At 64.7% G+C, this 57,671-nt stretch carries 52 protein-coding genes (1 of these 52 running past the window's edge); 19 read left to right on the top strand and 33 right to left on the bottom strand.

Going from position 1 to position 57,671, the window contains the following annotated elements:
* The 12 genes from IT430_09130 to IT430_09075 form a co-directional block, all read left to right on the top strand.
* Nucleotides 1-747, top strand: partial view of a hypothetical protein gene (locus tag IT430_09130; protein MCC6908089.1) — the end only. 1,683 nt of this gene lie to the left of the window's left edge; 747 of the gene's 2,430 nt are visible here — the last part of the coding sequence; the start codon falls outside the window, past its left edge; its stop codon occupies nt 745-747.
* A gap of 253 nt (nt 748-1,000) precedes the next feature.
* Complete coding sequence (locus IT430_09125) at nt 1,001-1,186, top strand: hypothetical protein (protein ID MCC6908088.1); 186 nt, start codon at nt 1,001-1,003, stop codon at nt 1,184-1,186.
* Nucleotides 1,187-1,548: 362 nt separating this feature from the next.
* Nucleotides 1,549-1,905, top strand: coding sequence for a YegP family protein (locus IT430_09120; GenBank protein MCC6908087.1), 357 nt, complete (start codon nt 1,549-1,551; stop codon nt 1,903-1,905).
* 170 nt (nt 1,906-2,075) lie between these two features.
* On the top strand, nt 2,076-2,423 hold the full coding sequence (locus IT430_09115; GenBank protein ID MCC6908086.1) for a DUF1508 domain-containing protein: 348 nt from the start codon (nt 2,076-2,078) through the stop codon (nt 2,421-2,423).
* A gap of 473 nt (nt 2,424-2,896) precedes the next feature.
* Nucleotides 2,897-3,592, top strand: coding sequence for a hypothetical protein (locus IT430_09110; GenBank protein ID MCC6908085.1), 696 nt, complete (start codon nt 2,897-2,899; stop codon nt 3,590-3,592).
* 195 nt (nt 3,593-3,787) lie between these two features.
* Nucleotides 3,788-4,945, top strand: coding sequence for a GNAT family N-acetyltransferase (locus tag IT430_09105; GenBank protein ID MCC6908084.1), 1,158 nt, complete (start codon nt 3,788-3,790; stop codon nt 4,943-4,945).
* A 12-nt stretch (nt 4,946-4,957) separates the two neighbouring features.
* Nucleotides 4,958-5,458 (top strand): hypothetical protein, encoded by a 501-nt coding sequence (locus IT430_09100; protein ID MCC6908083.1) that lies wholly within the window; start codon nt 4,958-4,960, stop codon nt 5,456-5,458.
* Between the two features lie 9 nt (nt 5,459-5,467).
* The gene (locus IT430_09095) at nt 5,468-5,959 is read left to right on the top strand and encodes a hypothetical protein (GenBank protein ID MCC6908082.1); all 492 of its coding nucleotides are present in this window, start codon (nt 5,468-5,470) and stop codon (nt 5,957-5,959) included.
* A complete protein-coding gene (locus IT430_09090) occupies nt 5,959-6,429 on the top strand; it encodes a hypothetical protein (GenBank protein ID MCC6908081.1) in 471 nt (156 codons plus the stop codon). Before IT430_09095 ends, IT430_09090 begins: the two co-directional genes overlap by 1 nt.
* Nucleotides 6,430-6,516: 87 nt before the next feature.
* A complete protein-coding gene (locus IT430_09085) occupies nt 6,517-6,987 on the top strand; it encodes a hypothetical protein (protein ID MCC6908080.1) in 471 nt (156 codons plus the stop codon).
* Between the two features lie 223 nt (nt 6,988-7,210).
* Complete coding sequence (locus tag IT430_09080; protein ID MCC6908079.1) at nt 7,211-7,567, top strand: DUF1508 domain-containing protein; 357 nt, start codon at nt 7,211-7,213, stop codon at nt 7,565-7,567.
* Between the two features lie 304 nt (nt 7,568-7,871).
* On the top strand, nt 7,872-8,510 hold the full coding sequence (locus IT430_09075; GenBank protein ID MCC6908078.1) for a group 1 truncated hemoglobin: 639 nt from the start codon (nt 7,872-7,874) through the stop codon (nt 8,508-8,510).
* A 270-nt stretch (nt 8,511-8,780) separates the two neighbouring features.
* On the opposite strand, the gene IT430_09070 is transcribed toward IT430_09075, so the two are convergent.
* The gene (locus IT430_09070; GenBank protein ID MCC6908077.1) at nt 8,781-9,755 is read right to left on the bottom strand and encodes a hypothetical protein; all 975 of its coding nucleotides are present in this window, start codon (nt 9,753-9,755) and stop codon (nt 8,781-8,783) included.
* A 428-nt stretch (nt 9,756-10,183) separates the two neighbouring features.
* On the opposite strand from IT430_09070, the gene IT430_09065 reads away from it, so the two are divergent.
* The 7 genes from IT430_09065 (at nt 10,184) to IT430_09035 (ending at nt 14,729) form a co-directional block, all read left to right on the top strand.
* Nucleotides 10,184-10,612 carry a hypothetical protein gene (locus IT430_09065; GenBank protein MCC6908076.1) on the top strand — a complete coding sequence of 143 codons (429 nt, stop codon included), beginning with the start codon at nt 10,184-10,186 and terminating at the stop codon, nt 10,610-10,612.
* A gap of 277 nt (nt 10,613-10,889) precedes the next feature.
* Nucleotides 10,890-11,213 carry a hypothetical protein gene (locus tag IT430_09060; protein ID MCC6908075.1) on the top strand — a complete coding sequence of 108 codons (324 nt, stop codon included), beginning with the start codon at nt 10,890-10,892 and terminating at the stop codon, nt 11,211-11,213.
* 49 nt (nt 11,214-11,262) lie between these two features.
* Entirely contained in the window at nt 11,263-11,400 is a 138-nt protein-coding gene (locus tag IT430_09055; protein ID MCC6908074.1) for a hypothetical protein, read from the top strand.
* A 51-nt stretch (nt 11,401-11,451) separates the two neighbouring features.
* Complete coding sequence (locus IT430_09050) at nt 11,452-12,141, top strand: O-methyltransferase (GenBank protein ID MCC6908073.1); 690 nt, start codon at nt 11,452-11,454, stop codon at nt 12,139-12,141.
* 176 nt (nt 12,142-12,317) lie between these two features.
* A complete protein-coding gene (locus tag IT430_09045; protein MCC6908072.1) occupies nt 12,318-13,181 on the top strand; it encodes an SRPBCC domain-containing protein in 864 nt (287 codons plus the stop codon).
* Nucleotides 13,171-13,584, top strand: coding sequence for a nuclear transport factor 2 family protein (locus tag IT430_09040; GenBank protein ID MCC6908071.1), 414 nt, complete (start codon nt 13,171-13,173; stop codon nt 13,582-13,584). Before IT430_09045 ends, IT430_09040 begins: the two co-directional genes overlap by 11 nt.
* A 44-nt stretch (nt 13,585-13,628) precedes the next feature.
* Nucleotides 13,629-14,729, top strand: a complete 1,101-nt coding sequence (locus IT430_09035) for a zinc-binding dehydrogenase (protein MCC6908070.1) — start codon at nt 13,629-13,631, stop codon at nt 14,727-14,729.
* Between the two features lie 226 nt (nt 14,730-14,955).
* On the opposite strand, the gene IT430_09030 is transcribed toward IT430_09035, so the two are convergent.
* From IT430_09030 to IT430_08875, 32 genes are all read right to left on the bottom strand, one after another.
* Entirely contained in the window at nt 14,956-15,321 is a 366-nt protein-coding gene (locus IT430_09030) for a hypothetical protein (protein ID MCC6908069.1), read from the bottom strand.
* Nucleotides 15,322-15,788: 467 nt separating this feature from the next.
* Nucleotides 15,789-16,595 carry a hypothetical protein gene (locus tag IT430_09025; protein ID MCC6908068.1) on the bottom strand — a complete coding sequence of 269 codons (807 nt, stop codon included), beginning with the start codon at nt 16,593-16,595 and terminating at the stop codon, nt 15,789-15,791.
* Nucleotides 16,596-16,739: 144 nt separating this feature from the next.
* Nucleotides 16,740-18,548, bottom strand: coding sequence for a PQQ-binding-like beta-propeller repeat protein (locus IT430_09020; protein MCC6908067.1), 1,809 nt, complete (start codon nt 18,546-18,548; stop codon nt 16,740-16,742).
* A gap of 27 nt (nt 18,549-18,575) precedes the next feature.
* A complete protein-coding gene (locus tag IT430_09015; GenBank protein MCC6908066.1) occupies nt 18,576-19,883 on the bottom strand; it encodes a PQQ-binding-like beta-propeller repeat protein in 1,308 nt (435 codons plus the stop codon).
* 591 nt (nt 19,884-20,474) lie between these two features.
* A complete protein-coding gene (locus tag IT430_09010) occupies nt 20,475-20,876 on the bottom strand; it encodes a hypothetical protein (protein ID MCC6908065.1) in 402 nt (133 codons plus the stop codon).
* Nucleotides 20,877-20,947: 71 nt separating this feature from the next.
* Nucleotides 20,948-24,283 (bottom strand): FtsX-like permease family protein, encoded by a 3,336-nt coding sequence (locus IT430_09005; GenBank protein MCC6908064.1) that lies wholly within the window; start codon nt 24,281-24,283, stop codon nt 20,948-20,950.
* Nucleotides 24,280-24,993: an ABC transporter ATP-binding protein gene (locus IT430_09000; GenBank protein ID MCC6908063.1), complete on the bottom strand. Its 714-nt coding sequence runs from the start codon at nt 24,991-24,993 to the stop codon at nt 24,280-24,282. Before IT430_09000 ends, IT430_09005 begins: the two co-directional genes overlap by 4 nt.
* A gap of 56 nt (nt 24,994-25,049) precedes the next feature.
* Nucleotides 25,050-26,342: a tryptophan 7-halogenase gene (locus IT430_08995; GenBank protein ID MCC6908062.1), complete on the bottom strand. Its 1,293-nt coding sequence runs from the start codon at nt 26,340-26,342 to the stop codon at nt 25,050-25,052.
* Nucleotides 26,339-26,908 carry a hypothetical protein gene (locus IT430_08990; protein ID MCC6908061.1) on the bottom strand — a complete coding sequence of 190 codons (570 nt, stop codon included), beginning with the start codon at nt 26,906-26,908 and terminating at the stop codon, nt 26,339-26,341. The genes IT430_08995 and IT430_08990 overlap by 4 nt, the downstream gene beginning before the upstream one ends.
* Before the next feature lie 123 nt (nt 26,909-27,031).
* Nucleotides 27,032-28,333 (bottom strand): AMP-binding protein, encoded by a 1,302-nt coding sequence (locus IT430_08985; protein ID MCC6908060.1) that lies wholly within the window; start codon nt 28,331-28,333, stop codon nt 27,032-27,034.
* A 9-nt stretch (nt 28,334-28,342) separates the two neighbouring features.
* Nucleotides 28,343-28,894 carry a hypothetical protein gene (locus tag IT430_08980; protein MCC6908059.1) on the bottom strand — a complete coding sequence of 184 codons (552 nt, stop codon included), beginning with the start codon at nt 28,892-28,894 and terminating at the stop codon, nt 28,343-28,345.
* Between the two features lie 2 nt (nt 28,895-28,896).
* Nucleotides 28,897-29,367, bottom strand: coding sequence for a hypothetical protein (locus IT430_08975; protein MCC6908058.1), 471 nt, complete (start codon nt 29,365-29,367; stop codon nt 28,897-28,899).
* A gap of 13 nt (nt 29,368-29,380) precedes the next feature.
* Nucleotides 29,381-30,709, bottom strand: coding sequence for a glycosyltransferase family 4 protein (locus tag IT430_08970; protein ID MCC6908057.1), 1,329 nt, complete (start codon nt 30,707-30,709; stop codon nt 29,381-29,383).
* 14 nt (nt 30,710-30,723) lie between these two features.
* Nucleotides 30,724-32,067, bottom strand: coding sequence for a coproporphyrinogen III oxidase family protein (locus IT430_08965; GenBank protein ID MCC6908056.1), 1,344 nt, complete (start codon nt 32,065-32,067; stop codon nt 30,724-30,726).
* A gap of 9 nt (nt 32,068-32,076) precedes the next feature.
* The gene (locus IT430_08960; GenBank protein ID MCC6908055.1) at nt 32,077-33,240 is read right to left on the bottom strand and encodes a PQQ-binding-like beta-propeller repeat protein; all 1,164 of its coding nucleotides are present in this window, start codon (nt 33,238-33,240) and stop codon (nt 32,077-32,079) included.
* Between the two features lie 63 nt (nt 33,241-33,303).
* A complete protein-coding gene (locus IT430_08955) occupies nt 33,304-34,455 on the bottom strand; it encodes an iron-containing alcohol dehydrogenase (GenBank protein MCC6908054.1) in 1,152 nt (383 codons plus the stop codon).
* 120 nt (nt 34,456-34,575) lie between these two features.
* A complete protein-coding gene (locus IT430_08950) occupies nt 34,576-36,000 on the bottom strand; it encodes an aldehyde dehydrogenase (protein ID MCC6908053.1) in 1,425 nt (474 codons plus the stop codon).
* Nucleotides 35,997-37,076: a hypothetical protein gene (locus IT430_08945; GenBank protein MCC6908052.1), complete on the bottom strand. Its 1,080-nt coding sequence runs from the start codon at nt 37,074-37,076 to the stop codon at nt 35,997-35,999. The genes IT430_08950 and IT430_08945 overlap by 4 nt, the downstream gene beginning before the upstream one ends.
* Nucleotides 37,073-38,695, bottom strand: a complete 1,623-nt coding sequence (locus IT430_08940) for a sodium:solute symporter family protein (protein ID MCC6908051.1) — start codon at nt 38,693-38,695, stop codon at nt 37,073-37,075. Before IT430_08940 ends, IT430_08945 begins: the two co-directional genes overlap by 4 nt.
* Nucleotides 38,696-38,703: 8 nt before the next feature.
* The gene (locus tag IT430_08935) at nt 38,704-38,976 is read right to left on the bottom strand and encodes a DUF3311 domain-containing protein (protein ID MCC6908050.1); all 273 of its coding nucleotides are present in this window, start codon (nt 38,974-38,976) and stop codon (nt 38,704-38,706) included.
* Nucleotides 38,973-40,547: a PQQ-binding-like beta-propeller repeat protein gene (locus IT430_08930; protein MCC6908049.1), complete on the bottom strand. Its 1,575-nt coding sequence runs from the start codon at nt 40,545-40,547 to the stop codon at nt 38,973-38,975. Before IT430_08930 ends, IT430_08935 begins: the two co-directional genes overlap by 4 nt.
* A gap of 16 nt (nt 40,548-40,563) precedes the next feature.
* Nucleotides 40,564-42,828 carry a PQQ-binding-like beta-propeller repeat protein gene (locus tag IT430_08925; protein MCC6908048.1) on the bottom strand — a complete coding sequence of 755 codons (2,265 nt, stop codon included), beginning with the start codon at nt 42,826-42,828 and terminating at the stop codon, nt 40,564-40,566.
* Nucleotides 42,829-42,875: 47 nt separating this feature from the next.
* Nucleotides 42,876-45,092 (bottom strand): TonB-dependent receptor, encoded by a 2,217-nt coding sequence (locus IT430_08920; protein MCC6908047.1) that lies wholly within the window; start codon nt 45,090-45,092, stop codon nt 42,876-42,878.
* A 93-nt stretch (nt 45,093-45,185) separates the two neighbouring features.
* Entirely contained in the window at nt 45,186-46,415 is a 1,230-nt protein-coding gene (locus IT430_08915; GenBank protein MCC6908046.1) for a PQQ-like beta-propeller repeat protein, read from the bottom strand.
* A 37-nt stretch (nt 46,416-46,452) separates the two neighbouring features.
* On the bottom strand, nt 46,453-47,655 hold the full coding sequence (locus IT430_08910) for a PQQ-like beta-propeller repeat protein (GenBank protein MCC6908045.1): 1,203 nt from the start codon (nt 47,653-47,655) through the stop codon (nt 46,453-46,455).
* 96 nt (nt 47,656-47,751) lie between these two features.
* The gene (locus IT430_08905; GenBank protein ID MCC6908044.1) at nt 47,752-49,026 is read right to left on the bottom strand and encodes a PQQ-like beta-propeller repeat protein; all 1,275 of its coding nucleotides are present in this window, start codon (nt 49,024-49,026) and stop codon (nt 47,752-47,754) included.
* Between the two features lie 9 nt (nt 49,027-49,035).
* Complete coding sequence (locus IT430_08900) at nt 49,036-49,884, bottom strand: energy transducer TonB (GenBank protein MCC6908043.1); 849 nt, start codon at nt 49,882-49,884, stop codon at nt 49,036-49,038.
* A complete protein-coding gene (locus IT430_08895; protein MCC6908042.1) occupies nt 49,881-50,255 on the bottom strand; it encodes a biopolymer transporter ExbD in 375 nt (124 codons plus the stop codon). The genes IT430_08900 and IT430_08895 overlap by 4 nt, the downstream gene beginning before the upstream one ends.
* Nucleotides 50,256-50,283: 28 nt before the next feature.
* A complete protein-coding gene (locus IT430_08890) occupies nt 50,284-50,901 on the bottom strand; it encodes a MotA/TolQ/ExbB proton channel family protein (GenBank protein ID MCC6908041.1) in 618 nt (205 codons plus the stop codon).
* A gap of 103 nt (nt 50,902-51,004) precedes the next feature.
* Nucleotides 51,005-52,297 (bottom strand): hypothetical protein, encoded by a 1,293-nt coding sequence (locus tag IT430_08885; GenBank protein MCC6908040.1) that lies wholly within the window; start codon nt 52,295-52,297, stop codon nt 51,005-51,007.
* A gap of 35 nt (nt 52,298-52,332) precedes the next feature.
* A complete protein-coding gene (locus IT430_08880; protein ID MCC6908039.1) occupies nt 52,333-56,160 on the bottom strand; it encodes a DPP IV N-terminal domain-containing protein in 3,828 nt (1,275 codons plus the stop codon).
* A gap of 64 nt (nt 56,161-56,224) precedes the next feature.
* Nucleotides 56,225-57,031: a queuosine precursor transporter gene (locus IT430_08875; protein ID MCC6908038.1), complete on the bottom strand. Its 807-nt coding sequence runs from the start codon at nt 57,029-57,031 to the stop codon at nt 56,225-56,227.
* Between the last annotated feature and the right edge of the window lie 640 nt (nt 57,032-57,671).

Raw genomic sequence — 57,671 nt, 5'->3', positions numbered from 1 at the left:
TTCACCGGAATCGCGAACGGCAACAACCGTGTCCTCATTCAATACGTTCGGCAGATGTTGATTAGTGGCAATCTGAACACCCAGAAAATACTTGAGCTGTGGCGATCTGGTGGTTACACGCTGAGGGAGCACGAGGTTGCGCGTGCAATCATCTTTGGCGATGCAATCCACTACGACCCCAATGACTGCAAATTTCTTAATCTGTTCGACATTGAGACATCGGATCCGCGAGAGCACTTTCTGCTTTTAGTCATATTGGAATTCATGAATCGGCACTACGAGGGTACTCAGCGGCACGGGTATTGCACGATAGAGGAGATCGTTGGCCATGCCTGTGGCTCCGGGTATTCGGCCGAGAGCGTCTTTGCGGGACTTCGGCAGTTGTTCGAGAGGGAGTATTGCGAGGGCGTCCGATTCGAGTCAAATTGGGAGGCAGTTGGCGACCGACTGAGGCTAAGAGACCGTGGAAGGTATCATATCACGAGTCTTGTGAAGTCATTTGTGTATCTAGATGCCGTTGTTGTGGACACGCCCATTCTCGACATGGACGTGCGTCGGCGCATTCGCGACGTCGACACAATTAGCGAACGACTGGAGCGGGCTGCCGTCTTTCTGCGTTACCTGGATGAGTCGGCGAAGGCAGTGGGAACGTCCGATTTCATGCGTGTTTGGCCGGAAATACACTCCGCTATTGCCAATGACATTGAGGACATCCGTCCACGGCTTCAGAGCACCGTTGTGTCCTAGCGTTAGCAAGTAGCTCAGGTGCAGCCTGACAGCCGGCCGTGTGCCGGAGCGGGACCGGGCGAGGGAACTCGCGGGGCCGGTGTCTCTGCGGGCGCGCCACCGCCCGCCGGGCGTCGCGGGTCGGGCGGGGGGGGCGACTGGAAAGTTCATTTGCGGCCGGGAGCGGGCGGCAGAGCCACCCGTAGAATGCTCGGACCTGCCGGCACGAGCGAATCTCAACACGCGCCCGCAATCACTCTGAGCGGAGATCCACATGGACAGGGACGAGATGTTCGAAGCGGCCCAACGGGTACTTCTCCACTTCGCGGACAACAAAACCCCTGAATGGAAACGCATCCGCAAAGAAATTCAATGGACCATCTTCTGGCCGTTGGCGAAAGCGGTCTTTCTGTTCTGGGTGGCATGCGTGGCGATCGTGATGATGGCCGGTAGCAGGTAGGTCAGGCGACCTGACAGTTGGGCTTATGTTGGAGCGGGATCGGGCGGGGGGCTCGCGAGGCCAATGTCTCTGCGGGTGCGCCACCGCCCGCCGGGCGTCGCGGTCCGGGCGGGGGGGGTGGCGTCATGGCAGGTGCTTGCTGACAGCCAGAATGATCTGGCCGCCGACGGCGCGGCGGCTACAGGAAAACCGCCCTGATCCGGAGGTGGGGAAGGCCGGGGATGGGGGCGCTTTCCGCTTTGCTCCGCTGGACTTTCCCCCGCATCACCACTTTCGGCAAAGCCGCCCCACGAGTCATTTCACCCAAGTGCCGTTATCCAACGAATAGCCGTATGCCCCGGAGCGGCACTACAATCGTCCGAATGTCCGAAAGGAGGTGCAGCATCGCAGCTCTCTACCACCTCGACAAGTCCACCAGAGCCCCCCTGTTCGAATTCACGCTCTGCGGGCCGGACGGCCAGACCCTCCTGTTCAGCGCGACGTACTTCGCCAAAGAGCTAGCCTTGTCGGCCATCGAGGATTGCATGACCAGTTCATCCTTCGACGATCGCTACCAGCGCCTCTTCACCACCAGCGGCCCGTTCTCCTTTCATCTGCTCAACCTGGCCCGTCAGGTCATCGCCCGGAGCAACGACTACGCTTCCATCGAGGACCGCGAAGCCGCCATCGCCGCCTGCAAACGCAGCGGCCCGACCGCCGCACTGCAGGACAACACATAGAGTCACCCTGGCGCTCGCACCGCCGGACGTCCAGGACCCGCGCGGCCGCGTGGTTCTCGGTTGCACTGTGTTGGAGCGGGGCCGTAGCCGCGTGGACTGGAGCGCTGACTGGCCGCCATATGATTCTCGTTCGAAAGGTCTTCCACCCGTGTGAAGAAGGAGCGCCGGCCTTGGCTGTGTTCCGTGTACGCCGATCGAGCGATGAGCAGTTCTACTTCGTTGCCTTGGCCCGCAGCGGGCGGCCCCTCATCCAGAGCGGGTCGTACCCTACGCGCCAAGCGGCTGAACAGGCGGTGGACACTTGCCGGGCCGCATCAGCCGATGAGGCGCACTACCAGAGGCACCAGTCCAGCCGCAACAAGCACTACTTCGACATCACCGACCGCTCAAACGCCTACCTGGCCACGAGCGCCGTGTTCGACACGGCCCATCGGCGCGATGACATCATTGAGTACTGCCTCAAGCGCCTGCCCACGGCCAAGCTGACGGATGAGGAAGTTCCAGCGGCGACAGACTGACCGCCGCGCACGACGCCGCGGCGAAGCAGGCGACTGCCCGTGCCGGGGCGCTCTCCACGTCATTCACTCACCCGCCGCGATCCTTGGGAGCACTCCGCGAGACTGATTCGCCCGGCGTGAGTCTCGGGCGCACGCCGGGAGCGCGATTCGCCCTCCCCGGGCCTCATTCGCACGCCGCATCTCTCGGGCGCACTCCGCGATCCATATTCGTACGCCGCAAGTCTGATTCGCACTCCGCGAGTCTAATTCTGCGAATTAGACTCTTATTCGCACAACGGCGCGGCCGCCGGGCACTTTTTGCCCTTTTTTGCCAGAATTTCGCGCATCGGGCTGGATGGCCTCAAATCATGCGCCGAAACAGGCCCCTGACAACCAGTTCACACGGGAGTGGGAGAGCACACGCGGAAGCGGCGCGCGATGGTCGTGCGCAGCCATGCGTTATCACTTCGGCGCAAGCCGGAAAGGAGTGTTCTATGCCTGTTCCCACTTTTCCGCCACGGAAGGACGCGGACCTCGTTACGTGGTCCACGAACTTCGACACGCTCATCACGTCGTCGGCGGCGACGTACGGCCTGGACGCCGCGCAGGCGGCGGGCTACAACGTGCTGCACAATGCGTTCGTGTCGGCGTACAACATCGCCGCGAACCCGAACACGAATTCCAAGGCGAATGTGAACGCGAAGAACGTCGCCAAGGAAAGCCTGCTCAACGACCCCAACGGCGCGTGGGAACTCGTGGACATCGTCCAGGCGTTCCCCGGCACGACCGACACCATGCGCGGCCAACTGGGCATTCGCATTCCGGCTGACCCCACGCCGGTCGGCGCGCCGACGACGGCGCCCGATCTGTCGATCATTTCGACGTTCGGCAAGACGATCAAAGTGCGGCTGCGCGACCAGTTGAATCCCGATTCGCGCGGCAAGCCGCCGGGCGTGCAGGGCGCGACCATCGTCTACCACGTCGGCGACACCGTGCCTTCCGACCCGGCTGAGTGGTCGTTCTCGATGAACGTCTCCAAGACGGTGTTCGATGTGGAACTGCCTGCATCGATCCCGGCGGCGAGCAAGGTGTGGCTGACCGCCTTCTGGTTCAACGCCCGCAAGGAGTCGGGCCCCGCGTGCCAGCCGGTGAGCACGAACATCGCCGGCGGCCTGGCGCAGGCGGCGTGAGAATTTCACCAGGGAGACACGGAGGGCACGGAGAGATTCTGTGTCCTCTGTGTTTCCCGGTGGTGCCATTGGATTTGGAAGAGCGTTTTACCACAGAGACACGGAGGCACAGAGAAGGGCAGTGGGATTTGTTTTGTTCGATGCTTGCGTCTCTCTGTGTTCTCTGTGACTCTGTGGTGAGATTGGATTTCGATCATGACCAACACGGCGATTCAACGACATACGACCAGCGCGATCGCGATTCCCGACCCCCGTCAGGCGATTTCGATTCGCACCGCGGTCGAAACGGACCTGGCGTTTATCGATGCGCTCCAGAGAGAGCACAGCAGAGCAGTCGGCTGGTTCCCGCGACAGCAGTTGGAGGGGAATATACGCAAGGGGCAGGTGTTGATTGCGGAGGCCGCTGACGGGGTGACGGGGTGTCGGGGTGAGGGGGTGACAGAGTTGCAGCGCGAGTCCGAGGCATCACCCGGTCACCCACTCACCCATTCACCCACTCAGGCGCAGCCGCTGGCCTACTGCATCTCCGCTGACCGGTACTTCAAGCGCGATGACTGCGGGATTATTTATCAACTCAACGTCGCGCCCGGCCATCAGCGCGGCCTGATCGGGGCGAGCCTCATCAAGGCTGTTTTCGATCGCGCGCCGTACGGCTGCAAACTGTTCTGCTGCTGGTGTGCGCAGGACCTGGAGGCGAATTGCTTCTGGGAGAGTCTCGGGTTTGTGCCGCTGGCGTTTCGGACGGGCGCGCGGCGGGGCGGGGCGAAGAAGGACCCTCGCATCCATATCTTCTGGCAGAGGCGGATTCGTGAAGGTGATGCCGAGACGCCGTACTGGTATCCGAGCGAGACGACGGGCGGCGCGGTGCGGGAGAATCGCATTGCGCTGCCGATCCCGCCGGGGACTCATTGGAGCGATGCCAAGCCTGCGGTGCTGCCGGGCGTGGAGGAGATGATCAATGCGCTGCCGAGCGGGGAGGTTGAGAAGCGCACGCGGCAGCGCGGCGGTGTGAAGAGCAAGCCGGCTGCGAAGCCTCGCGCGGTGTCGCGCGGCGGTCTGTGGTTCGCACCCGTGCTCAGCGCTGAGGAAATCAAGGCAAAGAAGGATGCGGAGGCCGCCCAGAGCAAGGCCCGCAAGGCGGAGCAGGCGCGCACGCGGCGGCGCAACGACCCGAAACTGGTGGCTGCGGCGCGGGAGCTGCGGGATCGGTATATTGAGCAGATCAATGAGGGACGGCTGCTGCCGCCTGGGGCGTGCGGGAAGTATGAGGTGAGCCGGGCGCTGGAGGGAGCGCCGAGCGCGCTGAAGGGGGAGCGTGTGGTGGGGCACCGAAGGTTGCTGGATGCGGCGTGATATGATCGCCTGATGCGCAAGCGGCTGCGGAGCACGATCAAATGGGGCGGGGCGGTGCTGACCGTGCTGCTGCTTGTGGTGTGGGTGGGGAGTGCGTGGTGGCAAGCCGGCGTTCGCAGTCACGGGTTTTACTTAGAGGTTTATGGTGGAGGCTTATCAATCGGAGTAGACCGCTGGAGGGACGACGAGTTCGAGTTCTGGCTCAAGGATCACACGTTCGACGTATGGTGGTGGTTCGATGTGACCGTGCGACCGGACCCGTTCGCCGAAGTCATCGGCTACATCCCAATCTGGTTCTTGTTGCTCGCGACGGGGTTGGCTTCCGGCTGGCTTTGGCACCGCGACCGCCGTCGCGCCCTGTGCCTGTGCATCAAGTGCGGCTACGACCTGCGCGGCAACGCGAGCGGCGTGTGTCCTGAATGCGGTACGCCCCCGCCCCGGCCCTCCCCCGCCCTTCGACTTGGCTCAGGACAAGCAGAGCCGGAGGAGGGAGTTGAGAGTGCGACGACGTAGGATCACCTGATGCGACGAAGGTTGCGAAGCACGTGCAAGTGGGGCGGGACGGTGCTGACCGTGCTGCTGCTTGTGGTGTGGGTGGGGAGTGTGTGGTGGGAATGCTCGCTCGGGATGCGAAAGACGGGTGGAATCACCGCGAACGGCGGCATGGTCTCGATCTGGTATATCGAGACCCCGGATCACCCTCGCATTGAGTTTACATGCACGTTCGAACGTCATTTGGGACCGATGCAGTGGTGGTTCGATAGCCATCGGTTTACCACAGGCGCCGTGACAGTCGGATGGTTTGCCATCCCGACCTGGGTCATTGTGTTGCCTTTCGGAGTGCCGGCTCTTTGGCTGTGGTATCACGATCGCCGCCACGCTCCCGGCCTGTGCGTCAAATGCGGCTACGACCTGCGCGGCACGGCGCATGCCGTCTGCCCGGAATGCGGCGCGCAGTGCGAGCGCATTGATCGGAGACCAGCGGAGCAGGTAAGCGGAGGATCGCCGAACTGATGCGATGCAGACTGCGAAGCACGATCAAGTGGAGCGGAACGGTCCTGACCGTGCTGCTGCTGGTCGTGTGGGTGGGGAGTGCGTGGTGGTATGCTATCTTCTATCTAGGGCCGACGCTGGGCTTGGGAGTGCACGCGGGCCGAGTCCTCGTCGTTTGGGAAGAGCCCTGGTCAATCATCCCCGTGAGCAGCGAATGGGAGCTTGGACGACACTCGTCCCCGTTGTCGTTCTCATGGTGGTTCTATGTTGAGCGAGGACCGTGGGCCGCCGGGACGTACGCCAAGGTCTATATCCCGCTCTGGGCGTTGGTCGTCCTCTTCGCAGCGCCCACCCTCCGGCTCTGGTGGCGCGATCGACGCAAGCCGCCCGGCCTGTGCGTCAAATGCGGCTACGACCTGCGTGGTGCGGATCACGCAGTCTGCCCCGAGTGCGGCGCTGCTGCGCCGAGAGTGTTGAAAGCAGAGAGTTGAGCAGGAGAGCATCAAAGCGCCCCCACCCCGGCCCTCCCCCGCAGAGCCGGAGGAGGGAGGCGGCGCGCGGCGTGGTATGATGAGTTGATGCGCAAGCGGCTGCGGAGCACGATCAAGTGGAGCGGAACGGTGCTGACCGTGCTGCTGCTGGTCGTGTGGGTGGGGAGTGCGTGGTGGGCTTGCACGCTGTTTCTGCCGACTTCGCTTTTGGCGAGTGTGATGAGTGGGCAGATCTATGTCGAATGGCGTGAACCCGTTTCAGTTCACTGGTCCCAAGTTCAGTGGGTGGGGCCGTATCGAGCTTCGACCCAGTTCGCCTGGTGGTTCGCCAGGCAAACATTTTCTACCCCTGGCGGATCAATCACTACATCGACTTCGGTTCCGCTCTGGAGTCTTGTGTGTCTTTCGGCGCTCCCAACCACCTGGATTTGGTACCGCGACCGTCGTCGCGCGCCGGGCCTGTGCGCCAAGTGCGGCTATGACCTGCGCGGGGCGGATCACGCAGTCTGCCCCGAGTGCGGCGCGGCTGCGCCGAAAGCGTTGAAAGCAGAGAGTTGAGCAGGTGAGAGCAGGTCGGTGGAGCCGGTTTCGCTCGCGGCGCTTTGCGGGGCCACTTGCGCGGGTTGGGCCGATTCGCATACGGGCGGGGCGGATTGCTTCATATCGCCGATCCGGGCCGGATTCCGATTGACATCCGCCCTTGTTACGGTAGATTCTCTTTCGGAACGTCAGGTGGCGCCGAACCGTTCGCGATGGGCAGAACGGGTATCGGAGGTTGCGATTGCACGAATACCATTTGTACAGGACCGAGGGCGGTTCGTTTTTCTTTACGCTGCGCGCGCCCGATGGCCATGTGCTGCTGCAGAGCGGACCATACGAAACGCATTCGGGCGCGGAGGATGGCATTCTCGACTGCCGCGCCGCTTCGCGCTACGACGAGCGGTACCGTCGCGATGACAAGCCGCGGCGGGCCTGCCGCTTTCGCCTGCTGTGCCTGAACGGCCCGGGCGAGGTGGGCACGAGCCCGCCATTCAAGACCAACACGCGGCGGGACCTGGGCATCATTGACTGCAAGGCGTACGGCCCGACCGCCGGCGTCGTGGATGACACCACCGCCGCGCTCGCCACGAAGGCGTGACCAGAAGCCGGGCCCGCCGAGAGGTCAGCGAGTCGATCAGGTGGAACTGACGGTTGGCCGTGCGCTGGCGCGGCGGGGCGGCGCTTCACCCGTGGCTGCATTCTCTGACCCCGCCGGGGTGGAGGCTGCTCAGATCGCCCATCGGCTGCGCGCACGCGCCGAAGTGTCAGGTTGCGCCTGACTTACCTGACTCGTTGTGCGTCAAACCCCGTGCCCCCGCCATTCGACTTCGCTTAGGGCCTGAGGGCAGGCTCGCTCGTCGGTCCGGCGATCTGGAGAGGCGGCAGGCGAGTTTGGCACTTGGTTGCCGCCTCGTCAGGGCGGTTTGCTCAGAAGACGATCCGGCCGGCTCCACTACCATCGGCCGCGCCCATCATCGTGGTGGGCGGATTACAAGCACCTGGAAAAGGGAAGAGAGATCATCATGAGAACACGACTTGGAATCACAGCAGCACTCGCGATCGCAGTCAGTCTAACGGCCGTTCTCGTCGCAGGCACCGGGCAGGCCCAGCCGAAAGTCGAAGAGAGTCTGTATGAACGGCTCGGCGGCGTTTACGCGATCGCCGCAGTCATTGACCACTTCAGCGATGCGGTGGTAGAGAACCCGATCGTTGGAAAGAACTCGAAGAACCCAGCCCTTCGGGAGTGGCACACGAAGAACCTGGAGCGATTGCCGGGCCTTAAGTTCATGCGAACGTTGTGGGTCTGCCAGGTTACAGGCGGGCCGTTTACGTTCTCCGCGACACAGCCGGGAAAGACTGACCTGGGTCTGGAAGAGGCGCATCGTGATCTGAAAATCTCGCCCGAGGAGTTTGATGAGGTGGCCGCTGAACTGGGGCGCAGCCTCGACTTCGCCAAGGTGCCTGCGCGCGAGAAGGGAGAAGTCCTCGCGGCCTTCGCTGCGCACAAGAACGAAGTGACCGCAGGCTACAAGTCGAAGTAAATCGCTCCGCCGGGGCCTTTCGAGCGACACTGGCAACGACTGGCCTGAAGTCGTTGCCGGAGTCGAGCGTAATCGTCATCCCGCCGGAGTGGAAGTCTGTTCATAATGGTCCGTCGGCTGCGCGCACGCGCCGAATTGTCAGGTTTGCACCTGACCTACGCCTGCATTTGGGCGTGGAGACGTCAAAAAGAACGCAGCCTCACCTCTTTCGAGGTGAGGCTGCGCAGATTGGATCACGCCGGTCGCTTCAGAGCGACGCGGGATGATGCATTACGGAACCTGGACGACGTTGCTGGTCTCGCAGGGGCTGCCGACGACGACCATCTGGACGTATCGTCCGCACGCGCCGGTGCCGACGTTGCTGCTGACCTGTCCGGCGCCGCTGCCGGTGCCGCCCTGGTAGTTAACCTGCAGGCCGCTGCTGCTCAGGCCGAGGGTGGTTCCCGCGCAGGGGCCGCCGGGGACGACGTACGAGCCGGTGCTGGACGCCGAAGCGATGGCCATGGGCTGGTTCGGGGTGGCGTTGGACCACGCGACGGTGACGCGGCCGGGGCAATCGCCGCTGACGCTGATTCGCGGGCCTGCGCCGCCCTCTTCGCCGGTGACGCGCCAGGCGCCGGCGTTGAGCGTGCCGCGGAACTCCCAGTTGGTGCACTTCCAGGTGGCGTTGGGGCGCTCGTTGCCGGGCAGCGTACTCTGGCGCAGCACTCCCCATGAGTTGCTCGCGCCGCCGCTGGCGACGATGGAGAGCCAGTAGCTCGCGCCGTTGTCGAGGGAGATGCCGGTGGCATCGCACTCGAGCAGGGGCGTGGGACCAGCCTGGTTCTGCGGAATCCCGGTGAAGTCCCACGTTCCCAGCGCGGTGCCGGGCTCGCTGCCGCCGGCGTCATCGGCGTGCAGGCGCACCTGATATTGATTCACGCCCGTCACGTGCGTGGCGGAGACGAGAACCTGGCACAGGGCGTAGTCGCCTGCTGAGGTGAACTTGTGGGCGGGGCCCCAGCAGCCGATCTGCGGCCAGTCCGAGATCGTCCAGCCCGTGCCGTAGTTAGGCGGGAAGCTGTCGGTGAACGTCTCGTAGACAACCGGGCAGCCCTGTGGGTAGACCGTCTGATCGACGCTGCCGGCGACGCCTGGAGTCAGGGTGCGGCCGTCGCTGGTGGGGACGGGGTCATTGGCCAGCGCTGCGCCTCCGGCGAGCAGCGTTACGCCTGCGGCCAGAACCAACATTTCCTTCGCTCTCATGTCTCTTCTCCTTCTGCCATTGTCGTGGCAAAGACCATTGTCGCGCTGCGAGCGCAGCGCTTCAGCGGGCGCCGACGCGAACGCGTGGCGGCAAAGCCCGCTCAACGGCGCCCATGATACCAGATCTGAAGGCGAATTCGGGAGCAGGATCAGCCGTTTTGGTGAAAAATCGCAATATCTACGCAGACTGGAGCGGCATCTGAGGCCGGGCGCGGTGGCGAAATGGCTAGGCGGCGGGGGCAGACGGGGTTTGGGGTTCTGAGCCGGTCAGGCCTGCCCCCCGGTTCCGGCGGCACGAGGCGAGTTTTCCACAATTCTCCAAATGGTAATTTGGCGGCTGCGAGCCAGTCATTGTGGATGTACAATGCAGTCAATTCCTCACGGTGGCATAGGGGATCGCCGGCGTCCAGCCGGCGAGGCTGCAGACGATGGCACAATACGTCATTACCTGCTCGCAGGGCGGAGTGTACCGGTTCCTGTTTTTCGACGGCGCCGGGGATCTGCTGCTGCTCGGCGAGCCGTGCGAGGCGCTGGAGGATGCGCAGCACTGCGTCGCCCTGTGCCGGGCCAATGCGCAGATCTCCTGCCAGTACGGGCGGGAGAGCAGCTCGCCATGGTGCTGGTACTTCACGCTGAGCAGCCGGACGCGCGGCGTGCTGGCGACGAGCAGCGCCTACGCGGTGGAGGCGGATCGCGATGAGGCGATGCTGCGCTGCCGGCAACTGGCCCCGACGGCGCCCGCGCTGGCTCGCATGCTGGTGGCCGCTGCTGAGGCGCCTGTCAGCGGCGTGAAGAGCCGGCCGCGGCTGGTCGCATCGCCCCAGCCGGCGGCCCTGGCCTTGAGCCCACGGCTATAAAAAAACCCTTCATGAGCACGATGAGCATTTTGCCGATGCTGCGCCTTTTACGGGCCGCCAATGATGCTCATGCGCGGAGGAGAGAGAGACGCGCCAAACGCGGGGAGTCACTTCCTCGCACCGCCACACGGCTTCGACCTGCACCCTCTGGTCGAAGCCGGTGTCGTTTTAAGGGGACCCCCGGGCAGAATGGAAGTGCGGCATTGAGTGATTTGCCTATCGCCTTTAGCTTCTAATGTCGGTATGACTTGGCAATCCGTGGTGGAGGTTGCCTGCGATGGCTCAGATCGAAATCCACGACATCAGCCGGGCTGGCGCCAGCGCGATCGCGCTCGAAGTGTACAGTGTCGGCGAACTGCGAATCCTGCTGCGCAAGCGAGGCTGGACGAATGTGCAACTTGTGCGGCACCATGCGGGCACTCACATCCACAGGGAGTGCAGTGTGGATGATCTGACGGAAGATGATTTCGAATGGCTCGCCGCAGCCGAGCCCGGCGATTACCGCTGGATCGATTGCGCCGACCCACCGGGTGAACGGTGGTCCCCCAGCGAGCGGCCGATGCAGAATTCGATCGGGCGCCAAGCTTCCAGGCGCCGCTAGCGCCACGCCGACGCGACCGCGAGAGGGCGTGAATGGTCGGTGGCGTTTCATGCTCAAGCAGCACAGTATCAGTGACCTGGACCAGCGCCGCTCGACGAGTCTTGAAGATCTCAGCGAAGACGATCTCGATTGGTTGAGCGCGGCTACGCCAGGCGCGAACCGAGATGTGGCGCTGCGCGTGCTCTGAAGCGGCCCGACCGGCGCCCGCTGCGAGGGGGGCTCGTGCGTACCATGCCGCATGAGCCAGCAGATGTGGGATGCGGTCGATGCATACGTGGTCGAGCACCTCGTGCGGCGCGATGCGGCTCTGGAGGCGGCGCTGGAGGCGAGCCGCAAGGCCGGCCTGCCTGAGATCCAGGTCTCGCCGTGCTTCGGCAAGGCGCTGCACCTCATGGCGCGCGCGATGGGCGCCAGCCGCATTCTCGAGATCGGTACGCTGGGCGGCTACAGCACGATCTGGCTCGGGCGAGCCCTGCGCCGCGGCGGGCGGCTGATTACGCTCGAAGCCGAGCCGCGCCACGCCGAAGTCGCCCAGGCCAACGTCGAGCGCGCGGGGCTGGGGCGGTGCGTCGAAATCCGCGTGGGCAAGGCGATGGATACCCTGCCGGCGCTCGCGGCCGAGAAGGTCGGCGCGTTCGACTTCTTCTTCATCGACGCCGACAAGGAGCAGATCACCGAGTATTACGAGTGGGCGGTGCGCCTGGGCCGCCCGGGCAGCATGATCATCGTCGATAACGTGGTGCGCGAAGGCGCGGTGCTCGACGGCGAGAGCCGGGACACGGCGGTGCGCGGCGTGCGGCGCTTCATCGAACACGTCTCGCGCGACCGGCGCGTCAGCGCCACGGTGATGCAGATGGTCGGGTGCAAGAAATACGACGGCTTTGCGATGGCGGTTATCGCGGACGAGACGGCCGCGGCGCCGGCCTGAGTCGCGGCGGCGCACGTGAAAGGAGGCGATGGTGAGGCTCATCGAGTGGTGGGGCGGGCAGAGCGCGTGGCTGCGCTACGGGGTGGCGCTGGTGCTGCTGCTCTTCGCGGGGCCGTCGGATTCGGAGAAGAAGGGGTATCACTTCTGACGTGGCGCGGCGCGGACCGGAGTGCACCATGATCTGGCGCATCGGCGGGTTTCCTGAACTGGCGCAGCTGGATGCGGCCGAGCGGCGGGCGGTGCTGGCGCGGCTGCGCTGGTGGGTCTACCCGTTCATTGTCATTCGCGCAATTGTCGTGGGCGCTCTCGTTGGCGGGCTGCTGCTTGGCGCGACGGGCTGGATGTTTGACTATCGCGGCGGGTGGTTCGTGGCTGTGGCGTATCCAGCGCTGGGCGCGGGCGTTGCCGTGGCGATGTACCTGCACCAGCTTGGCGTGATCCGCGACGACCTGCGCAAGGAACTGCGGGCCTCGGCACTCAAGGGGCATCGCACGGTCTGCCTCGCGTGCGGCTACGACCTGCGCGGCAGCAACGCGACGCGCTGCCCGGAGTGCGGCGCAGCGCTCATCATGGCGACGAAGCGCCCGAGTGCTGAGCGTGGCCCGGCGGCGGCCGCGATTCATCACGATTTTCCGATCAGCGCGCCCGCGAAAGATGTGTTTGAAGCGATCTCCACGCCGGGCGGCCTCGATGCGTGGTGGACGCGGCGCTGCGCCGGCGAGGTGCGCGAGGGAAGTGAGTACGTGCTCGATTTCGGCCCGGGCTACGTGTGGCGGGCAATTGTTTCGGCGTGCGAGGTCGGGCGCATGTTCGAACTGAGCATGGTGCACGCGGATGATGACTGGATCGGCTCGCGCGTGTGCTTCGAGTTGTCGCCGATCGAGGGCGGGACGCAGGTGCGCTTCAGCCACACCGGCTGGCCGGAGTTGAATGACCACTTTCGCACGTCGTCGTTCTGCTGGGCGATGTACCTGCGCCTGATGAAGCGCTACGTTGAGCAAGGCGAGATCGTGCCGTATGAGAGGCGCCTTGATGCGTGATCCACAGACATCATCGGACAACGTTCGGGTGATCGAGGAGCTGTACCGCGCGTTTCGCGAGAAGGACTACGACTCTTTCCTGCAGATCTGCCATCCCGATCTCGAATGGATTCAGAACGTCGGCTTTCCGCGCGGCTCGACAAAGCGCGGCGCTCAGGCCGTGGTCGACAGCGTCTTCAAGACTTTCAACAACGACTGGGAGGCGTGGAAGTTCGAGATCGAGCAGTACCTGGACGCCGGCGACACGATCGTCGTCATCGGAACCTACTCGGGAGTCCATCGCGGCACCGGCAAGTCCATGCGCAGCCCGGCGGCGCACGTCTACGATGTGGCCGATGGCAAGGTGACTCGCTTCCGCCAGTTCACGGATACGAAGGTGATCTGGGATGCGATGAAGCCGTGACCGAAGTTCAGGTGTCCGAACGATCCAACGGATGAGTGACTCCCATGCCCAGCGTACTGGCCGCCGTCATGCCCGGCGGCGGCAAGCCGATCGAAATTCGCGAGTTTCCCGAGCCCGCGCTCGAAGCCGACAGCGGAGTGCTCGAGGTGCATCTGAGCGAAGTCTGCGGCACGGATGTGCACCTGCGCGACAGCCGGCTCTCAGGCGTGCCGTATCCGATCATCCCCGGCCACGTCTCGGCCGGCGTGCTGAGCAAAGTGCGCGGCACGCTGCTCGACGACAACGGCCGGCCGCTGCGCGAGGGCGATCGCATCACCTTCCTTGATGTACACGGCACGTGCAACGCCTGCTGGCACTGCCTCGTCGCCAAGGCCTCGACGCGATGTCCGAAGCGCAAGGTGTATGGCATTACGTTCGGCGTGCGCGACGGGCTCACCGGCGGCTGGGCGCAGCAACTCTACCTCAAGCCGGGCACGCGCTGCATTCGTCTCGACGATCTGCCCTACGAAACGTACATGGCCGCGGGCTGCTCGCTGCCGACGGCGCTGCACGCGGTGGATCGCGCTGAGGTTCGCCTCGGCGAGACGGTGCTCGTGCTGGGCAGCGGGCCGGTGGGGCTCTCGGCGGTGGTGTTTGCGCGCATGGCCGGGGCGCTGAGCGTGCTGTGCATCGGCAACCCGGCAGCGCGGTTGGAAGCGGCGCGGCAGGTCGGCGCGAGCGCAACGCTCGACTTTATGGAGTGCGATGAGCCGGCCCGGCATGAGTGGGTGCGCCAGCACACGCAGGGGCGCGGCGCCGATGTGACGATCGAAGCCACCGGCGCGCCGGCCGCGGTCGTGCAGGCGATGCGCTTCACGCGCGATGCCGGGCGCGTCGTGGTGGTCGGCCAGTACACCGATCACGGCGAGGTGCCGTTCAACCCGCATCTTGATCTCAACCGCAAACACCTCGACGTGCGCGGCTGCTGGGGCTCGGACTTTTCGCACTTCTATCGCGGTGTGGAGATTCTCAAGGATCCGCAGCGCGCCCGGCCGTGGGCCGAGATGCGCATGCAGCGCTTCGGACTGAGCCAGGCGAACGAAGCGCTCGCGGCGGTCGAGTCGCGCGCCGTGGTCAAGGCGCTGATTGATCCGCGGCTGGGGTGAACGATTGACACGTGAGCCGCTCCGTCGGAAACCGAGCCCCACGCGTAAGCACGGGTGTTGGACCTGCGGGAGCGCGAAAACCGTTGACGGCGAGGACCGGTGTTTGGCGAAGACCCTCCCTTACGGTCGGGGCTCGGATCTGCGCGCTGCGGCGATTGGAACCGAGGCTTGAACCGCGGCGACGTCAGTTGAACTGCCGGGCCGCGCTCAGAGCAGCGGTCCCGACCTACGCCCGATTTGGCGCTTCGCCGCCGCACTCCGGACACACGCCGCTCACATTGCCGCGCAGGTCGTAGCCGCAGGTGCGGCAGACCAGGTCGTCGCGCTCCGGCATTCGTAACTTCACCGCCCGGTAGAAGCAGTAGACGGTGATGGCCAACGCTCCAAACAGCATGGCGAACACAATACACGCGTCGCTGGCGACGACGCTGAACTCTCCCGTCTTCATGATGGGAATCCACAGAAGAAACAGGAGCATGCCGACGAGGATCAGTCCACCTGTGCCGGCCCGCGCGAATGATTGCGACTTTGCGAGATCCTCGGGGGATGGCTGGTGCGGCGGTCCGGGCTGGTTCTGGGGCTGATCGTTCAACTTGTCACCGTCAACCCTTTCGGAGTAGCGCCGCACTCGGGACACACTTCATGAGCCGCGCCGCGCAGGTCGTAACCGCAGTTGCGGCACCCGGTCGGCGGGCTGCGGCGATCGTGCCACCAGATCCAAATCGTCGGCGTGGCAGCCAGCACGACCAGCGGCCACATCGGCATTAGAACAGTGCTAAACGTAGTGCCGCCCGATGCTACCTTCCGGCCCTCGAACCACCATTGAATTCGAAGGGATGATCGTACAAACACCCAATCACCCGTCATGGAGGTGATTGACCAAGGCTCCCGCCATCCAATACCAATTCGACCGGCGGACATTCCTACGTAACTCGCCGGTGCACGGTCGACGCCGCCCCACCACCACGCACTCCCCACCCACATGACCAACAGCAGCACGGTGAGCAGCGTGCAACTCCACTTGATCGTGCTTCGAAGTCTGCTCCGCATCAGGAAATCCTATGACTTCGCGCGATCCGCGAGTGGCGCTCCGCACTCGGTGCAGACAGGTGAAACACCAACTGGATATCCGCACGCAGGACATCGGTTTCGCTTCAGACGATGAGAATGGCGCACCGATCGGGGGCCGCCGTAGATGAGCCAGAGAAGGAAACCGTAGCACACCGTGTTGAAGGCGAATCCCGTCCAGATCGGATGAAGTGGCAGCCAGCGAAACTGTCCGAGCTCGCCATACGCACCGGCGACACCCAGCGTGGGCATACTGATTGGATAGATCCAGCGGTGCTGCTCCATGAGCGTGATACGCTGATTCTTCTCGTCATAGACATACAGCCCCCCGCGAGGATATCGCACCGCCCCCATCATCGAGAGGCATGGCCAGCCGCGAGCATCCGCAACCGAATGGAAGAAGTACCATTCCTCGCCGGTCCAGGGTCGGCTGCTGTCGGGCCACCGTCTGAATTGAAGCACAGGCTGCGCCCAGTCTGGGAAGATCTCGGCGGGTGAGATGCGGTTCACAAAGGGTGGCCCGGAGAGGCTGTTCAGTTCCTCGATGTAGACCTGCTCAGCACCGGTGCGTTTCAGACGGGCGATGAATACGCAACCATACTGCCTGAACGCTTCAGATTCGCGCGGCTCAGCAATGCCCCAGTAGGTGTCTCTTGAAGTGGATGTTCCAGTCGCACCCGACGGATCCAGGGACAACCAAAGCGCCAGCCCCCACGCGACTGCGATGTTGATGATCGCTCCGAGCAGTAGAAACACACACGTTGGCACCACCAGCCGGCAATTGAACCAGTTGCTCACTCTCACCTGCGATCATATGGCGAAGTGTCCGCCGGACTCTGGATAAGCGCATTGCCCTACGCGTGAGCACGCGTGTTGGAGCTGCAGGAGCGCAAGGGACGTTGACGGTGAGGACCAATGAGCGGCGAAGACCCTCCCTTACGGTCAGGGCTCGGACCGATCAGATTGTGAGCCGTCCTTCGGCAAGCCCACTGCAAACACATGATGCCGGGCGCGGAAGTAGATGATGCCGTCGGAGATGGCCGGCGTGGCCATGCAGGTTTCGCCGAGATCGCTGGTGGCCATCTTCTCCCATTCGCGGCCGGCGCGGACGATCTGCACCGAGCCCTGCTCGCTCGTGTAATAGATCTTGCCATCGCCCGCGACGGCCGAGGCGGTGAAGCCCGAGCGACCGTCGCCGACGCGTTCGCGGTAGATCATCTCGCCGCTCACGCCGTCGAAGCAGGAAACGATGCCGGCGTCGGTGCAGAGGTAGACGAGATCGCCGTAGGCCAGCGGCGTCTGCATGTACGCGCCGCGACGGGCATAGGCCCAGGCCATGTGCTGGTTGGACGTACCGTCGGGCGGCATTTCAAGTGTGCCTGTGGCGGAGGTGCGGATGGCGTAGATCGGGGCCATGCGGCCGTGCGCGTTGGTGATGTAGATGAGATCGTGCGCGACGACGGGTGTGGGCACGGGGATGTCGCCGCCGCCCACGAGCGACCAGAGCTGCTCGCCGGTGTTGATGTCGTAGCCGGCGATAACTTTCCAGCCGTTGCAGATGACCTGCGTGCGATCCTTGCCGACGTGGACGGTGGGCGTGGACCAGGTGGGCACTTCATCGCGCGGCGTGCGCCAGAGTTCATCACCGGTGTTCAGGTCAAGCGCCGCGAGGAAGGACTCGCCCTGCACATCGCACTGCACGAGCACCTTGTTTTCATGGATCACCGGCGAACTGGCAAAGCCCCACTGCGCATCAGGCACCATGTAAAAGCCCGAGTCGAGCGTGCCGAAGTTCTTCGACCACAGCAGTTCGCCCTGCGGGTCGTAGCAGTAGAGCCCTTCGCTGCCGAAGAAGGCGACGATGTGCTTGGCGTCGGCGGCGGGCGTGGAGGCGGCGTGGCTGCCCTTGGGGTGGCGCTTGACGGCGGGCACGCCCTGCCACGCCGTCTTGCTCCAGAGGATCTCGCCGCTGCGCTTCTCGAGGCAGAGAACCTTGAACTCGTACGTCGAATCGTCCTGCACCGGCTGAATGTCGCCATACAAGCCGACGCGAAGCTCATCTTCGCCTTCTTTCACCGCGGTGGTGAGATAGAGGCGATCGCCGACGATGACGGGGCTGGAATGCGCGAGCCCTTCGACTGGCGTCTTCCAGAGGATGTTCTCGCCGGTTTCGACGTTGAACGAACCCGGCAGCGGCTTGCTGTCGTCGTAGCCGCGCGCAAAGGCGCCGCGGAAGGATGGCCAGTCGCCGATGGATTGCTCTTTGGATTCGGGCCGGGTGACTTTGCCGAACATCTGCCCGCCATGATCGCCCGCGCTCCACGTTCCGGCGTATTCGCCGCGGTAGACGAGCACGCGCGCGGTGAACGTGCCCATGCCGGGAATGGCAAAGTCGGTCAGGGTGATAACGGGCGTGTCGCCGGCCCACTTGACGAGCAGCATGAGGGGAACGGTGACGTCTTTCTGCCCGTACTGAATGCGGGCTTCAAAGCTCCACATGTCGCCGTCGATCTTCTTCACTTCGCCCAGGGTGTACTTGTCTTCGCTGAGCGGCTGGTCATCGGCCCGGCCGGTGCGCGTGAAGTAGCCGACGAGTTGGGCGCCGGACATGGATTGTGCAAACTTCGCCTCCAGTTCCGCCTGGCGGTTGTCCGGGGCATCGCCGGCCTCGTCATGCTGGGCCAGCGCTGCCTCGCCCGCCAGCGCGAGAAGAAGCGCGACGCACGAGATCAGGCGCATGAAAGTGAACATGAGTATCTCCATCGTTCGTTCGGTTGTTCAGGGCTGAGTGCGGGGCTCCTCGGCGGGCACGTTGCCGATGCAGTACAGCCGGTCGGCCGTGCGAATGAGCAGTTGGTTGTTGTCGATGACGATGTTCGATCGGCAGGGGTACGAGTCGAGTTCGCTCGTGGCGATGACCTTGTACGCGTCGCCCGCTTCGAGCACGACGCAGAATCCCTCGGCGTCGATGAGGTAGATCTTGTCATCGCCGGCGGTGGCCGAGGCGCGGATGAACGCGTGCGTGTCAAGTTCGCTTTCCCAGAGGCGCTCGCCGGTGGCGGGATTGAGGCAGACCATCTTGCGGCGGCGCTTGCCGTCGCTCACGTAGAGCCGGTCCTTGTAGAGCAGCGGCGTCATGACATCAGGCGTCGGGCGATCAAGCGTCCACACCTCGCTCACTTCGTCGCCCTTGACCTGCAGCGCGTGCAATGCGTTGTTCTGCGGCTCGGTGACGTAGATGAAGCCGTCGCTTCCCACCAGCGTGTTGGTGATGGCGCGGTAGTTGCGCGCCTGTCGCGGGTTGAGCCCGGACCAGCGCCAGAACTCCTTGCCCGTGGCCGGGTCGTGCGAGGTCAGGCAGTCGGCGCCGAGGATGAGAATCTCCTCGCGATCGCCGTTCACAAACGGCACCGGCGAGGTGTAGGCCTGCTCGGATTCGCTGCGCGCGTCGTCTTCGCGGATGTGGCGCCAGATGGTCTCGCCGGTCTTAGGCTCGACGGCGAGGATGTACGACTCGCCGGTGCGAATGACCTGCACGTAGAGCCGGCCGCCCCAGAGCAGCGGGCTCGATGCGTAGCCCCAGTCAATCTTCAACTTGCCGAACTCCGCGGCGAGGTCGCGGGCCCACAATTCATCGCCGTCGAAGTTATATCCCGCGAGCCGGCCGTTGCCGAACATGAAGCACGCGACGCCGAGGCCTGCATCGGCCGCCGGCGAGCACTCGGCGAACATGTTCTCGTAGCCGCGCTGGCGCGACTCGCGGCCGGGGCCGTTGGGTCGCTGCCAGAGCACCTTGCCGCTCTGGCGATCGACGGCGATGGCCAGGAGCATGGAGTCTTCGGCCGAGAACGCCGTGAGGAAGATGCGATCGCCCGCGACGCTGGGCGTGGCGGCGCCTGGCCCGGGCAGCGGCGTCGCCCACACCACGTTTTCCGTGGTGCTCCACGAGGTCGGCAGGTTGGCGGCGTCTGCGGATCCGTTGAAGCGGGGGCCGCGCCACTGCGACCACTGCTCAAGCACCTGGGCGTGCAGCGACGAACTGGAAAGGGCCAAAAGCAGCGCAAGGAGCGAGGCGACGCGGTTCATGTCTTGCTCCGAAAGTGTGCCAGCCGGGAACGATAGCGCTGACCGGGTTTACCGGTTGTTCGATCACTGGTTCTGCGGGCGGTGGGCGGCTACTCTCGGCGAAGGGAATCCATGAGCCGGCCGCGCGACGAGCGATGCAATCGCGACAGATTCCCGCCCGCCTTCTTCCCCGCACCAACGGTGCAGCCGCAAGTCAGCCTGGGGCAACGCCCCGGGAATGGTTTGGCGGTGAAGCGGGAGCCCTGAAAGGGCGCGACCCGACATGCACAACACCGTACAAGCGTGGATGATTGGCGCGCCCCCTTCAGGGCTCGACTGATTGGCGCGACCATACTCCTGGGGCGTTGCCCCGGGCTGCCATGTTTCCGCCCCTCCGGGACTCAGGAGGATGGCTTCCCTTCGAGAGTCGCATTGAACATCGCAACCGCCCGGGCGCCCGGGTGAAGGTCGAGCGGTGCGAGACATGAGAGGTGCCATGCGTACCGGCTGCGAAAAACGACGCATAATCGTCAGCGCCGTCCCGTCATCCGATTCAAATTTACTGGTGCAGACAAGGGCGGTAGATCAGGCCCCAATGTCGAAGCGACGCTGCTATACAAACCCCCATTCCTTGAACCACCCCAAACAAAGCGTGTGATATAAACTCGACGCCTGCACAAGAACCGAATCCCATTCCTTCGTTGCAATATTTTCCACATCCAGGAGATCCGACATTTGCCTCGCATACACGTCCATGAACGCCTCTCCAAATGCCCGAATCGCGTTGACCTCGTCTGGCGTAGCACCCGCCATCAGATACGCCGCTTCGTAGCTCCGCGGGTCAAGGTTATCTTCATACGCATGGACCGCCTGTCGCATGCTGTCGATTTCACCAAGATCCTCCGTTCGCCCCCACACTCGCTCCTGGTATGCTCGGCTCTTCATACACGTCAGCCACACAAAACACTCTAACGGCAGCGTCAAGGAAACCGAGGCCAATACATCTGTGTTCATTGATTGCTCCAGCCCAAGGTTAGCTGCCAAGCTAACGGAAATCGCCGCGTTTGTCAAGACCCGCCCTGCGGCTACTCGCGGCGGAGGGAATCCATGAGCCGGCCGCGCGTGGCCCAGTGCGTTGCCAGAACAACCGACGCGGCGCCCGTGGCGGCGATGAGGATCACGATGAGCAGCGTGACGCCCAGCGACGCCGGCGAGCCGGACTGGGCCAGGGCTGGCCAGACGGCGGGCACGGCGGCAATCACACCCACGCCCAGGCCCAGCGCCAGCAGTGCTGCGTGCTCGATGAGCAGCAGGCGACGCACCTGGCGCGGCACAAAGCCGACGGCGGCCAGCAGCGCCAGTTCGCCGCGCCGCTCGCTCACGTTGCGCACGAGCACCATGCCCAGCCCGGCGGTGCCCACGATGACGCCCAACCCCCCGAGCACCTGAAAGACCGCCATGTAAGTGTTCTGGACCGCGTTGAACTCCGCCAGGCGCTGGGCCGTCGGCGTGATCTGCAGACCAATGTCGGCAAAGGCGCGCATGAGCGCCTGGCTGACCGCGTCGGCCTTGTCCGGCGGGCAGTCGATGAGCAGCATGCGGTGGCCGGCCTCGGATGGGAACGCCCGTTCAAAGTTCGATTCGCTGATGATGAGATTGCCCTGCAGGATGGAGTTGGCCAGCGAGGCGACGAGTTGCAGTTTTACCGTGTCGCCCTGCGCGTTCTGATAGGTGATCACATCGCCCAGCGAGCGGTGCATGGCCCACATCATTGAGGCCTGATCGACGATGGCGGGAATGACGCCGCCCTCGCCGCCGCTCTCGCTGAGCAGCATCCACGGGCTCGGGCCGGCCGGTTCGTTCAGTGTGGAGGCGAAGGTAAAGGCATCGCGCTGCGCGAGAAGATCGGGATTCACTCCCAGCACGCGCGGCTGCTGAGCCCGGTTGAGATTCAGGCAACTCGCCTCGTCGCCGGCGCGGATGCGCAGCGGCACGAACGACACGTCGCGGAAGAGCTCGGCATCGAGATTCGCCGCCTGGCGCGCTTCGGGTGTGTTGAGATCCGCCAGCAGCGCAATGGAGGATTGGCCGAGGAGTGCAAAGCCGCCCGTACCGGAGCTTCGCGAGGCGGGATCGGGCGTGGGCAGTCGATTCAAACCGACGGCGACGACGAGAAAGCAGCCGGACGCGAGCAGAGCGATGGTCGCGGTGGAGCGCCCGGGCCGGCGAGCGGCGCTGCGCAGCGCGAGCAGACGCGGCGTGAGGCGAGCCTCATCGCCCTGCAACACGAGTCGTGTGAGAACCCAGCGCGACGCGAGGACTCCCGCGATGAGCAGCAGCGTGCCGGACGTGAAGAAAGCGGCGATCGCGGCGCCCTGCTCGCCCGCCGCTGCCCACGCGATGCAGCCGAGTCCGGCAACGAGGCACAGCGTCGCGGCAGCCGGCAGGAGCCAGCGCCGCGCACTCGCGCCAAACACAGCGCGATCATCGGGTTTGCCCGACAGGAGGTCCACGGCGTGTTGCCTGAGCAGTCGCCGGGCGGCAAGGTGCATGGCGATCATGGCGGCGACGAACGAGATGACGGCGCCGATGGCGAGGGTCATCCACGTGACGTGCAGATCCAGGGCCGCTGAGGCCACTGCGCCTTTCCACATGCCTTGCAGCGCGGCGAGCAGGGCGCGACTGTACGCGACGGCGAGCAGCGCGCCGGCAACCGAGCCGGACGCAGCGACGAGGATCGCCTCGCGCAGCAGCCAGCCGCGCACCATCCAGCCGCTCCAGCCGACGGCCAGGAGCGTGCCCATCTGCCGGCGGCGCTGATCGACGGTGAATGCAAAGAGCATCCCCGTCAGGAGAAGGGCGGCGACGATCAGAAACAGGCTCAGGCCGATGAACAGGCCGCCGAAGTCAGTCGTCGGGTTCGCCGCGGCCAGCGCGGCCGTTCGTACAGGTTGGAACGTGAGGCCGAAGTGTTGCGGATTCAGATTCGCGAGCAACGCGGCCGGTGCGAGCCTGCCTTGCTGCGCTGCGGGGGTGCGGATTGCGGTGAGGCTGCCGAAGCGATTGCTCCACAGCGCGCGGGCCGCGTCGAGGCTGATGAACGCTTTGGGAGTGCCGCGATGCTCATCCCAGTACTGCTCGTCCTTGTCGCGAATGCGATCGAGATCGATGGGCACCCCGGGATTCCAGTCACGGCAGTCGGCGCTGTCGGTCAGCCCCGGGATGTCGGGCATGAGTTGCGCATCGGCCGCGGGTCCGGTTGACTCGATGATCGCGCGCACCGCAAAGGTGGATGAGGCTTCCCGCAGTGTTCTTCCGGCGGCGAGTTCGAAATAGCGCACATCGAGCCGATCGCCGACGGAGGCCCGCAGGTCGTCGGCCAGCCAGCGCGGGATGACGATTTCATCGGCCTTCAGATCGGCCGGGATGATGGGCTGCCATGCCTGGGGCAGCGCGGCGCCTTCATTCAGCGGGCCGATTCCAGTGATCGTGGAGTAGGGCGTGGAGCGATCAGCGCGGCGGATCTCGTTGACAAAGTACGTGAGCAGGCCGATGGCTTCTGGCTCCAGTCGAGCCGCGGCGTCGGCCACTTCATCATCGAGGAACACCCGGCTGCTGCGCCACTCAAGCGTGCCATCGGTTGCGCTGGACCGCGTGGCGAGCGAAAGATCATCGATGCTCCAACTGGACGCAACGGCGGCGGCGAGTTGATCGCCAGTCGGCGCAGGCATGCCATCGCTCTGCAGCAGCAGATTCGCGCGGCCGAATTGTGCCGACTGCTGGCCGAGCCAGTCCAGCGGCACAAACGCGTTGAACGGGGGCTGCTGGTTCGCCGCGAGGCTGAAGCGGCCGAACTGCTCATCATCAACCACTCCCGCCACTTCCACGCGCAGCGCGAGCACGGCGTCGTCGGTTGTTGCAAAGGTCAGATCGCGCGAGAGCGCGGTGGGCTTGTTGACGCGGACGACGATCGTGTCGCCGGTGGCGGCGCTGAGTTGCGCCGCCAGCGCGGCATTGAGCCAGACCCGGCCGGGATGAAGATCGATGCGAGCCGGTGTCGGCGCCATGGCAAAGAATCGTTCATCGACACCCAGCACCGCGACGTCGAGCGCCCGCCTGCCGCCATCGGCCGTGGCGGCGATGCCCTGCAGTTGCAGCACGGGGGCGATGGAGGACTGCGGCGCATCGGCGGCGACGGTGTCGGCGAGTTCGGCGCGGATGAGTCGGTCGCCGGTGCTCATCGCTCGATCGACGGCGCCGATGCGCCATTGCGCCTGCTGCCGCAGGGTGTAGCGGACCGAGTCGCCGATGATGAGCGAGCCGACGAGCGCCATCGCCGCCAGCGCGGCGCCCAGCAGCGTCGCCAGGAGCGAGCGGCGGTCGTAGACGACGCTGCGCCAGACCAGTCGCCAGAGGCTCATGGCGTCGCGGTCCCGCGGTCTGCGAGTGCTCCGCCGCGCAGTTCAATCAGCCGGTCGAGTTGCTCGGCGAGCGGGCGCGCGTGCGTCACGGCGATCAGTGCGACCTGGCGCTCGGAGCACATCCGCGCCAGCATGGCCCAGACGTCGCGCGCCGTGTCGCCGTCGAGCGAACCCGTGGGTTCGTCAGCGAGGATCAGATCCGGTTCGTTGATGAGCGCCCGCACGACGGCGATGCGCTGGCACTCGCCGCCGGACAACTGACCCGGAAGGTGGTGCAGCCTCTCGCCGAGACCAACGTCCGCGAGCAGTTGCTCAGCGCGCTGGTTTGCGGCGGCGTCGCGCGCTGCCCTGCCTCGAGCCAGCGTCGGGATGAGGACATTCTCGATCGCCGTGCACTGAGGCAGAAGATGGTGCATCTGAAAGATGAACCCGATGCGATCGCGTCGAAACGCAGCGCTGTCGCGCGGCGCAAGCTTGTCGATGCGCTGCGCGCCGCACCACACCTCGCCGGTCGTGGGGGCGTCGAGGGCGCCGAGGATGTTGAGCAGCGTGCTCTTGCCGCAGCCGGAGGGTCCGACGATGGCGATGGATCCGCCGCGATCGACCTGCAGCGAGACATCCGCCAGCACCCGCAGCGGCTCGCCGCCGGCCGGGCCTGGATACTGCTTGCACACATGGATCGCCCGCAGCAGCGGTTGCCCGTCATTCACGCTTTGCACTCACCGCCCACGCGTGGAACTCTGCGACACCTGGCAAGCGTATCACCTCAGACCCGGCTCGCCCTGCCGGTTGGCGACGTGAGCGGTTGGCCGTGCGGCAGGGGGGCCGGGATGTCGGCGAATTCAGACGCCGCGTTGAAGAGGGGATTGAAGTCTCGCTCGACGTTGCCGATGAGGCAGTCAGTGAGGTCGCTTCGAAACTCCGGGTGCGCCTTGAGAAAGGTTCCGAAACTGAAGTCGGTGTCGTAGAAGGCGTAGACGAGGCGGCGCATGGCTTCGATGGCGCTGCGGAACTTTTCGCCGTATGCGGCGAAGCGCGATGCGGAGACATCGCCCGCCGCCAGCGCCTCGTGGACGGCGTCGCCGGCAAGCACGCCGGTGTAGAGCGCGAGGAAGACGCCCGAAGAGAAGACCGGGTCAAGGAAGCCGAACGCATCGCCGGCCAGCACCAGCCCGTCGGCGGCGCAGTAGCGCGAGCGGTATGAATAATCGCCGGTCACGCGAAACTCGCCGACCTGCGTGGCGCCGGCAAGGTGCTCGGCGATCCACGGCTGGATCTTCGCCTCGCGCTCGAACATCGCTTTCGGGTCCAGTTCCGGCTCGCGATACAAGTAGTCGCGCTCACAGACGATGCCGACGCTGACCTTGTCATCCGGCAGCGGGATGTACCAGAACCAGCCTTTGTCGGGAAGATACGCGACGGTCGTGGCGCCTTCGTCGATGCCCTCGTCGCGTTTGGCGCCCGTGTAGTAGGTCCACAGTGCGATCTTGCGCAGATGTGGATCATCGATGCGCCAGCCGCGCTCCTTGAGGGACAGGCACTCGCGCCCGCTGGCGTCAATGGTCATGGGCGCGCGAAACTCGATCGATTGTCCCTGTTCATCAGCGGCTGCGACGCCGATGTTGGTTTCGCCTTCGCGCAGCAGTTGCCGCGCACTGAGCCCGAAGCGGACCTCGGCTCCCTTGTCCGTCGCGTTCTCGAGGAGCAACTGATCGAAGGCGCTGCGCACCACCTGCCAGGTTCGCGCGCAGTCGTGATCTGTGTGCGAAGCAAAGTAGAACGGAGTGGTCTGCTTGCCGTCGAGGCCGACAAACTGAACGCTGTGCTTCTGGATGGTGCACGCCGCCGCGTCGATGCGCTCGATCATGCCGAGCCGACGAAGGGGGAACCAGCAGTAGGGAATGAGCGACTCACCGATGCGATAGCGCGGGAAGGTTTGGCGCTCGAGCATGATGACGCGCCGGCCGTGCCCGGCGAGGATTGCCGCCGCCGAAGAGCCCGCGGGACCCGCGCCGATGACGACGACATCGCACTCGACGACCTGAGTTTGCGTTATCATGCCTGGTGAACCTTGCCGATTGGCGGCAGAATCTCGACCACTTCCGCCAGGGTCTGATCATTCTGATTGTGAATCAACGTGTGGCGGCCATACAGCGTGGTGGGGCCGGCGAGTTCGAATGCAGCTCGCGTGGCCGCGTCGCTGACGAAACGGAAGAACGCGGACGGGCGGCAGGCGTGCTCGACGCCGCAGTCGTGGAGGATGGCGCCCAGCGGCTGGCGGCAATCAACAATGCGGCGCACGGCGTCACTATCGAAGCGGCCCAGGTCGATGCGGATCGCGCCGAACTCGACCGGCCGGTCGCTCGAGGACCCGACGAGCACCACCTGGCGCCGCAGCCACGGGCCATCGCGCCGAACCTCGAGCAGTCGCAGCGCCACCGGCTCGCCGAAGTGCTCCTCCAGAGTGGTGGTCATGTCGCGCTCGTGTACGAGCAGGTCGCGATAGGGCGGCGGCAGATCGCCGGCGCTCACGGCTTCGATCCGGGGCAGGGCGTCGCCGCGGTCCGCGTAGAACTCTTCGAGCGGAAACATCAGATCGGCGATGCGGTGCACCAGTGGCGTCATGAGCGCGGCGTCCTCAGCGGCCCGGCAAAAGGCGGTGGATGGTAGGGGACCGGCCGCGCTGCTGCTGCTGACGACTCGGTCGAAACGGTTCTATCGGCGGCCGGCCGGGCGGTTGCGATCGGTTCACTCTTCCAGGCGCACCCACCGGCGAGCTTTGAGTTCGAAACGGGGCAGTTCGCCCGGCGGCGCGGCGCGCACCGGCACGCGCAGGTTCCACGCATCGCGAATGGCCTGCTCGACGCGCCGGCACAGGCCGCCCGGCTCGGCGACCTCCGGCGCGGGCTCGATGATCAACGTCAGTTCGGTCATTCCCGCGTGCTTGCCGATCTCGGCGCGATATTCGACGACCTCCGTAAACGGCCCGAGCAGCGCATCGAGCGCACTGGGGTAGAGATTGGTGCCGCGAACGACGACCATGTCATCCACGCGACCGATGATGCCGCCGATGAGGCGCATGGTCAAGCGGCCGCAGAGGCACGCTCCGCTCGTCTCGCACCGCACCATGTCGCCGGTGCGATAGCGCAGCACCGGCGAGTCCTCGCGACCGAGCGCGGTGATGACCATTTCGCCCGTGGCGCCGTCCTCGGCCGGCAGCGGCCGGCCGGTTGCGGGGTCGATGATCTCGCAAAGGTACCGGCCTTCATCCACGTGCAGCACGCACGGCCGGCGCGGACATTCGAACGTGACGGGTCCGACTTCGGTCATGCCGTGATGATCGAAAACGCGCGCGGTCGGCCAGAGTTGCTCGATGCGGCTGCGCACCGCGGGGACGCTGCCGCCCGGCTCGCCGGCGACGATGATCCGGCGGACTTTGGCGCTGCTGAAATCAATGCCCTGTTCCCGGGCCGATTCGCCGAGGCGAATGGCATACGTCGGCGTGCACAGCAGGACCGTGACCTCGTTGGCGATGATGGCGCGCACCCGCGTGGCGGTGTTCATGGCCCCGCCGGAAATGCACCGGCAGCCCAGGTCCAGCGCCGCGTCCCACGCCATCCAGAAACCGATGAACGGACCGAACGAGAAGGCGAAGAACAGGCAGTCGAATTCAGTGACATCCGCGACGTCCAGCACCGTATCCCAGCCGGCCAAAAGCCAGTGCCAGTTGTCCTCGGTATCGAGCCAGCGCAGCGGATTGCCCGTCGTCGAACTCGTCTGGTGGACGCGCACGTACGCATCGATCGAAGTCGTGAGATTCGTGCCGTAGGGTGGATGCGCTTCCTGGTCTGCAGCGAGGTCGGCCTTCGTCAGCAGCGGCAGGCGCGCTGCGAACGCTTCGAGTGACTCGATGTTCTCATCCACCCCTGCGGCTCGCAGGCGGGCCCGCCAGAACGGATTGGTGTCCTTGATCTTCTCGATGAGCCCGCAGAGCGAGTCCAGTTGCTGGTCGCGCAGTGACTCTCGGCTGAAAAAGAGACGTTCGTTCATGACCGAAGCTCAGTGGTCCGCAGGCGCTGCCGAAGCGCCTGGGACGGCGGCGTGTGAGATGGGCGTCGGCGGGGGTTTGTAAAGCGTGACGAGCGTGCCTCCACCGGCTGCCATGAGAATGCCGAGGAAGAACGGCCAGCGGATGGCGCCGACGCCGCCGGCTGGCGGGTGCATCCAGATCGCGACAATGGCGTTCACTATGGGCGCGCCGGCGAAAATGATCGACATGACGACCGCCGGATTTCCTTTGGCGCCGAACGCCAGAAGCACGCAGAACGCTCCGACGGCGCCGACCACGCCGGCGAGCAGCGACCAGGCGATTCCCTTGGCCGGCATTGACCAGCTCGAGCCGACGGCCAGCAGCATCCCCGCCGGCGCGAGCACCGCGATGAGAAAATATGCAATACCGACCCAGAGAAACGCTTTGTAGCGCCCGCTGGAGGGGTCGGCCATGTTCACCTGGCCCGTGTGCAGGAAGATGCCGTACACACCCCAGCATGCCACCGTCATGAGCGCAAAGGTGATCCACGCCGAGCCGGGAGAGGTGGTCGTTTCGGGCATGTTCAGAATCCCTCCTGGATGAGCAGTTCGGCCGGCGCGGTGTCGATGAGCCGCACAAACGCCTCGGGCATGCTGGCAGCGCGCATGCGGCCGTCGGGTGTGTGATTCGTCGCGTACAGTGCGGTGACCACGCCTCGCGCGGTCACGGGCATGCCTTCAAGCGTGCCATCCATGTTCACTTTGCGAAAGACAAAGCCGTAGGTGATTGCCTTGTCGGTCTTGCGGAGAACGAGCAGGTGGACTTCCACGGTGTCCTGAAAGCGCACGGGCGCAAAGTAGCGGCAGGACACCTCAACGCGCGGCCAGCCGGCCATGCGGTGGCCGTCCTGCTCGTGCACGGTTTCGCCGAGCGTGCGGATAAACGCGTGCTCGACCGCCTCCATGAAGCGGAAGTAGTTGGCAAAGTGCATGATGCCGGCGGTGTCGGTGTCTGCGAATTCGACCAGTCGCCGTGCTCGAAACTCGTAGTGCATCGTCTTGATCCACTCAGGCGGGAAGAGGATCGGCCGCCGCTGCGGCCGGCGCTGAAGTGAGCATCATACACATCTGCTCGACCTCGCGCGCCATTCGATCGGCGCTGAAGTGTTCGCGAACGCGGGCGCGACCTGCAGCCCCAAGGGCCCGGGCGCCCGCGGCGTCAGTCAGCAGCGCGGCCAGCGCTTCGGCCAGCGCCGCGGGATCGTTCGGCTCGCAGAGCACGCCGCCGCCCGTCGCTTCGAGCAGTTCGGGAAAGGACGCATGGCGTGGCTGGACGACCGGCACGCCGCACGCCAGCGCTTCGAGTACATAGAGGCCGAACGACTCGCCGTACGTCGCAGGCACTGAAAGTACGTCGAGGCTGCGAAGCAGGTCGATCTTGGCGCTGCGCTCGATGTTGGGCAGGAATTCGACGTCGCCCAGCACGGAAGCGCGCCGCAGCTTCCGCCGCTGCTGCTGCACGAACGGCCGGTCGCCTTTGAGCATCGCCCCCGCCAGCCTGAGACGGGCGGCGGCGAACTCCGGCCGCTTCTTGAGCAGAATAAAGGCATCGCACAGCGTGTGCAGCCCCTTGTCGGCGCACAGGCGCGCCAGGTAGCCGATCGTGGGCCGCCGCTCGCGGGCGACAGAATCCGAACGCGGCAGGTCGTCGAGTTCGATGCCATTGTGGATCACCTGCACGCGGTCGGGCGGCAGCGCCAGCCGGTCGGTCATGAGTTCACCGTAGTAGCGGCTGACGGCGATGAACCGGCGCACGCCGCGCAGCTGGTCTCGCATGAGCCGCCACGCCTGGGCCCGATGGGAGAGCGGAAGCGAATCGAGAAACGGCGCTTCACCCTGCAGGCTGCACACGATCGGGCAGCGCGCCTCCTCGAGGAGTGGTTCGACGAGCCCGCAGAGCATCGCGTTGGAGAGCAGGATCACGTCGGGGCGCGGTTCGCCGCGGAGCCAGTTGATGAGACGATCGACTTCGGCCGCCTGGCGCCCGCGCCGGCCGCGCAGGGTGGAAAGGGTGAGATCGCCCAGTTCGGCCGCGCCGGTCATGTCGCTGCGCCTGGAGGCCCAGCGCAGCAGGCGCGGCGAATCGAGCCAGCCGAGCATCCAGTGCGGCAGGCGCGAGACGATTGGCGCCTTCTGGTGCAGGTACATGTTGATGCCGCCGAGGAAGACGGCTTCATTCTCCTGGGGATCGTGCTCTTCGAGCATGAAGGGCAGATAGAGCGGCACCATCTGCACATCGTGGCCCCGCCGCCGCAGCGCGTGGCCGAGCGTGTTGTCGCGCAGGCAACTGCCGCAGTAGAAACTCCCCGTGCCCGGAATCAACTGGACGATTCGCATCGCGGCGGCAGCCTCTACGCGTATCGCGCATCCCGATGGCGATCGAGGAAGAAGTCGTGCAGCAGGCGATCGATCTGCAGCAGACCGTCGCGGCTGGAGGTGATGATGCCATCCTGGATCGTCATGTGTCCGTTGCCCGCGTGCTTGAGCAGCGGCTCCCGGAATCGGTCGATCACGCTCACGCCGAATTTGTCCTTGAAGTACTGGTCGCGCACGCGGCCGAGCTTCATCTGCAGGACGAATTCGCGGATGAGCCGCTCTTCAGGAGTCATCACCAGAGCGCGGTGAATGGGCAATGCGCCGGCCTGCACGCGCTCGACGTACGGTTCAAAGCGATGCTCGTTCTGGAAGTGGATCCCGCCGAGATGCGAAAACGACGAGACGCCCAGTCCGAGCATGTCCGCGCCGGTCCAGAGCGCATCGCGATAGAGAAACTGCACGCTGGCGTCGCGCACGGCGGTGTAGGCGCTGCCGATGAGATAGCCCGCTTCTTCGAGCCGCGCGAACGCCTCATGCACCCAGCGGCGCTTGGTGCGCCAGTCGGCCACCGGGGCGACCTGCTGGCCGCCGTCTTTCATCCGCTGGTAGATCGTCGTGTTGTAGGGGATTTCCATCTGGTAGATGGTGACGCTCTCGGGCTTCATCGCAATCGTCTTCTCGATGCACGACTCCCAGTTCGCCTGCGTTTCTCCGACCATGCCCGCGATGAGGTCGATGTTGATCTGCTCGAAGCCGACTTCGCGGGCGTAGTTGTACGCCCGGTCGATTTCGACGGCCCGGTGGGCGCGGTTGTTGATCTCGAGAATCTCGGGATCGAAGTTCTCCACGCCCAGACTCAGCCGCGTGACGCCCAGCTCGCGCAGCGCCTTGATCTTGCTTTCCTGCAACGTGCCCGGTTCGCACTCGAAGGCGATCTCTTCAGCCTCGTCCCAGGGGAACCAGCGCTGCAGGCCGCGGAAGAGATACTCGAGTTGCTGCGCCGAGAGGTACGACGGCGTGCCTCCGCCGAAGTAAACGAAGCGCGGCGAGCGCCCCGCGAGATACGCCTTGTGCGCATAGCGGCCGGCTTCGGCAATGACGGCGTCGAGGTAGCCGTGAATCTCGCGCGAGTTCTTATCCGTGTAGACCTTGAAGTAGCAGAAATCGCAGCGCTTGCGGCAGAAGGGGATGTGCACGTAGAGGCCCAGCGGCACATCCTGCGCGGCGGGTGCGTCGAGCAGGTCGTGCACGCGACCATTCTGCTCCGGCGACCAGAACGAGAACGGCGGGTAATTCGCCACGAAGTAGTTTCCCGCCGTGGTCTGCTCGGACTTGCCCGCGTCGAGAATCGGGAGGTTGTGTGAACTCTGTTCGGTCATGTCAGTTCGTCAAGGCTCGGAAGCGCGCCCAAAGGCGTAGAGGCCGCCGTCATTGCAGCCGATCAGCACCACGCCATCGACCACGGCGGGCGAGGAAATGATCGACTTCCCAAGGTCATACGACCACAACTCGTGTCCCGTTGCAGAATCGAGAACAAACAGCCGCCCGTCGCCCGAGCCGATCACCACTTTTCCATCGCAGAGCACGGGCGAAGAGTCGACCTGGCGATTCGTGGGAAACGTCCAGATCGCTTCACCGGTGCTGCGGTTTACGCAGTGCACCTGCTTGTCGCGCCCGCCGAAAATGACGCGGTCTCCGCCGATGGCCGGCGCGGAGAAGAACGGGTAGCGGGGGCTGGCGTAGGTCCATTTCGTTTGGCCATCGGCCAGATCGACGCAGATGAAGGCGTTGCCGTAGTGCCCGAAGTACGCGTGGCCGCCGGCGATGGCGACCGAGCCGGCCACGTAGCACTCCTCGCCGAGCGGCACGCGCTTGAGCATGGAGCCGTCCGCAGCGTTGACCACGTGAAGAAACGAGTCGCAGCCGCCGAAGACGATGCGGCCGTCATCCACCGCGGGCGTGCCGTTCACGTAGTTGTCCGTCTCGTATGCCCAGACCTTGGCGCCGTCGGCGGCATTGAGGCAATACAGTTTGTTGTCGTAGCAGCCGAAGATGATCTGTTTGGCGCCGTCGGAGCCTTCGATCCAATTGGCGCCGCTGAGGATCTTCTCATCTGCCTCGAAGCGCCACTTCTCTTTACCGCTGGCCGCATCCACGGCATACATGCGAAAGTCAGAAGAGCCGACATAGACCACGCCGTCAAGAATCATCGGCGGCGCTTCGATCGTGTCCTCCGACGCGAACTTCCAGGCAAGTTCGCCGGTCTTGAGATCGACGGCGTAGAGATGACCATCGTCCGAGCCGACGTAGACGCGGCCATCGCGCACGACCGGCGAAGAGGTGATGGCCTCATTGGCCCTGAAGGTCCATTTGAGTTCGAGAGGAGTAGAGAGCGATCCATCCGCCACGCCGGTCTGGGCGCGGTTGCCGCGGAACATCGGCCACTGAGCGTCAATCGACGGCGCGGCCGGCGCCGATGAAGGAGCGGCTTCGTCACCCGGGGGATCGGAGCGATCGCACGCCACCATACCGGTGAGCAGGGAAAGGCTCACCAGGGCCGCGCATCTGATGCGTCGCGTCTTTGCGGTCATTGCCAGAACTGTAGGGATGCACATCTATCGATACGCCTGTTCGTACAGGCGGAGCAAGTCCGCGGCCGTCGCTGTTCGAGGATTGAAGCGGGCGGTCCACTGGGCGGCGGCCTCCCCGGCGAGCGTGGGCAGGGATTCGCGCGGAACGCCGAGTGATTCGAGTGAATCCGGCATTCTCCCGGCATTCTGCCAGCGCCGCAGGGCCGCTGCAAGGCCCGAGGCGCCGTCCGCGAATCCACCTGCGGTTGCGAGGAGGCGGTAGTGCCCGGCCGCACTCGACTCGGCCGCGTTGAATTCAACCACGTGCGGCAGCATGAGACCGACCGCCACGCCGTGCACCACGCCGAAGTGCGCGGTGAGCGGATTGGCCATCGAGTGGGCGATGCCGAGCATGCTCTTTTCAATGGAGATGCCGGCCATGCTCGCCGCCAGCAGCATCTGGCCCTGGGCCTCCACGTCGCGAGCGTCAATCAGCACCCGCTCGAAATGCCGCGCGCTTCGAGCAAATGACGCGGCTGCAAACGACCGCGACTCATCAGTGGCATTCGTAGCAACACAGGATTCCACGGCGTGTGCGATCGCGTCGACTCCGCTGGCGGCGATCACTGATTGCGGCTGGGTCGTGGCCAGTTCGGGATCGAGAATGGCCACGCGGGGTGCTGCCGAATCGTCGCCGCACGCCATCTTCATGTGCGTGTGCTCGTCAGCGATGAGGGCGAACGACTGCACCTCACTTCCCGTCCCGGCAGTCGTGGGGATGGCGATGAGCGGCAGCAGCGGCGTGCTCACCTTACCGCGGCCCTTGTAGTCGCGCATCGAACCGCCGTTGGTCAGCAGAAAGTTGCAACCCTTGGCGGCATCGATCGCGCTGCCGCCGCCGAGCGCGACGAAGAAGTTGATCCCGCGCTGCCGCGCGACGGCGAGGCACGCCTCCACGTCGCGGTCCGTCGGATTGGGTCGCACATGGTCGAACACGGCGACCTCAAGCCCCGCCGCGTCGAGAATCTCCTGCGCCCGTGCCGCGTGCCCCGCGCGGACGAGACCCTGATCGGTCACAAGCAGCACGCGCGATCCGCCGTGCTCGCACACCAGCGAGCCGATGTGCGCGAGCGAGCCGGGACCGAAGACGATGCGCGTCGTCGTGGCACTTTCAAGATCGGGAGGCCGAGAGATCATGGGTCGAGGATTGCCGCAAAGAGGCTCAAAGGGCACAGAACGAATGTTTGAGAGAACTGTTCCGTCCGCCTTGTTTTGTGACTTTTGTGCTTCTTTGCGGCCATTGCGTTGCGCAGCGCGCTATCCGATCTGCAGCGCGCGTTCGCGGTACAGGAAACTGATGATGTTGCCTTCGTGCGGCTGGAGCCAGTTGAGACGGGTCGTGGGCACGGCCCCGAGATTGAGACGGTCGATGTTCGTGGCGTCCACGGCCGCCCGGCGGAACGACTCGTCTTCGCTGATGACCGTGGCGACCAGCGTGTCGCCGATGGCGGCGAGCATCTCGCTCTGCGGGCATTGGACCACGCTGGCGAAGGGGAACATGAACTCCGTGTTGGCCAGCGCTCGCTTCGGAGAATCGCAGTGGATGATGGTCGGTCGAAGGTAGGCGCACCGCTGGCCGTCCACCAGGCGGTCGCCGTCGCGGTGCCGCGCCGTTACGTCTTCCACGCCGCTTTCCGCAAGGCCCTGCTCGATCATCGCGTTGATGCCCTCGGCCTGCGCGGCGATTGTGAACGCGGCGAGCGGCGCGGCCGGATCGGCGGGCGGCAGGGGGGCAATGGGGCCGAGGCGCTGCGCCAGGGCTTCGGCGATGTCGCGCGCATGACGCGAGACCCAGATGCCCGAGCAGTTGATGCAGCCTCGCCCGCCATTGAGCAGGATGCTGTCCACCATGAGATCGAGGTGCCGCTCCCACTGATCGACGCAATCGTCGCCGATGATGATCTTGCTGAAGCCCGGGCCGTGCACCTGCACCGCCGGGTTGCCGCGATACTGCTCGACGGTGGCCTTGCTGCCGAAGATCATGGTGCGCGACACGTGGCTGACGACGGCCATGCCGACTTCGGCGCCGCCCGGATAAAGTCCGATCGATTCGCGCGGCAGGCCGGCTTCGAAGAACGCCTGAGCCATGCGGAAAGGCGTCCACGGCTCAAGCGGCCCGGGCTTGAGCACGAGGCCGATCTGCAGCGCCGGCACGGGCAGCCAGAGGCCGTGCGTGCCGGGCGAATTGGAGGGCAGCACCATGCCCAGCACGGGCGAATTCGCCTGCATGCTCCGCATGACGTCGCCCTCGAAGCCGTAGCCTCGCGTCATGATGGAGCGGTCGAGCCCGCGCGTCAGTGAGTTGAGGATCGCGTCGAGGTTGGTGAGCACGTGGTGCAGCTTGCTCATGTTGAAGCGGCACATGTGCTCGGGCAGACCGGTGGTCGCGCTCTGGCAGCGCACGAAATCGTCGGGCGATTGCGTGCCACTGCCCATCGGGAGATGCGCAGTTGTGAAGAGATCAGCGGCCCTGCTGAGAATGCGGCACAACTGCTCGCAGGGAATGGCCCGCAGCGCTTCGCGCGCCTGGTGCGCCTGGCGCATGTCGCGCGAGATCAAGCCCGGGTTCGCCTGCGAGACCTGGCAGAGTTCTTCACCCGTGGCAAAGTGCACGACGGTGTCAACGTCGAGGCTCTCGTAGGGTTCGCCCCAGCGCAGGATGGGAAAGTGCGGCAGAGTCAATAGACACCTTCCACAATCGTCGTCTTGCTGGCGCCGAACGGCCGGACCTCGCCGACGCCATCCCACGCGAACTGCTCGCAGGGCGGCCGGCGGATGGCTTCATCGCGCTCGAGGAAGCGCGGCATGAAGAACTCGCGTGTGAGCGTCGTCAGTTCCACGCGGCCCCACTGGTCATACTCCACCGCGCCCTCTGGCTGCTCCGGATCGACGACGCGCAGCATGGCGCGAGGCTGCGGGGCGTAGTAGGTGATCGAATACCGGTCCGCCGGTGTGAGCGGCTTGTGGCACGCGAGGCCCATGAGCGTGTTGCCGTAGGTCGGCACGAACTTCGTTCGACCCTCTAGAACTTCCTCGATGAGGAATCGCGTGTACTGCGGCTCCATGGTCGTGCCGCCGCAGAAGACTCCTTTGATTCCGCAATCCGGAATCGAGATCTTCTCCGCCAGCGCTTCGAGCAGTTTGGGCGTGGTGAACAGCGCATCGACGCGGCGGTGAGTGAGGATGGTGACGGCCTGATCGACCACGTGCTCCATGTAAGCCTTGGCCTGGTCGAACTGCTTGCTCGCGATCAGCTTTTTAACCCAGCGCGGGTCGAGATCAACGAAAAAGCACGAGCAGCCGCGGAAGTTGGCGAGGTGTTCGATGGCCAGGCGCAGGCGCCGCGGGCCGGTCGGGCCCATCATGAGCCAGTAGCCGTTGCGCGGAAAGTCGGCGTCGGCGAGCGTGGCGGAGAATTGCTCGTAGTCGATCTTGTAGTCATCCCAGCCGATGCGCTGCTTGGGCATGCCGGTCGTGCCGCCGGTTTCGAAGATCGTGAACGGCCGGCCCTTGTACGCCGCAGGGATCCAGCGCTCGAGCGGCTCGTTGCGCAGCGATTCATCGGCGAAGTTGGGGAAGCGCACGAGATCGTCCGTGGTCTGGATCTTGTCGATCGGATTCCACCCGGCCTGGCGCGCCCAGTCGAGCCAGAACGGCGTGCCGGTCTCGGGCGAGAAGTGCCACCTGATGATCTCGCGCAGATGCGCGTTGAGCGCTTCGCGGGCGCTTTGAGGTGCAGAGTCGGTCGCCGCGGTCATCGACGGTCTCCCGCATCCGGATCAAAGAACTTGCGGACGGTTGCCTCGGAGAGCGGGCGGCTGATGAGCGAAACCACGATGAGCGTGATCGCGGAAGCGGCGAAGATGAAGGTGACGGGCATCATTCCAAGAATCAGCTTTTCGTCTTCCGAGCCCGGCGCCTTCTCGGCGAAAATGTCGCGATAGAAGAGCACGGCCCACACCGCGGCGGCGACGAGAACGCTCGCCAGCGCCCCGGCCCGGGTCGTGCGCCGCCAATACACCGCGGCGAACACCAGCGGAAACAGCGATGCAAACCCCGAGAAGCACCACACGCCCAGCGCGAACACGCTCTGCGAACGGCGGTCGTCGCCCATCATGTACACCGCCAGGCCATAGGTGACGCCGACGATCGCGAGAATGAAGACGCGGCTGATCCACACCTTCTGCCGGTCGTTGAAGCGGTCGCGGCCGCAGGTGCGCAGGACGATGTCGTTGGTGAACATCGTGCCGATGCACATGAACTGCGAATCGAGCGATGACATGATCGCGGCGAGCACGCCGGCGCCGACAAGCCCGCTCAATACGTTGGAGTGCACGAGCTGGTTGATGACGGCGCCGAGCACGGCGTTGGAGATCGGCGTGCCGTCGGGATTCTTGGGCAGGCGCAGCCCGCCGTCGGCAAAGAGGCCCGCCGCCCACATGCCAATGAGGATGCACGGCATCCAGACGATGGCAATGAACACCGGGTGGGCAACGACGGTGAGGCGAAAGCTCCGTGCGCTGCGCGCCGTGAGCCAGTGCTGAAACAGGTGCGGGAACATGCCCACCGACAGAGGTACAAAGCAGTAGGTGAAGAACTGCGCCTGGCCGATCTGCGAACCGCGCGCAGCGCGTTCGGCGCTGGTGGACTCGAGCAGTTTCGCCGACGCCGCCTGCATTCCGCCGAACTTCTGCGCGATGAGGTAGAACGCCACCACGCCGGTGATCATGAACACGATCGTTTGAAACGTGTTGGCCCAGACGGCGCCGCGCAGGCCGCCGAAGAACACATAGCCGAGCACGACGAGACAGACCACCAGCGATCCGAGCCACAGCGGCAGCGAACCCGTCAGCGGATGCGGGTTGCCATTGGGCAGCGTCATGACGAAGGTTTCGGGAAACATGCCGGCTGTGGTCGCCTGCATGAAGCGGCCCGATGCAATGACGCCCACAAGCAGGTACGGAATGAGCAGCAGCACGAGGATCGCAAAGAGAATGTAGCCCAGGGCCGGCGAATCGAATCGATCGCGGAAGTACTCGCACTGGGTGACGTAGCCGTAGCGCTTCCCCACCGCCCAGAGGCGGATGCCGATGAGGAAAAACACGGCGGAATGAATGAGGCCGCTCCACGAGGCCATCAGGCCGTATACGCCGATGCCCTTGGCGAACGACTCGCCCGTCGATCCGACCAGCGCAAAGCCGGTCATCGTGGTGCCAAACACGCTCATCAGCAGCAGGAACGAGCCCACTGACCGGGAGACGACGAAGTAGTCGGCGGCGGTTCCCTTGAAGAACCTGCTCGATACGACGCCCAGCCCGAGCAGCAGCGCCAGGTAGCCGGCGATGATCCACAGAGGAACCAGGGATGCCTGAGCCATGGTGAGCATCATGCCTTCATCCGCGGAGAGGGTGGGTTCGGACCGGATTCGATCCCGTCGGCCCATTCTTCGATGTGATGCGGCCAGGCGAAGCGGACCGCCGCGAACCAGAGCAGGGCCGCCGCGACCGAGTAGGCCACGTGATACGCCAGCCCGACGGGCAGAAAGCCCAGCACCAGCGTGCGGTCATCCCAGAACCAGAAGTCCTGGTGCAGTACGAACAGCACCGCCGCCAGCGCCCAGATCACCCACCACGCACTCGAGCGGCGCGCCGGCATCACGGGGCCTGCTCCTTGGACTCGGCTCCTGCGGCGGTGTTGGCGATGGCAAAGAGGTGCGTATGCGTGGCGACGTAGAGTGTGCCGTTGGCTGCGACGGCGCTCGAATAGACCGGCGACTTCATGTCGATCTCGTTGATGAGCTTGTACTCCTTGCCGGCGCTGAGGATGGTCATGTAGCCGTCTTCGTTGCCGATGTAGACTTTGCCGTCGGCGACAAGCGGCGAGGCCCAGATGTGGCCCTTGGTGTCGTGGACCCAGTACTCCTCTCCGGTTTCGGCATCGAGGCAGTAGACGAAGCCGGAGAAGTCAGCCGCAAACACGAGGCCGTCATGGATCGCCAGCGTCGAAATCGAGCGGGCGATTTTCTGATACGACCAGACCTTGCCGCTCTGCGTGATGTCGCCGGTCTTGGTCGGATCAAAGCACACGAGATTGCCGGCGCCTTCGCCGTGTTCCGGGTCCTGGCCGATCGCGGTGTAGACGCGGCCGTTGTAGACGACGGGAGTGGCGAGCACCTCGCTCGGGCCCGCGCGCGTGGCGTATTTGATTGGCTTGCCATCGCGCGTGCGATACTCAGGCGGGTTGCAGTCAAAGCGGAACAGTTCCTTGAGGATGGGATAGCCGTCTTCATCGACCGTCGGGTCAGGCGAGAAGCCGTAGCACCAGCCGTCGGGGCCGCCGAAGACGCACAGGTCGGCGGAATCGTTCTTGAGGTAGGCCGGCGAACTCCAGTTGCAGTGGAAGATGCGCTGGCTGAGGCCCGAGGCCTCTTCGGCGATCAGTTCTCCGCTTGCCTTGCGAACCAGGATGAGGCTTGGTGCCATGGGCGAGGGCGTTTCGACGTGCCCGTAGTCCACGCCGTTGGACGTGGTCACCCAGAGGTAGTCACCGACGACAAGCACGCTGCTCGAGGTGATGTTGTGCGGGAACACGCCGCACTCGTCAATCATGTTGAGCGTCCAGATGATGTCGGCGTCCGTGTCCTTTACTTCCATGGGTGGGTTGCCGCGCCCGGCCATGTGCTGGCCCTCGTCCTGAAATGGCCCGTCGTTGCCGTTGGCCATGCCATTCACATCGAGGCAAACGACCTCACACAGGTTGGTCACGAGATAGACGCGGTCGCCGTCGATCGACGGCGAGGAGCAGATTCCCAGATACTCCCAGTCGCTCACCTTTCCCGTGCCGAGCTTGGGGCAGTTGAGCATCCAGATCATCTCGCCGGTCTTCTCGTCGAAGCAGTAGAGCACGCTGCGATCGCCCTTGAAGCGAGGATCGCGCGGCGAGTCGTTGTTCGTGCCGACGTAGACGCGGCCGTTGGCGATGGTCGGGTTGCCGTATGCCTGTGAGCCCAGCTTGGCGATCCACTTGATGTTCTGGGTGGTCGAAGCGTCGATCTGATCCGAAGCGCCGATGAATTCTCCCGCATTGAACTCGGTGGGGAGTCCGGTGGCGCTCGAGACCATGTTGCGGGTGATATCGCGGCCCCACATCGGCCAGTCCTGCGCCCGGCTCGGCGCCGTCGTCGCCAGCGCGGCGGCGAGGGTAAGAGATACTGCATTACGCACGTTCATGGCGGGTCCAATCGTTTCAGTCGTTGGCGGTCACGGTGATGTTGTCGAGGTAGACGCGAAAGCGGCTCTGGGGGACGAAGCCGTAGATTCCCGGCGCGCCGTGCGTGTGGCCGTTCTCGTGGCGCACTTCGATCGTCCACTCATCCGGTTCGGGCTGGTCACGCTCCCATGCCTTGGCGCGGATGATGTTCGAGCCGTCCGGCTGGGCGTCCACGCGCGTCTTCAGGCGGTACCAGACGTTGGGACGGCACTTGAACGGCGCCGATTCCTTGATCCGCTCCATGTTCGAGGAGATCTCGATCTCCTGGTAGTTGCCCTTGAGCATGATGAGGTAGCGCTGATTGATCACGCCCGCCGAGGACATCAGCCGGCGGTTGCCGTCGGACATAATGTCCACCTGCATGGTGTAGTTGCGGCTGTCGGGATTGCCAATCAGCGACTGGGTGCGCTGGAAGAGCGGGTTGTCGAGCGTCTGGGCGAGCACCTTGCCGCCGTCCTTCTCGACGACTTCCCATTGCACGCGGGCCGCAAACCACTGCCCCGGCGGGAACGAAAACGCGTTGTAATCCGAGCCTTCGCGCGTTTGAGTCAGCGCGGTGGATTCAAAATCTTCGGTGAACTCGAGGCGTGGCGTGATGCGCAGGCGAACGGTCGCCTTGAGTCCGTTGCACTCGCCCTCGACTTCGGCCGCGCCGCCTTTAGCGCTGCTGGAAACGATGAGTTCACCGTTGGGTCCCGCGCTCACTGGGAGTTTGGGATTGAGATTCCAGGTGATGCCGGATTGCTGCGCTTGCACCACCAGGCCGTGTTTATCGACAAGCCGGGCGGTGAAGGGCTGCGTCTGCCCTGGCACGAGATTGACTTCGGCGGGGACAATCAGCAGGCGGCTCGCCTCGCCCCGGGCCGGCTCGATTTCCGCAGCACGGATGGTCTTGGTCGCCTGCAGGGCGCCCGGGCCGCGGAAGCAGTACAACTTTTCGGTCGTGTGGATGTACACGCAGCCGTTGGCGATTGCCGGCGCACCGAGGCACTCGCCCTGCAGCTGCACCTTCGAGAGTTCCTTGGGCCCGGCGTCGGTCGGCTCGATGACGTAGAACAGGCCGTTGGCCATCGGAACGTACAGGCGGCCTTCGCCGGCGGCGGGTGAGGCGTGGATTTGCGTGGCGGCCAGTTTCTGCGACCAGAGAATGCGGCCGGTGTCAGCATCGACCGACAGCAGCTCGCCGGTCATGTTCGTCACGTAAACGCGGTTTCCGACCAGCACGGGAGAACTGCTGAACGACTCAACGCCGTTTCGCCATGCCTCATGGTCAGCGCCGAGGATAACCGGACCAGGCTTGCCGGCTTCCGGGGTCGCTCCGAGGCGGATGGCGAGCATGCGTCCGGAGTCGGAAGAGTCGAGATTCTCCGTGCCGTGCACCGCGATGAGCGTGTCGCGGTAGAGCAGCGTCGAAGCGCAGACGCCGCCGACGGTGATGGGCATCTTCCACACGACGTCCCCGGTCTTCGCATTGACGCATGCCACGCAGCCTTCGGCGGTGCCGGCGTAGAGCAGGCGCTGGCCGTCGCGCCATTCGAACACGGGCAGGGAGAATGGATTGTCCTTGGGCCCACCCTCAGGTGTGGCGGTCCACACAAGATCGCCGGTGCGCTTGTCGAACGCGTGAAAGCGGTTGCGCGTCGGGCCGTGCTTGCCCCACGAAGAGGTCATGCCGTGGACGATCACCAGATCGCCGTCGATGGCTGGCGCGACGGTCCGGCCGTTCGGATAGGTCGTTCGGCCGAACTCTTCCATCATCGAGTGCTGCCAGAGCAGCTTGCCATCGCGATCAAAACAGGAGAAGAGGCCGGCGTGCGTGGTCCAGTAGACGTTGCCGGTCTCCGGATCCACCGTGGGCGAGCAGATGGCGTAGCGGTTGTAGACGATGTCGCTGATGAAGTCGTTGGCTCGTCGATCCCAGATCTTCTCGCCGGTCTTCTCGTCGAGGCAGAGCAGGATCTCCTGCAGGTCCGGCCCCGCGCCTTCGTAGCCAAGGGTGTACACGCGCCCGTCGAAGATCACCGGCGTGCCGCGGCTGGCGATGGGCTGCGACCAGGCGAGGGTCGGCGCTGTCAAAGAAATCTGTTCGGGCAGGCCGCGCTCGCTGGATGTGCCGTTCTGGTTCGGGCCGCGCCAACTCGGCCAGTCTTCGGCGTGAGCGAGGGCGGTCGTCAGCGACGCCGCCAGTGCCGTCGATCGTGCAAGCCGCTTGATCGTGGGGTTGAATTGAAGTGTTCGCATGTCTCGTCCCCAATCTCCATCTCGCCTCGGCGTCGCACGCGTGGCCGTCAGAACGTGATGTTCACCGTCACGCCGAACGTCTGCGGCGCGCCGCTCTCGCCGACGAACACGCTCGGATCGACCGGGCTGGGTTGGAAAGCCACCAGCACGTAGTCCTGGTCGAACGCGTTGCGGATCCAGCCCTCCACGCTCACATTGCCGCTGCGCACGCCGAGGCGGAAGTTCGCCAGTTCAAATGACTCGCTCGCGCGATTGCCGGCGTCGTAATAGTAGGTGCCCACGCCGACGTACTCTCCGCGCGCGTACCACTGCGTGGTCGAGTTGATCGTGCCGGTGTACTGAGCGCCGAGGTTCCACGTGCGATCAGGCACAAAGGCGAGTTTGCGACCGCTCACGTCGGTGCCGTATGGATCGATGAAGTTCTCGAACTCGGCGTCGGTGTAGCCAAGGCCGGCGAACAGGTCCCACCCTTCGGCGGGCTTGATGTTCAGTTCAAGCTCGAATCCTCTGCTCGTCGCCGACGCGGCGTTGGCGATGTAGCCGCCCGCCATGGCGTCGAAGAGCGACAGTTGCAGGTCGTCCCAGTCGATGTAGAACGCCGACGCGTTGATCGCCAGGCGCTCGTCGAGGAAGGTTGTCTTCAATCCGCCTTCGTACGTCCAGCTCGTTTCCTGGTCGAAGGCCAGGCGGCCCGTGGGTGCGTTGAGGTTGAAACCGCCTGCTTTGAAGCCCATCGCCGCCGAGCCGTAGGCCGTCACGTTGTCGGCGAAGTCGTAGGTGGCGCCGAACATGGGCACGACCTGGTCAAAGTCGCGGTCGATGCTCGTCGTGGTGGATAGCACCGTGAAGCCGCCGGTTTCGAACGTGTGGTTCACCGTCGCTTCTTTGTGCTCGTAGTCGTACCGCAGGCCGGCGGTGAGATCGAGCTTGGGATTGACCTGCAGCGTCGCCTGCCCAAAGCCGGCGATGCCGAAGTCGTCGAAGTTGCCAAACTGCGTGTCGAGGCCGACCTGCGCCGGCGGGAAGAGAATGCCAGCGCCGCCGGGGCGGAAGTTGTTCGCCGCCAGCCGGTCAGAATCGGCAACGAAGACGCTCAATCCCGCGAGCCATCGGAGCTGCATCTCATCGCCGAGCGCCAGTTCGCTTCCTTCGGCTGAAGAAAGGCGAAACTCCTGGCTGAAGTAATACTGCGATTCCTCGGTCCGGCGGCGGATGCCGTCGATGATGGAGAAGTCGAAGTCCGAGGTCTCGTGGATTTCCCAGTCCTCGAAAGCGGAGATGGAGACGAAGTCGACACTTTCGCCGTAGTAGTTCCACGTCAGGGCTGCGCCGAAGAGATCGCGGTCGGCGCGGCCTTCGAAATCCTGATTGATCCGATGCGGCATGCGCCGCAGGCCATTGAGTTCGGAAAGCACGAATCCGCCGTCATCCGAAGTCTCGCCGAAGATCGACAGGCGAAACTCCGACTGCTCGCTCGGCGTCCAGAGGATCTGACCGCGGCCGAAGAACGATTCGCGGAAATCGACGTCGTTGCCCGTCGCGAGGTTCTCCGTGTAGCCATCGCGCTTCGAGAACAGGCCCGAGAAGCTCGCGAAGAGTTCATCTTCGATCAGCGGCACATTGGCGGAGACGTCGTATTCCTGCAGGCTGTAATTACCCCACATGCCGCCAACGCGGAATTCGGGCTCGTTGCTCGGCCGCTTGGTGAGGATGTTGATCACGCCGCCGATGGAGTTGCGACCGTACAGGGTGCCCTGCGGGCCGCGCAGAAACTCGATGCGCTCCACGTCGATGAGCGGCAGGTTGGTGCTGTTGTTCGTGAGTTGAGGCACGCCGTCGATGTAGGTCGTGACCGCCGGGTCGCCGATGCCCGAGCCGACGCCGCGCATGGTGGGAAACGTCAGGCGGCGCGATGAGAACTCGTTGATGAACAGGTTGGGGACGAAAAACGAAGCGTCGCGCATGGTGCGCACGCCGGAGTCTTCGAGGAACGATTCATTGAGTACATCGACGTTGCCGGGCACGTCGCGCAGCAGTTCCTCCCACTTGCGGGCCGTCACCACGATCGGCTCGAAGCGCACCACGCGCTGCGGCTGACTCTCGGCCGGCGGCTGCGGACTCTCGGGGGCTTCGGGAGAATCTCCGACGTCCTGCGGCGGCGGCTGCTCCGTCGGCGGCTGTTCGGGCGGAGCGTCCTGCGCCCAGGCGGAGGAGACGGCCACGCCGAGTGCACACAGAGCCGCGACTGTGAAACGGTCCGTCATGGATTGCCTCAGAAAGTGGAAAGTTGAAGTGATCGGTCGGGACGCGGGACACGCGCACCCAACCCGCCTCGGTCGCCCGTTCGCCTTCGTCGATCACGCCGGCCCGCGATGGTCGCGGCAGACGAGTTCGCCCAGGCTGCTGCGGCAGTAAATTCGGCCGCCGGTCAGGATAGGCGTGGTCCAGAACTTTCCGCCATCGAGGACCTGCACGTGGTACATCTCGTTGTAGCGCACGGGATTGGCGTCGGCGATGATCAGGCCGCCGTTCTTGTCCAGTGCGATCAGCTTCGCGTCGGCGATCATCATCGCGCCCAGCCCCAGCCCGCGCTCCATCCACTTCTCGTTTCCATCGAGGTCGACGCACTTGAGAACGCCGTCGTCAAAGCCGTAAAGGTGGTTGTCCCACAGCACGGCTGCGTTCATCGCGGTCTTGAGCACCTTGCTCTCCCACAGGACCTCGAGGCGGTCTTCGTGCAGTTGCAGCATGGCGCAGCCGTGGTTTGCGCCCGAGGAGATGAAGATGCGATCGCCGATGATGATGGGAGTCGCGGCGTTGATGTTGTTGAAGGTCTTCCACTCGTGGAAGTAGCGCTCCTGTCCATCGGCCGCGTCGAGGATGACGAGCCCTGAGGCGTTCATGACGGCGATGAGCCGCTTGCCGCCGTACTCGAAGTCGATCGGCGTCGAATAGCCCTGGCCGTAGTCTTTCGTCTTCCAGAGCAGATCGCCGGTCGCCTTGTCGAGCGACAGCGTGATCCCGGCATCGACGATGACGGCGTCTTCGACGATCAGCGGCGCCGACGCAAAGCCCCACAGGCCCATCTCGGTGCCGTAGAGCGCCTGGAGATCCTTGTACCAGAGCACCTTTCCCGATGCGGCGTCGAAGCAGTAACACTTGCCTTCGCGGTTCTTGGTGTACAGGCGCTGTCCATCGACGGTTGGCGTGGAGAGCGTGCCGCCGTCGTGGCCGTTGTTGCAGATCTCCGCCGGGTATTCGTACTTCCACACCTGCTCGCCGGTGTCTTCGCTGAGGCAGATGATCATGTCCACCGAGCGCTCTTCGTCGAAGCCCATCGTGAACACGCGGCCGTCGTGGACGGCGACGGCGGAGTAGCCCAGACCGACCTGGGCCGTCCAGAGCGGCTCATCGGCGCCATTGACGACCCAGCCGGCTTCGGATGAGATGCCGTTCTGATCCGGCCCGCGCCAGCACGGCCACTCGCCGCGCACCGGATCGCCAGCGGAAACAGCCGCCTGGGCGCTGGACAGCGCAAAGACAGAGCAGGAGAGAACGGCGATGACGCCGTGACGCAGCATGTTCATGAAGGGGTTTCCTCGATTGAGTGGCGATGAAGCGCGATCACTGCCCACGATGGTCCATGCACGCGAGCGATCCCAGGCTGTTGCGGCAGTAGATCAGTCCATTGGCGATCACCGGCGTCGTCCAGCACACGCCGCCGTCCACGACCTTTGTTCTCGACAGCTCGACGAACCCTTCCGGCGAAGCGTCGGCAATGATCAACTCGCCTTTCCCGGACATGATGAGCAGCCGCTTGCCCGCGGCGGACAGGGCGCCTTTGCCCATGCCTCGCTCGGCCCACTGCTCGGCGCCATCGAGATCGATGCACTTGAGCACGGCTTCGTCAAAGCCGTAGAGATATCCGTCAATCAGCACGCAGCCGCTCATGTGGTTGCGCATGACCTTGCTGTCCCAGGATTTGGTCAGCTCCTTGCCGTCGAACCGGAACACGCCGCAGCCGTGGTTGTACCCGGAGGAGACGAAGATTCGATCGCCGCTGACGATCGGCGACGCGGCATTCACGTCATACTGCGTCTTCCACTCATGCGTGGCCAGCGTGCGGCCGGTGGCGCGATCAAGCACCGCGACGCCGTCGCCGTTGAACACGACCAGGCACTGCTTGCCGTCAAACTCTGCCGCAGTGGGTGTCGAGTAGGCGTGGCCAAGGTTGGCGCTGGTCCACTTGATCTCGCCGCTGACTTTGTCGAACGCGACGACCGTGCCGACGTTGATGACGACCATTTCGTCAAGCACAAGCGGCGAGGCGGCAAAGCCCCACGTCGGTACTTGGGCGCCGAACTCCTTGACCATGTCTTTCGACCAGAGCACTTCGCCCTTTGAGGCTTCGAAACAGTTGAGGCGGCCTTCGCGATTGAGCACGATGAGGCGCGGGCCGTCGAGAGAGGGCGTGCAGTTCGTGCCCCCGCCGTGGAACTTGTTCCACCGCTGGGCCGGGTAGGAATGCCTCCAGATCTGTTCGCCGGACTTGGCGTCGAGGCAGGCGATGACGTCTTCTTCGCTGCTTTCCATCCAGCCGACGGTGTAGAGGCGATTTCCAGCCACGACGACGGACGAGTAGCCCATTCCGACGTCGCGCTTCCAGAGCGGTTCGGCGCTCCCCTGAGCTGCCCAGGCCGTCTCAGCGGAGATGCCCGTGCCCGCGGGGCCGCGCCACTGGGTCCAGTCGTCGATTGCCGCGCCTGCGGGCGCGCAGGCAAGGGCCGCGACGAGACCCAGGCCGCAGGGCGCGAATCGAGACTCCATGCGTTGCATCAGCGAAACGAACACGACGCACCTCCGTTGCAGATGGACGGCGCCATCCGGCGACCGTTTATAATGGTTCGGACCGAGACGGTTCAATCATTGCCTTGCCCGATGGTCGAGGCAGACGATGTCGCCGAGGCTGTTGCGGCAGTAGAAGTAGCCGTTGGCGAGCACCGGGTACGTCCAGTAGACGCCGCCGTCGAGCACCTTGGTTCGAGACAGTTCGCGATACTCGGCCGGCGTGGGCTCGACGAAGATGAGTTCACCCTTGTCGCTGAGCAGCACGAGCTTGCCGTCGGCCATGATGTTGGCGCCCTTGCCCAGGCCCCGCTGCTGCCACTTCACATTCCCGTCGAGATCGAGGCACTTGAACACCGCCTCGTCGAAGCCGTACAGATGATCTTTGTAGAGGATGGACTGCGCCATGTGATTGCGCATCTCCTTGCTCTCCCACACGACGCCGGGCTGTTCGTCGGCGAGACTGAGCATGGCGCACCCGCGGTTGTAGCCCGAGGAGATGAACACCTTTTCGCCAATAACGATGGGCGCTGCGGCGTTGACGTTGGCGCGGTTCTCCCACGAATGAACAACCTTTTCCTCTCCGGTCTTTCGATCGAGCACGACCAGCCCGGTCTGGTTGAACACGGCCAGGCAGGCATCGCCTTTGAGTTCGAACTCCACGGGTGTGCAGTAGGCGTCGCCGTAGTTCTTTGATGTGGCCCAGAGTTCCTTGCCGGTGCGCTTCTCGAAGGCCACGACCTTGCCGACGTTCATGACGACCATCTCGGGCAGGATCATGGGCGAGGCGGCCAGTCCCCAGCGCGGGAAGTTCAAGCCGTATTCATCTTTGAGGTTTTTCTCGAAGTGGATCTTGCCGGTCGCGGCGTCGAAGCAGAAGAAGCGTCCTTCGCGGTTCGAGCAGTAGAGATCTTCGCCATCGACGCCCGGCGTCACCAGCGTGCCGCCGTTGTGGCTGCGGTCCCAGCGCTCGGCGGGGTAGTGGTGCTCCCAGATGATGTCGCCGGTCAGCGCATCAAGGCAATAGATGCCATCCAGGCCGCGCTCGACGTCATAGCCCATGGTGTAGAGCCGGCCGTTGGCGATGGAGACTGATGAGTAGCCCAGGCCGACGGTGCGCTTCCACACCGGCGCCTCGGCTCCCTGCATCGTCCATCCCGTCTCGTCGGTGGTGCAGTTGCCGTTGGGCCCGCGGAATTGCGTCCAGTCGTCGGGACCAGTCGCCGCGATCGCCGCGCCTGCCAATCCCGCCAGACACGCTGCGCCGATCATCGCTTCACGATTGAACTTCCGGATGAGCGCCGTCATAACCCCGTCCTTCCCGGCGCTGCCGCGCCGTTGTGATTCGTCCACGATTCAGATTCAGGAATCGATGAGATGGAACTCGATGGGAATATCGACCCACAGCGCGGCGACGCGTCCGTCGAGCCGGCCCGGCCTGAAGCGCCAATGCTGGCGCACCGTGCGCTCGGCCTGTCGATCGAGCACATCGTAGCCGGATGACTGCCGCACCTGGACATCCCCCACGCGTCCATTCTCCAGCACTTCGATGCGCAGCACGACGGTGCCCTCGTAGCCGCGCCGCCGCGCCACGGCCGGATACGCCGGTTTGGGCCGATGCTCGAGCACCGGGTCGATCCGCTCGCCCCGAGGCGCCGACGGCGGGGCCGACGCGACGGGCGGCGGCGACTGTTTCACCGGCCGGGCTGCGGCGCGTTGCAGATTCGGCGTCAGCAGCGCCAGCAGCCGGGATGGCGGCGCCGAGGCGAGGCGATGCACGACCCGCGCCGCTTCGAGTGGCGCGGGTGCCTGCGGCGTCTCGATGACGGCAGCAGTGGGCGCTACTGGCGATTCAGTATTCTGGACCACCGACTCCTCGAAAGGCGCCGGCGCGGCGACATCCTCGCTCACTTTCACCTCAGTCTCGGACTCGATCTCGATCGGTTCGGCTTCGACGAGGGCCGGCTCAACCGGTTCATCTGCGTCAGCTTCGGCGGGAGGCTGCTCCGTTTCGATCTCGGTCACTTGCGCTTCGGCTTCGATCGGCTCCACCGTGGCGGCCGGCGCGGGCAGTTCGACGAACCCAATCCGCAGCGGCCGCGGCTCGGCCGGACCCGACTGGCCTGAATCGCTCCACGATGCCACCGCAGCCAGCACAACGACGTGCAGGCCCGACGCGATCAGACCGGCGGCTGCGAGAGTTCGACTCACGGCTGGAGCGCCTCCGTCGAGAGGATAGACACATTGGTCCACCCCCGGTTGCGGAGCAGATCGAGCACGGCAAAGACCTGGCCGTGGCGCGCCTGCGCATCGGCGTTGATGACGATGCGCTGCGACTCATCCGCGCCGATCGCCTGCCGCAGCGCCGGTTCGAGGCCGTCGAGCGACACCGCCAGTTGATTCACATACAACTCGCCGGCGTCACTGACAGTGATGACGACGGCTTCGTCGACGATGCGATCGACCTGCCGGCCGACTGGCAGCTGCACCGACACGCCGCGCTGCACGGTCATCGAGAGCATGGAGTAGATGAAGAAGACCAGCAGAATGAACATGCAGTCGATGAGAGGGATCATCTCCACGCGGGCCCGCCTGCGACCGATGCCGCTTTCAAGATGCACGGCCGGCGACCCCCTTGCGGTACATGATCTCAAAGCTGGTCAGCCGGCTTTCCAAGACGCTCACCTCTTCGTCGAGCCGCGCGCTGAACCAGTTGTAGGGGATGAGCGAGAGCATCGCGACGACCAGGCCCACGGCCGTGGTGAGCAGCGCTTCGGCGATGCCGCCGGTCACGGCGATGGGATTGTCCACCCCGGCGCTGCCCATGACATCGAAGGAAGTGATGATGCCCAGCACCGTGCCGAGAATCCCAAGCAGCGGCGCGAGCGTGACGATCGTGTCGTGGATCTTGAGATAGCGGCGCATGCGCCGGATCTCTTCGTTGGCGGCGAGTTTGAGCGCGGCTTCGAGCGAGTCGTGCCGGTGTTCGAGCCCGAAGCGCAACACGCGCACGATCGGATCGCGCGAGCCTTCGCTTGCCTGCTGGGCCCGGGCCACCTCGCCGCGCGCGAGCAGTTCGGCCAACTGGTCGAGCAGCGCGCTGTCGCGGCTGCGCCGCTCGCGGCTCCAGAAGATGGCGCGCTCGAGGGTGATCGTGACCGACACCAGCGAGCACGCCAGCAGCGGATACATCACCGGCCCGCCCTGCACGATCCAGTCGAGATTCATCCGCCGGTTTCCTCGCAGGGCAACGATCCGCGCTGCCGGCCACGCGCCTGAGCAGAGCGGATGATGATACCGGCGATTACGGCCAACAGGTGCGGCCGGTGCATCAAGCCTGCGGAATCTTCACCTGCTGACGCTGCGACTCGCTGAGCACTTCGACCACGCGGCGGATGATCTCCTCCTCCAGCAGGCGGCGGTTCTCCATCTGCTCGTGGTGCGGCGTGATCCACTTGTCGCGCGAGGTGGCCATCTGCTGCTCCTCCCACTGCTGAGCCCGCTCATCCGTGAGGCGGCGCAGGACCGTCTCAATCGCGCGGCGGCGCGGCCACCAGTCATCGTCGCGGATCGACTCGATCGCCACCCGCTGCTGGGGCGTGAGGTCCTCCATCGCCAGCACTTCGGCGATGAACCGGTCCGCGACCCGCTCCGATTCCATGGCACCGTCAAAGATGTACGACACGCGCCAGAACTCCCGCTCGGCGCGGGTCCTGGTTTCGGGGCTGAGTTGATCCGCGCACAGGCGAAAGTAGGCGAGGTTCACGTCCGCCACGCGGCGGTGGGCCGCCATGATCGGGCGCAACCGCTCGAGCCGCCGCACACTTCTTTCTTTGGTCTGCTGCGCAAACAGGGCCTGGAGTTCCTCGGGCGTGTGGCCCGATCCGTGAATCTGCGCATCCACGCTGGTGGGGGCGAAATCCTTCATCACTTCCACGGGCTCGCGCCGGGTATGTTCGTTGCGCTGCCGCAGGGCCAGATCGAAGTCTTCGGCGTAGCGCTGGAGTATCGGTCGAACGAGTTCCTTCTCGGGCTCCGACAGCAGATCAGACTCAAGAAAGATCTGCACGAGATCGGCGCGCTCGACCGGGTAGTGCGGACTCCAGGCGCACGTGCGCCGCCGGCGGATGCCGCGCAGCACTTCATCGAGCGCCTGCTGCTGCTCGACGGTGAGATACTGCTTGATGGAAGCGACGGCCGCGTCGTGGCGCTGCAGGATGTCTTCGGCGAGTTCGATCGCGCGCTGCCGGTGCTCGTTCCACTCCTGGCTCGCCGCCCGCCACTTCTCAAAGTATTCGGGCACGAGCCGCCGCGATTCGTCCGTCATCTTGGCCTGGTATTCTTCCTGACGTTTGATGATGTCGAGCGTCTTCTCCTCAGTCTCCTTCGCCACGCCGCGCCGCCACTGTACATATTCATCGCCGATGATGAGAATCTCAACATGGGTTTCCTGCGATAGGCGCAGGCGATCGGCGATCGCTGCCACGTCGAGATCATCGAGCAGCGACTCGTGCGAGAGATCGGGAAAGGGCACCGGCTGAGCCGAAGCAGGCGCCGGAAGGCCACAGAGCATCGCCAGCACAGCCAGCAGAAGAACCCGGCTCGCCCTCTTGCTGTGTGTCATCGGTTGTCTCCGGCCCTGCGTCAGACCCCGGCCCGTCAATCGCCTTCATCATACCACCCGTCCGCCTGTGATCGTTCGGTTGCGCGCAGCGGTTCGGCTGGCCGATTGCGATTCTCCTTCTTGACGCCCAGCGATTCGAGAATGAACTCGTTGGTCGTGCGCTGGTAATGGCGGTTGAAGATGCCGTGGCGATAGCCGGGGTAGATCATCAGTTCGAAATCCTTGTCGGCGTCCTGCAGGGCCTTGACCAGCCGCGTCGTGTTCTGCATGTGCACGTTGTCGTCGATGGCCCCGTGCAGCAGCCGCAGCCGGCCGTGCAGGTCCTTCGCCGCGAGGATGACCGAAGTCGCGTCGTAGCCTTCAGGATTGTCCTGCGGCGTGCTCATGTAGCGCTCGGTGTAGATCGAGTCGTACTCGCGCCAGTCGGTGGGGGCCGCGCCCGCGATGCCGGCGCAGAAGAGATCGCTGTGCGTCATGGCGAACGCCGTCATGAAGCCGCCGTAACTGTGCCCCGACATGCCCACGCGCTCGCCGTCGATGTACGGCTTGGCGGTGAGCCAGCGGATGGCGTCTTCGATGTCGCGCAGTTCCGACACGCCAAGCTGCTTGTACGCCGTCCACGTGGAAACCGAGCCGCGGTTGCTCGCCGAGCGCGGGTGCATCTCGAAGAGCACGATGCCCTCATTGGCCAGCAGCTGGTCGCGCACGCGCCCGCCGGACCACCGGTCGGACACGGTCGGCGCGTGCGGTCCGGCGTAGGTGGTGAACCAGACCGGATACTGCTGGCGCGCATCGAACTTCGCCGGGTAGAAGACCGTCGCGTCGATCGGATAGCCGTCGCGCGCCGAGATGACCACGTGCTCCTCGCGGCCGAGGTTCCACTCCTCGAGCACGTACACGGGATTGCTGTCGATGGTGCGCAGCAGTCTGCCGGTTTCCGCATCGCGCAATTCGACGCGCGGCGTCTGGCCGAAACTCGACCACGAGTCCACAAAGTACTTCCCACTTGGGCTGATGCTGACGTTGTGCGAACCCTGGCCGTTGGTGAGGCGCTTGCCCTCGCCGGCGCCGACTTCGAAGCGATAAAGGTCCGAGCCAATCGGGTTGTCGCGCATGCCCGTTGTAAAGATGAGGTTGTTCTCGAGATCGAGCCGCTCGATGCCGCGCATCTCCCCTTCGCCGACGGTCAGCGGCGCGATGAGGTTACCATCCGCGTCGTAGCGGTACCAGTGGCGCCACCCCGCGCGGTCGCTGGACATAAGGAACCCGCCGCCGTCGAGGAAGCGCAGCGGCCCGGGCGACTCGATCCACGCAGCCGTCTGGTCGCGCAGCAACCGCGTCAGTTCGCCGCCTTGCGCGGGCGCGCGGCAGACGTCAAGCCAGGTCTGGATGCGATTCTGGACGTAGAAGTAGACGGATTCGCTGTCGGGCCACCAGCCGACTTCGGAAATCAGCCGATCCGCCGCTTCGTAACTCGACAGATCGACCCACTGCGGCTCACCGCCCGCGGCCGTGACGATGCCCAGTTGCACGACGGGGTTGGGCTGGCCGGGTTTGGGATAGCGGGCCACCTCGACGCGCTGCTGGTACTGCGCATCATTGACGATGGTGAACTCGGGCACCATCGACGAGTCGGTCTCAAGAAACGCAATGCGCGAGGAGTCCGGACTCCACCAGTAGGCGTTCCAGTTGCGGCCGAAGAGTTCTTCGTAATACACCCAGTCGGCCTTGCCGCGCCGGAGCGTGTCGCTGCCGCCGGTGGTCAGAGCGCGCTCGGTCGCTGTGGCGACGTCAACCACGAAGAGATCGTTGTCGCGCACGAATGCGACGAACAGGCCGTTGGGGCTGAAGCGGGCGAGTTCTTCGCGCTGCGGCGTGCTGGTGAGGCGTTTGGCGACCGAGCCGTCCGCCGACACGTAATACAGATCGTTCTCGTGGTTGAAAAGCGCGCCCGTCCGCCCGTCGTCCATCGAGCGCGCCGCCTGATTCGCGTAATTCCGCGCAGCGCGGCTGTCCATCGTCGGCAGGCCCTCGAGCGCACGCGCGATGGCGGCTGAATCTATCTCCTCCGCCTGCTCCCAGCGCTCGCTGCGGCCGGTTGTTGCGTTCACCTTTCGCAGGCCACCCTTGTTAATGAGGTAGTGCTCATCATCGAGCCAGCGGATGACGTTAACCGCGTTGCCGCTGAAACTCGGCATGCCGCGCCGGTCGCGCAGGACTTCTTCGGTGACAATGCGCCCGAACGTGCGCTCATCGTCCAGCGGGCGATAGGGCGTGGTGAGCAGGGGCTGCTCCTCCTCGGGCCAGCGGATGATGGGATAGTCTTCTCCCTCCCGCAGAGAAGGCAGCATGCCCCAGAAGGCGAAGCTATCGTCACTCTGCGCTTCGAGCAGGTACGCCGCAAGGCGGCCCAGCGGCTGATCCAGGCGCACCACGAGCGTGCCCGCCGGCACGCCCATCAGGCCGCTGCGCCGCTCGGCCTCGACGGTCTGAGTGCGCCGGTTCTGGAATTCGCGATTGGCAGGTTTGAGCGAAGTAATGCGATCGACCTCGACGTTCAGCTCGATGTCTTCGCGCAATTCGAGCACCGATACGCCGTGCCATTGCAGTTCGATCGCGGTCTCGCGGAGCGAAGGAGGCAGCAAATACGCGACGGGCATGGTGGTTTCGAGCGTCGCCTCGAAGTCGTCAACGAGGTCCACCAGGTAGTCACAAGGCTCAACGCCGATGCGCTCTTTGCCGGTATTCTGTTCAATCTGCCCCAGCACCGTTACCTTCTCCGGCCGCGCCTTGAACTTCGAACGCAGCACGATCGTCCTGCCCGAGTTGTGCTTGGCCCGTTCGTCGGCGGCGCTGAGCACCGACTTGATCTCGCCGCGGTTGGCGCTGATGTCGCGCAGGCACTCGCGCACGAATTCGAGCGAGCCGAGCACGCGGTCCTTGTACGAGGCGTAGGCGTACGCCTCGGAAAGGATGCTGATGCGGTTGCGCAGGCCGAAGTAGGTCGTGCCGTAGCGACTTTCTGCCGGGTACGACTCCCACTTTGTGTGGTCCCGGTCGAAGTTCCCGTAAAAGAAAGAGTCGTAGCCGGTGCGCTGCTTGAGTGACGCCGTGATGCGCGGCATCATCGTGTCGTGCGCGTAGTCGATGATTTCACGATCGCCGGCGGGCGACTTGGGGCCGGTGTAGGTGATGAGGTAGCGGTGCAGCGAGCCGTTGGTCGTGTGCGTGTCGATGAACACATCCGGGTTCCACTGGCGCATGACCTTCACCAGCGCCCGCGTCTCGGGCGCATCCGTCTTCGTGAAGTCGCGATTGAGATCGAGGCCCTGCGCGTTGGGACGCACGCCCATGCCCTTCTCGGGCCCGATCTGGCCGGGGCGGTTGTCCAGGCCGAAGCGCTCGTTGCCATCGGCGTTGTAGATGGGCACGATGCACAGCACGAGGTGGTCGAGCAGGTCGGCGTCATCGCCGGCGAGCACCTCGCGCGCCAGCGCCAGCAGCGCCTCCTTGCCCGCCACTTCGCCGGCGTGGATGTTGCCAATGATCAACACGACCATCTTCTCCTGCGCTGCCGCCTGCTCAGGCGAAGATACGCCCGGATCGGCCAGGACCAGCATCGGGATCGCGCGATTCTCCACCGTCGTGCCGATGTCGATGCGATTGGCCAGCGGCGAGGCGCTGGCCATCGCGTTGATCATCTCCACAACCTGTGCGTAGGTCGAAGTCGCGGTGTAATCGCTCGACTCGGCCACCGTCTGCAGCGACGCGATCGCTTCCGGCTGGCGGTCCTGCGCGAGGGCGCCGGTGGCGGAGATGAGCATCAGCAGGGCTATCGCACTCGCAACTGTTCGGCGCCGCATGTTCGCTCCGGAAAGTCGGTTTGTCACGTTCATTCGAGGCGCGGCCGGTCCGCGCCTCCCTCGATCACTGCACGCCCACATCGCGGTCTGACGCACCCTCGGCGCCGGCCACGGTTTCAATGATCCGCTCCGACGCCCCGCCGAGGTAGAGATCGATGAAGTAGTGGATCACATACAGCAGCGGCGTGACGCCCAGGGCGATGACGAACTTGAAAATGTAGCCGCTGGAGGAGGTATTGAGATACTTGAGAAAAGTAAAATCGTCGTCGGCCTCGGAATAGCCAAGTTTCCACGGCAGGTAGAGGCCGATGAACCCGACCACGAAGGTATCGACGAGTTGACTCACCAGCGTCGATCCCGTGGCGCGCAGCCAGAGCAGGCGGTGCCCCGTGCGCCGACGCACGATCCAGAACACCATGACGTCGATGAACTGGCTGAGCAGAAACGCCGCGATCGAGCCGACGATGATCCACTGCGACTGCAGGAAGACGCGGTCGAAGGACGCATCGTCGATGGGCGAGTACGCCGGGGCCTCCACGAACTGGCAGAGCCACACGGCAAAGAAGGCGTAAGCGATGACGCACGCCGCCAGCAGGCTCAGGCGCTTGACGCCGGGGCGGCCGAAGTACTCGTTGATGATGTCCGAGGTGACAAAGACGACCGGCCAGATGATCACGCCGCAACTGAGCGTAAAGGTGTGGTCCACGACCACGGCCGGCACTTCGAAGAGTTTCCCGCCGACCATCTCGGCGATGAGCGCATTGCCGAGGAACACCCCGCCGAGGATCATGAACAGTGTCTGCCGCCGCTGCTCACTGCTGTGCAGCGGGTTGAGCGTGGCCTGGTCGAGAGTCGGGGCGGATCGGGTCACTCGATGCTCCTTTGAGACGCCCACCAGTCTATGAGCGAGGCGGGGAGCAGGTCTCGACGCTCCGGCACGCCGCCTGGGGCGATCTGCTGCCGAAACTTCGATGGGCACGCCGCGGCGGAACTGGTCCGATTGGCCATCCGCGAAGGTGGGAGGAGGTGGGGGAGCGCTGGCGCCTCGGGTCCGGAGGCGATGGACTCGACCTGCGCCCGGCAGCTACGTCTGCCACGTGCTCCATCGCGGCGTCGATCGCATGGGCACCTTCGCCGGTGGTGGCGGCTACCATTCGTCGTTGGTGAGGCGGACGGCGGCGGCGCTGGGTCTTGGAGCACACGTTTCGGCCGCGCGGCCGGCCGCGGAAGGCGGCAACGGCATGAGCAGACCTGATAAACGTAGCTGTCCCGTTTTCGTGCCTGGTTTCGTGCCTTGCTAAACGTAACTGTCCCGTGTTCTTAGCCAGAACACGAGAGGGAGGAACATGCGGCCACTTCAATTCGTTGCCATTATGTTATTCGCTCTTGCTTCCTGCACCATCCGCAATGACAGCGCAGCCGAGCTTCCTGATATTATTGCAGTTCCGCAGCAGACTGCGAACTCCTTGTTAATCGTTGCGCACTGCCGAAGTACTTCCAATATCATGGAG

It is taken from the genome of Phycisphaerales bacterium, assembly GCA_020852515.1.
GTDB lineage: Bacteria > Planctomycetota > Phycisphaerae > Phycisphaerales > UBA5793 > UBA5793.
The sequence above is the reverse complement of the archived record's forward strand: the minus strand, read 5'-3'. Positions and strand labels throughout refer to the sequence as shown.

Coding starts and splice junctions, on each gene's coding strand:
- IT430_09055 (MCC6908074.1), top strand. CDS start 11,263: ATGCTCAAGCAGCACAGTATCAGTGACCTGGACCAGCGCCGCTCGACG.
- IT430_09015 (MCC6908066.1), bottom strand. CDS start 19,883: ATGAACCGCGTCGCCTCGCTCCTTGCGCTGCTTTTGGCCCTTTCCAGT.
- IT430_09095 (MCC6908082.1), top strand. CDS start 5,468: ATGCGACGAAGGTTGCGAAGCACGTGCAAGTGGGGCGGGACGGTGCTG.
- IT430_08915 (MCC6908046.1), bottom strand. CDS start 46,415: ATGAACATGCTGCGTCACGGCGTCATCGCCGTTCTCTCCTGCTCTGTC.
- IT430_09020 (MCC6908067.1), bottom strand. CDS start 18,548: ATGTTCACTTTCATGCGCCTGATCTCGTGCGTCGCGCTTCTTCTCGCG.
- IT430_08885 (MCC6908040.1), bottom strand. CDS start 52,297: ATGACACACAGCAAGAGGGCGAGCCGGGTTCTTCTGCTGGCTGTGCTG.
- IT430_09105 (MCC6908084.1), top strand. CDS start 3,788: ATGACCAACACGGCGATTCAACGACATACGACCAGCGCGATCGCGATT.
- IT430_08970 (MCC6908057.1), bottom strand. CDS start 30,709: ATGCGAATCGTCCAGTTGATTCCGGGCACGGGGAGTTTCTACTGCGGC.
- IT430_08920 (MCC6908047.1), bottom strand. CDS start 45,092: ATGACGGACCGTTTCACAGTCGCGGCTCTGTGTGCACTCGGCGTGGCC.
- IT430_08940 (MCC6908051.1), bottom strand. CDS start 38,695: ATGGCTCAGGCATCCCTGGTTCCTCTGTGGATCATCGCCGGCTACCTG.
- IT430_08910 (MCC6908045.1), bottom strand. CDS start 47,655: ATGGAGTCTCGATTCGCGCCCTGCGGCCTGGGTCTCGTCGCGGCCCTT.
- IT430_09045 (MCC6908072.1), top strand. CDS start 12,318: ATGATCTGGCGCATCGGCGGGTTTCCTGAACTGGCGCAGCTGGATGCG.
- IT430_09120 (MCC6908087.1), top strand. CDS start 1,549: ATGTCCGAAAGGAGGTGCAGCATCGCAGCTCTCTACCACCTCGACAAG.
- IT430_08890 (MCC6908041.1), bottom strand. CDS start 50,901: ATGAATCTCGACTGGATCGTGCAGGGCGGGCCGGTGATGTATCCGCTG.
- IT430_08945 (MCC6908052.1), bottom strand. CDS start 37,076: ATGACCGCGGCGACCGACTCTGCACCTCAAAGCGCCCGCGAAGCGCTC.
- IT430_09005 (MCC6908064.1), bottom strand. CDS start 24,283: ATGAGCCTCTGGCGACTGGTCTGGCGCAGCGTCGTCTACGACCGCCGC.
- IT430_09090 (MCC6908081.1), top strand. CDS start 5,959: ATGCGATGCAGACTGCGAAGCACGATCAAGTGGAGCGGAACGGTCCTG.
- IT430_09050 (MCC6908073.1), top strand. CDS start 11,452: ATGAGCCAGCAGATGTGGGATGCGGTCGATGCATACGTGGTCGAGCAC.
- IT430_09060 (MCC6908075.1), top strand. CDS start 10,890: ATGGCTCAGATCGAAATCCACGACATCAGCCGGGCTGGCGCCAGCGCG.
- IT430_09110 (MCC6908085.1), top strand. CDS start 2,897: ATGCCTGTTCCCACTTTTCCGCCACGGAAGGACGCGGACCTCGTTACG.
- IT430_09065 (MCC6908076.1), top strand. CDS start 10,184: ATGGCACAATACGTCATTACCTGCTCGCAGGGCGGAGTGTACCGGTTC.
- IT430_09100 (MCC6908083.1), top strand. CDS start 4,958: ATGCGCAAGCGGCTGCGGAGCACGATCAAATGGGGCGGGGCGGTGCTG.
- IT430_08930 (MCC6908049.1), bottom strand. CDS start 40,547: ATGAACGTGCGTAATGCAGTATCTCTTACCCTCGCCGCCGCGCTGGCG.
- IT430_08965 (MCC6908056.1), bottom strand. CDS start 32,067: ATGACCGAACAGAGTTCACACAACCTCCCGATTCTCGACGCGGGCAAG.
- IT430_08985 (MCC6908060.1), bottom strand. CDS start 28,333: ATGAACGAACGTCTCTTTTTCAGCCGAGAGTCACTGCGCGACCAGCAA.
- IT430_08925 (MCC6908048.1), bottom strand. CDS start 42,828: ATGCGAACACTTCAATTCAACCCCACGATCAAGCGGCTTGCACGATCG.
- IT430_08995 (MCC6908062.1), bottom strand. CDS start 26,342: ATGATAACGCAAACTCAGGTCGTCGAGTGCGATGTCGTCGTCATCGGC.
- IT430_09085 (MCC6908080.1), top strand. CDS start 6,517: ATGCGCAAGCGGCTGCGGAGCACGATCAAGTGGAGCGGAACGGTGCTG.
- IT430_09070 (MCC6908077.1), bottom strand. CDS start 9,755: ATGAGAGCGAAGGAAATGTTGGTTCTGGCCGCAGGCGTAACGCTGCTC.
- IT430_08955 (MCC6908054.1), bottom strand. CDS start 34,455: ATGATCTCTCGGCCTCCCGATCTTGAAAGTGCCACGACGACGCGCATC.
- IT430_08990 (MCC6908061.1), bottom strand. CDS start 26,908: ATGACGCCACTGGTGCACCGCATCGCCGATCTGATGTTTCCGCTCGAA.
- IT430_08880 (MCC6908039.1), bottom strand. CDS start 56,160: ATGCGGCGCCGAACAGTTGCGAGTGCGATAGCCCTGCTGATGCTCATC.
- IT430_08980 (MCC6908059.1), bottom strand. CDS start 28,894: ATGCCCGAAACGACCACCTCTCCCGGCTCGGCGTGGATCACCTTTGCG.
- IT430_09035 (MCC6908070.1), top strand. CDS start 13,629: ATGCCCAGCGTACTGGCCGCCGTCATGCCCGGCGGCGGCAAGCCGATC.
- IT430_09125 (MCC6908088.1), top strand. CDS start 1,001: ATGGACAGGGACGAGATGTTCGAAGCGGCCCAACGGGTACTTCTCCAC.
- IT430_09010 (MCC6908065.1), bottom strand. CDS start 20,876: ATGAACACAGATGTATTGGCCTCGGTTTCCTTGACGCTGCCGTTAGAG.
- IT430_08975 (MCC6908058.1), bottom strand. CDS start 29,367: ATGCACTACGAGTTTCGAGCACGGCGACTGGTCGAATTCGCAGACACC.